Raw genomic sequence first — 57,671 nt, forward strand, 5'->3', positions numbered from 1 at the left:
CCGGGTTTCCCCGGGCTATCCCCCAGTGATAGGTAGGTTGCATACGCGTTACGCACCCGTACGACAGTGACATTGCTGCCCCTTCGCCTTGCATGTATTAAGCCTGCCGCTAGCGTTCATCCTGAGCCAGGATCAAACTCTCCATTGTAAATTTTGTTGATGTGATCTCCGAAAAGATCCATCGAATGTTTCTAACGAACCTATCTTTTTGCTCTCTTCATCATGTCAAAGAACGTTGCTCTGGCTTTCCAGAACTCGTGGCAGTGATCGTTTTCAGTGCCGTTGTTCCCGATTGGGAGTGCAAAAGTGGGGGGTTAATTTTTAAGATGCAAGAGCCAACATCAAATATTTTTAAAGTTTTTTCGGGACATTTCAATAACCGGTTGATAACCAGAAATAACCGACCGATAATTTTTTCAAAGATTTTTGAAGTATTCGATCACATGCATCTTCAAAAGCGCTTCCTGCTTCAAAAGATCGCCCGGAGGCAGCGCTCTTTCCAGTTTGTAATGCGGCCAGCCGTCCTTATCCACGTGTTCAAGGCTATAATAGGATGACAGACTTAGTGCTTTACATATCCCTATATGCATCAGGTCCTGCTTTTGCTCTTTCGTAAATCGCTTCGCGCCCTGGCCCAGTTCCTGCACACCTATCAGGAACAGCACGCCGTTCAGATCGCCCGGGCGCTTGCCTACCCATTCTTCGAGCTGGCCCAGTAAATGCTCCCATTGTACTTCCAGAGGCTGGTCTTCTATATCTGTTAGATTCATTGCTACGATTGTATACGACCATCGGCCGCCTTATATATATGATGAAACTTGCATTTGTTGCTATTTAACCAACAATGCCTCCCTTATGTTCTGATAGGGAGTAATATTTATGGCGTGATGCCTGCCGGCAAGCCCGCAGATTACAGAATGCTTTTGACGGTTTTTCCTAACTTTGGCTTTTGCTATATATTATAAGTAATTGGAAAAGCATACAACTTTGAACCACAACGATTATCTATCGACCTTGAATGAGCCCCAACGGGAGGCTGTGCTGCACGGAAATGGCCCTTTGATGATCATTGCGGGCGCGGGTTCAGGGAAAACCAGGGTGCTGACCTTCCGCATTGCGCGGCTGATCGAGACAGGCGTCGACCCTTTCCGTATTTTGTCCCTGACATTTACCAATAAAGCAGCCGGCGAAATGCGCAGCCGGATCGAAGGCGCCGTCGGTACCGAGGCCCGGAACATCTGGATGGGTACTTTTCACTCCGTTTTTGCCAAAATACTCCGCATCGAAGCGCGCTACCTGGGCTATACCAGCGATTTCTCCATATATGATACCGACGATTCGAAGTCATTATTAAGGAGTATCATCAAAGAATACAACCTCGACGACAAGGTTTATAAGGCCAACGTAGTTTTCAACCGGATCTCCGGAGCGAAAAACCGGCTCATTTCCGCCGACGATTATGTCAACAATGCGGTAATCCAGGCGGACGACGAAGCCGCTAAGATGAAAGAGATCGGCAGGCTGTACAAAACTTACGTAACCCGTTGCTTCCAGGCCAATGCGATGGATTTCGACGACCTGCTTTTCAATACCAATGTCCTTTTCCGTGACTTTCCCGACGTATTATATAAGTACCAGCACAAGTTTCAGCACGTAATGGTGGATGAGTTCCAGGATACGAACGTTTCCCAGTACCTCATTACCAGGAAGTTATCTGCCGTACATCGTAATATTGTTGTCGTGGGTGACGATGCGCAGAGTATTTATGCATTCCGCGGCGCGAACATTGAGAATATCCTCAATTTCGAAAAGGACTTCCCGGACGTACGCGTGATCAAGCTGGAACAGAACTACCGGTCGACAAACACGATCGTGGAAGCGGCTAACTCGGTAATTGCCCGCAACAAGGCGCAGCTCGAAAAGAAGACTTTTACTTCCAACGAAGAAGGCTCACTGATCGACGTCATCAAGGCGAGCTCGGACAATGAGGAAGGCCGCCTCGTAGCGACGGCGATTTTCGAAGAGAAAATGCAGAAATCGCTGCGGAACGAGAATTTTGCCATTCTCTACCGCACCAATGCACAGTCCCGCTCATTTGAAGAAGCCCTGCGGAAGCTCGGGATCAAGTACCGTATTATCGGTGGCCAGTCCTTTTATCAAAGGAAAGAAATCAAGGATCTGCTCGCTTACCTGCGGTTTACAGTGAACCAGCGGGACGAAGAAGCTTTCAAACGTATCATTAATTTGCCCAAAAGGGGCATTGGCGATACGACCGTAGCCAAAATCGCGGTAACGGCTTCTGAAAACAATGTGGCGATCTGGGACGTCGTGGCGAATATCAGCCAATTCGGTACCGGGCGGACCATTGCGCCCATCGAAGGCTTTGGAACGCTGATCAAGAGTTTCAAAATTTTGGTGGAAGAAGGAAAGGATGCCTATGAAATTTCTTCCCACATTGCCAAAGCATCGGGCATTCTGCGCGAATTGTATGAAGACAAGACCGTGGAAGGCCTCTCGCGCTACGAAAACGTGCAGGAATTGCTGAACGGTATCAAGGAATTCGTCGATAGCGAAGAAAATGAGGATAAAACGCTGAGCGCATTCCTGCAATCGGTGTCGCTGCTGACGAATGCCGACGAGCCGGACGATAACAACGACCACGACCGTGTGACGATGATGACCATTCACTCAGCTAAGGGTCTGGAATTCAGGAATGTATTTATTGTGGGATTGGAAGAAGACCTTTTCCCGAGCCAGATGATGCTGGAAAGCCGGCAGGATTTGGAGGAAGAAAGAAGGCTTTTCTACGTGGCGATCACGCGTGCGGAAAAGAAATTGTCATTCTCCTACGCCGAGAGCCGATACCAGTGGGGCCGACTGAAAATGTGCGAGCCGAGCCGGTTTCTGCTGGAAGTGGATCAGCGGTACCTGAATGTTAACAAGATGGTGCAGAGCGCATTGGAACGTGATACTACACCACCCGTGACGACATTTGCGCGAAATCTCGTGCAGCGTAAAACCGAAGCGAGGCCGGCGGCAACCTCCCCGGCAACAAGCCACGTACCGTCCGCCGATTTCGTGCCGACCGACACGTTCGATCTGGCAGAAGGCGACAAGGTGGAGCATCTGAAGTTCGGTTTCGGGGTTGTGACGAAAATGGATGTGAACGGCACGGACCGTAAAGCGACCGTCAAGTTCGACTTGGTAGGCGAAAAGACGCTGTTGCTCAGTTTCGCGAAGTTGCGGGTGCTGAAATAAATCCGCAAGGATGGTGAAAGTATGTCAATTCAAAGCTTTTTTTGTAATAAATCTTACCCTAAACTTCACTGATTAAAACCACATATTATGTTTATTGAAAAAGATATTCAACAAATAAAGGAAAGAGGAAGCGATCTAAGCGTCGTTGAAGAGCAAGTACGTTATTTCGAGAAAGGGTTCCCGTTTTTACAACTTTCAAAGGCGGCTACGGTCGGTGATGGCATCATCAGGCTGACCGACGAAGAGATCGCACAAGTGATCAGTGAGTTCGATAAGAGTGCCGCCGATGGCGAAATCGCACTTTTGAAGTTTGTCCCGGCTTCCGGCGCAGCTACCCGGATGTTCAAGTCGCTTTTCGGTTTTTTGCAGGAGGATAAAAAGGACAAGTCGGTAGACGAATTCTTTACCAAACTGAAAGACTTCGCGTTTTATGAGGACCTAAAAACATCGCTCGCGGCGGACGGATACGATATCGAATCAGCCGATGAAAAGACTATCACTTCTTACTTCCTCACAGCCAAGGGGCTAGGCTACGGCGAATTGCCCAAAGGCCTTTTGAAATTCCACAACTACCCCGACCGTTCCCGCACGCCGCTCGAAGAGCATTTGGTAGAAGGCGCGAAATATGCGAACGCGGGCAGCAATGTCCAGATCCATTTCACGGTTTCGCCCGAGCACCGCGATAAGTTTGAAAAACTCGTCGTAGAAGTGCTGCCAAGCTACCAGACGCAGTACGGCGTTCGCTATATCGTATCGTTTTCAGAACAAAAAAGCGCTACCGACACCATTGCGGTGAACCTCGACAATACGCCTTTCCGCGAGAAAGACGAGTCGCTGCTGTTCCGCCCGGCAGGCCACGGCGCACTGCTGGAAAACCTCGGACAGCTTGATGCGGACATTATTTTCATTAAAAATATCGACAATGTCGTGCCTGATCGCATTAAGGGTGAGACGATTACCTATAAAAAGGCGTTGGCGGGAATTGTTTTGAAGTTCCAGAAGCAAATTTTCTCCTATCTCGACAAACTGGCTGGAAGTGCCGACAAGGCATTACTGGCCGAAATCGACGCATTTTTCCGCGATGAACTGTGTGTGATCCCTCCGGCAGCTTTCGGGTCGTGGAGCGATGAGCAGAAGAAAACCTATTTCATCGGTAAGCTCGACCGCCCTTTACGTGCGTGCGGGATGGTGAAAAATCAGGGTGAGCCTGGTGGCGGACCATTCTGGGCCGAGAATGCGGATGGATCATCGTCGTTGCAAATCGTGGAATCGGCGCAGGTAGATGTCGATAATGCGGATCAAAACAGCATTTTCAAGAACTCGACGCACTTCAATCCGGTGGACCTGGTGTGTGCGGTGAAGAATAAAAAGGGCGAATTGTACGACCTGAAAAAATTCCGGGACCCGCTCACCGGCTTCATTACAGGCAAGTCGAAAGACGGTAAGGAACTGAAAGCGCAGGAGCTTCCCGGATTGTGGAATGGCTCGATGGCCGACTGGAACACGCTTTTCGTGGAAGTTCCGCTGATCACTTTCAACCCTGTGAAAACCGTGAACGACCTGCTTCGCGAGCAGCATCAATAGTTTTGGATAGATGGCAAATAAAAAATGGTCGGAATCACTTCCGACCATTTTTTATTTTATGAGTTTAAAGTTCAAAGTTTAAAATTAAGGTCAGCTTTCGACTATAAACTCATAGACCTTAAACTCATAAGCTCTTACATCATGGTATCGGTAATACTTTGCTTTCTTTAAAGGTCGAGAGGATTACCATCGTTTGTGTGCTGGCAACTTCTTCGATCTCATTGATCTTTTCGAGCATCAGTTTCTGATACGTGCTGATGTCTTTGGAAATAACGCGGAGGAGGAAGTCGCCCGTGCCGGTAATGTGGTGACACTCAATAACTTCCGGGATCGCGTGAATTTTTTCAACAAATGACTCCGTAACAGCTTTGCGGTGACCAACCAGCGAAATCTGAACAAAAGTGCTCACGCCCAAACCTACCTTTTCGGGTTCCAGCTGCGCGTGGTAGCTTTTGATGATCCCCGACTGCTCCAATTTCTTCACGCGTTCGAGCGTGGGAGCAGGCGAAAGTCCTATTTCTTTGGATAATTGAGCGTTGGTTATCTTCGCGTTGGTTTGTAAAATCTCCAGTACTTTGCGGTCTATCTGATCTAACTTAATAATGGCCGACATTTCTCTATGACTAAGGTTTATATGACGTGTCCATCGGGGCACGCTGCAAAACTAATTAGTTTCCCGAAGATTCTTGTAATATTATACTGAAATTTTGTCTAAAAAAAGAATTATCGTAGGTAAAATATGATTTTAGTATTGAATTATTAGGCCATGCTTTTTGTAACCCGTTGTTGTGATTTGGGTTACACGGCATAAGTTTCAATTTTTTCGAGGAAATCCTGGTAAGTTTTAGTGATTCCTTCTTCCAGGTCGATGGTGTGTTTCCAGCCCAATGCATGCAGCTTGCTTACGTCCATCAATTTGCGCGGCGTCCCGTCCGGTTTGTCGGTGTTCCAATGGATTTCGCCCTCGTAGCCTACCACTTTCTGGATCATTTCGGCCAGGTGCTTAATCGTCACGTCGGAGCCAACGCCGATATTCAGGAAGCCTTCTTCATTGTAATTCTGCATCAGGAAGTAACACGCGGCAGCGAGGTCGTCGGCGTGCAGGAACTCGCGCAATGGCGATCCCGTACCCCACAATTCCACGAACGGCTTACCTTCTTCCTTGGCCTCGTGAAACTTGCGGATCATGGCCGGCAGCACGTGCGATTTGTTCAGGTCGTAATTATCGTTCGGTCCGTATAAATTGGTAGGCATCACCGAAATGAAGTTGCAGCCATATTGCGAACGGTAAGCTTCGCACATTTTAATACCGGCGATTTTGGCAATGGCGTAAGGCTCATTGGTCGGTTCGAGCAAGCCGGTCAGGAGCGAATCTTCCTGCAATGGCTGCGGCGCCATTTTGGGGTAAATGCAGCTTGAGCCGAGGAACATCAGCTTCTTCGCATCGGTACGGTAAGCGCTGTCAATGACGTTGTTTTGAATTAACAGGTTGTCATTCAGGAACTCTGCGCGGTAAATATTGTTTGCCATAATGCCGCCGACTTTGGCCGCGGCGAGGAAAATATATTCAGGACGTTCTGCCTCGAAGAAGGCCCGGACATCCGCCTGGTTGCGCAGGTCGAGCTCGGACGACGTTCTGGTGATGATATTGTTGAATCCCTCTTCTTCGAGTTTCCGGAGAATGGCTGAACCAACCATTCCGCGGTGTCCGGCAATATAAATTTTAGCGCTTTTTTCCACGGTGTTTATTTAAATTTGTATTGGAAATCAATATAGAAAAAACCAATTCGTTACAAAAGTAACAATCTTGCTCTTAAGAAAAATCCTATATTCATGCAAAGAGTAGCTCTGTTCTGCGGCTTTTTCACCATCTGTCTCTCGGCTTCCGTTGTCGCCCAGCAAAACCAGGCGGAAACATCCACACCTTCGTGGCTGCCGAAAGAGCACGTCAAAAAGGATACCGCTGCGCGTTCCAACGACCTGAAATCCTTCGTTTCCGGTCTGGACCCGGTGGTGGGGGCCTCGGCACCGGGCGGTAAGGGCAAGTCCACCAATCTCTCCACATTGTTCGGCGAAACGATCCCTGACCTGGGCCTCCGGGTGAAGGAATATAAGAGCCAGAAAAAAGACCGAAAGGCTAAAAAGGAAAAAGCCCGTCTCGCAAAAGTACAATATGACGGCGTCGCCATGCAGAGCATGTCCGTCAAGTACGGCAGCGGCGACCGGGCCACGGTAGAGAACTTCCATGTTTTAAAAGAATATAAGCCGATCGATCAGTATGCACGGGCGACGGAAACGCGCTGGTATGATAAAAAAAGCCGAAAACTAAGCTCATCCGTGATCAAGGACAAGTCGCAGGCATTGCCGTTGCACGGTTCTTACAAAAAATACAGCGGCGAAAACCTGATCGAAGAAGGCTACTATTATATGGGTGTGAAGGATGGCCGATGGGTCAAATACGACACCAAATACAACCTGATCGACAAGGCGGTTTGGAACCGCGGTTTTCCGGCCGAGTCGCGTATTACCTATTACGATTCGGCACATACGCAAATCAAGGAAGTGATGCCGATCGCATTCGGCGAAGTCGAAGGCGAATACCTGCAATTCTACAAGGAAGGCCAGCTGGCTGTGGACGGCAAATATGACTCCGGTAAAAAAATAGGCCGCTGGGTAGAGTATTACCAGTTCCGCCGCCAACGCAAGAAAGAAATCCAATACCCCAAAACGGCCTGGGAAGACGATTTTGAGCCATTTATCCTTCGCGAATGGGACGATAAGGGCAAGCTTCTTTACGATTATACCAAAGATCCCCGCGCCTCCGCTGAAGAGGAGGAAACCGAAAATTAGGCGGGCGATGGTTGAAAATCACTGCGCACGTGCTTAATTAGCATGCATGTATTCGTCTTTCCTCCGTTTCGTCAGAGAAAAAAGCGGGCTTGCCTGGTTATTGTGCCTGATACCCGTTCTGATCTACATTTGGGTATTCAAAGTCATTGCGCTGAATGTCAATTACGTAGCATTTGACGATATCCTCATTCTCGGCATTATTCCCGAATTTTCGCAGGCCGATCTGGCCGGTAAATGGAAGTTGCTGACTACGCTTTTCCCCGAGCACCGCCTCGTTTTTTCGCGCTCCATTATCTTATTGCTGCATAAAATCTTCGGCACGGTCGATCTGGTATGGCCGATGGTCATCGCCAATATCTGCTGGGCGCTCTGCGCGGTGGTTTTTTACCGCGCATTCCGGCGGCTAAGGGTTTCTGCCTGGTATTTCCTGCCGGTGATGTGGCTCTGGTTCAATATCCAGTCGTTCGAAAATATCTTCTGGGGTGTAAGTTCGCTGTGCAATTTCGGCGTGATCCTTTTCGTGCTCTGCGCATTGTATTTTGCCGCCTACCGGCCCGAAAAGCTCATAATTTCATTGCTTTTCGCCATCGCAGCCACGTTCAGTTACGGCAATGGGCTGATGGTTTTTCCGGTAACAGGCCTTATTTTCCTGCTCGGCGGCTACCGAAAGCAATTTCTGATCACACTAGGCACGGCGCTCACGGTCGCAGTCATTTATTTCATCGATTTTACCCCCATTACCCAAAGCCTCGACCTGTCGAACCCGCAGCAGGTAAAGGAGGGCTTTTTCGGCTTTTTCGGGTTTATCGGCTCCTGGGCCACGTTGACTGCTTACAGCAACCCGCCGGTGAGGCTATACGCAGCAGTAGGGATGGGAATGGCCATGATCCTTGGGCTGCTCATTTTGTACAGGAAACAGTACCTTCCGCTCTGGAATTCGATGTGGCTGAAAGGCCGGTATGCCAACCAAACCGCCCTTTTCGCACTGGCAATCGCTATTTTCACAGGCATTACAGCGCTCGCCCTCACATATAAGCGTATCCCGACGGATACTTTTGAAGGGATGTTCAAAGGGCGTTACAGGATGTATTCTACGCTTTGGTGCATTGCCTTGTATTTCGGATTTCTGGCCATTGCGCAGCATTCGGCAAGGAAAAAGTTTGCGCCCGGGATATTGATTGCGGCAGTCGTCATGAACCTGGTATTGCTGCAAAGCAATTTCGCCGATGCCGTCAACAACCGGCGCGCGGCCATTGCGCAGGAGTTCAATGCGCGCTATAATGCCGATTGGCTCGGTGTGCGCATGTTTTCGATGGATCAGCAGCATTATGAAAAGATCCGCTCTTACTACCGCTCGGCCGATCCGCTTGCCGAAAACTGGAACCCTCGCGCCGATGCCGTGCCTTGCGACAGCATTTACCAGCCCGACGAGGTGGGCGAGCTCGGCGAGCATGTGGTAGTCGGGTTTCACCAGGATTTTTTCAAGCCGAAAAAAGACTACACCGATGGAGCCTATGTCATCCTGAAATCGCCGGAACATGTATACGTTTCGCAGCCAAACCAGGTGGCGGTGCCGCTAAAAACGACGCTGCGCCGTGGTATGTACTTCGCGAAAGGCCTGAATGCAAGTTTTCATAAAGCCAATGTGGAGCCGGGTACTTACAAAATTTACCTTCTGGTGCGCGAGAACGGCCGGAACAGGTTCTATTGTACCGGTAAAACGTGGGACGAGAAAAAGTAATCCTAAAATTTCTCGTGTACGCCGGTGAGAATGCGCTCTACTTCTTTGCGCACATCGGCCGTAGGTTTCGTGAAATTGTTATTCATGAAACTGAATACCAGCACTTTCCCTTTTTTTGTGATTAAATAACCGCTCAGGTTGTAGACGTTGCTCAGGCTGCCTGTCTTGGCAAAGATGAATGGCGGCTCTTCCTTAAACAGGTTTTTCAAAGTCCCGCTCCGGCCTCCCGCCGGCAATATCTTGAAAAGCCTTTCCTGCGGTACCTTCCCGTAAATTTTTTGCAGTAGTGCTACCATCGTCCTCGGAGTGAACAGGTTATAGCGGCTTAGGCCCGATCCGTCGCGCCAAACCGGTTTGTCGGGCAAGTCGGCGAGATGGTGTTCGATCATGTGCGCAATGGCCTTCTCGGTGTTGAGCGGCAGCTTGTTGGCGGTGGCGTAAAGGAGCATCAGTTGCTCGGCGAGCATGTTGTCGCTCACTTGCATCATGCGCGCGTAAAGCGAGTCGGAAGGAATGCTTTTCACCGTTTGCAGCTCGATTTCCAGGGGGATATTGATGAATTTGACCTCCTTTTTCAGCGTATCGCTCAGCAGTTGCAGCATCAGCTGGTCGGTCATATGCACGGGAATGTCCTGTGCGGCGCGCTGGGCGGAGGCCGCTTTCGGATAGTGAAATACATTCTGTAATTCTTCCCGCTCGATACCCGAGACCGCCGTGTCCGGTATCATGGATTTCTGCCAGAAACGCGGATTTGCCTCGTAATGCCCGTTCTTGGCTTGCTTAAAACGGGCGATGTTGCCGTAAACAGGCATTGCCGTCACTTCGGGCTGGTAATAGTCGTTGTAGTCGCTCCACGCCCAGCCCGGACCGAAACGCTTGTTTTCAAAGTGGTAGGGTGTGTAAAAAATCTGGTCTTTGCGGCCTTTCAGAAAATCGAGGACTTTGCTGTGCGGCAGGTCGGGGTGCAGCAGCGAAGGGTCGCCGGTGCCTCTTATGATAAGCAATTCGCCCCATTCGAGGTATTCAAGGCCGGGAATGGAGTCGCCCAATGCCGTTAGGCCTGCGTAGAAGCTGAATAATTTGGTATTGGAGGCAGGAACGAAATATTTATTGTCCTGGTAGGCTGCCAGGGACTTTTTGTCGGTCAGCCGGGCGATGGAAACGCCGGTATGCTGCTGGCTGAGGACCGCCGAGCGGCCGATTTCACGTTTCAGATAATGGGAGGCCGAGCAGCCGGACAATGCAATGATACTGATAAAAAAGAGCAGCGTGCGCATGGAAGCTGGTTAAAATGAACGTCAAACAAAGATAATATTTTAGCCTTACCGGCAAAGTGCACGGAGATGTTACCGGCTGGATATTTTGCAGGAAGTGCTGCCGCCGGTATTCAGCGGTCGGTGTGAATGTCTCTTCGGATAACCAGGAAAAATTTCCCATGCAGCCGTATAAGACTGTCGCGCTTCAAATCGAACGAAGGCAGGCAGGCAGAGTCAGCCAGGACATACCGGGCCGTACCGATTTGCGTCGTAAGCGACAAATGGTGGTAGCGCTGAAAATTGGCATGGATGTCGGCATGCTGGAAAAGATCGTGGCAAATACCGATGGTGGCGGCTGACGGTACCAGTGTACGTAATGCTTTGGCATTGCTCACATGCACATCTGGCCGGATAGTCGCCAGCTTGCGGGATGCGGCGCCCCAGCAGGCCAGTGACCCGACTATGAATGCGATGATCGTCAATCTGTTATTTATAGTCATCAATGCGGATAAACGTCGCACGATTAACAATGCAAATGTGATGGCAATGAACGGTAGTGCAGGCAGCAAATAATGCGGATACTGCTTGATACTCACGAGCATAGGCACAATGCAGGAAGCCGCCACGAATGCGGTGAGGCGTACGCCGTCGCATATTGTTTTGTTCGGAGCAAATCTCCATTTCAAACCCAAGGATAATGCATACAAAGCCGCTGATGCAAACAAATGCGGGTAAAGGCAGCGCAGGAGTTCCGCCAGCAAGGTAAAATGCGCCGTCCAGCCGGTACCGGCTTTTTCACGTTTTTGCAGCAATGCCTGTACTACCTGGCCATTGAAATAGGTTGTGAGAAACTCCCGGGCGGGCGTGTAAGCGAGCAGGCAAGCGAATGCGGCGACGACGACTCCCAGCATGATAACGGTTGGTCTGATCGACAATGATATGCGGCTCTCGCTGCTCGTAAGCGCATAAATCACTGAAAATGCCATCGGGAAAAGCCCAACCGGCCCTTTGGTCAGTAGTGCTAGTACAATGCCAATGCCCGCCAGCACGATCCAGCCGATGTCCCGGGGCATTGCCGGTCGTTTTTTCAGATAAACCAGTTGAAAATAGCAGGATGCCAGGGAGAAAAGCCCCATGGTACTATCCAGAAAATTGTTTGGAATACTATACCACACAATCACCATCCCATGCCAGCAAAGTACAGGCAGCCAGCTGAATGCGCGGAATGCATGGTGGGCATTAAATAACTTTTTCCATATGCTGATAATCAGCGAGATATAGAGTATGAGGATGACCAGATTATAGATATTTTCAACGGCAGGCGTATCCCCCAGCAAGCGGAAAAGCAGCGATTGCAGCCAAAATTGCAGCGGCGGATGCCCGGAAAAATAATCAGCATTGTCATAGGGAAGCCAGAATGAATGGGCGAAAAACGGCCGCCAGAACGAGCCTTGCCCCTCCGCCATATTGCGGGCGATGGCGGCGTAGGTAGTGCCGTCCATAAACATCGCGCCGTCGAGCGAGCGCGGCAGGAAGGTGATCAACAGGAAGCTGAGCGTAAAAAGCCAGGGTAGCCACGGCGGATATTTCGCTGCTTTGCCGGCATTCAAATGGTTCATGCGGAGTGAGATTTGCCGTTAAATAACGTGTTTTCTGCATTCGCTGAATGAATCAGGTATGTTTCTTTTTATCAAACGTGCGATTTCCGGCTTTCTATAACGGCCCTAATGCGATTACTTTGTAAAATCTGATTTACCACACCGCAAAAAACGCCGATGGCTGATATCCGGTCTGTCCTGAAACAATATTGGGGTTATGACGCATTCAGGCCGTTTCAGGAAGAAGCCATACAGGCCGTCCTGAAAGGCATGGATACGCTCGTGCTGCTGCCTACGGGCGGCGGCAAATCCATTTGTTTCCAGGTACCGGTAATGGCGCAGGAAGGCGTTTGCATCGTGGTGACGCCGCTCATCGCATTGATGAAAGACCAGGTGGAGCAGCTGAAACGCAGGTACATACCGGCCGCGGCGATCCACTCGGGTATGAGCAAAACAGAGATCGACATTACGCTGGATAACTGCATTCACGGCAATATCAAGTTCTTGTACGTATCTCCCGAGCGCCTGCGCACGGACATTATGGTCGCCCGCACGAAGCAAATGAAGGTATGCCTGCTGGCGATCGACGAAGCGCACTGTATTTCGGCCTGGGGCTATGATTTCCGCCCCTCCTACCTGCTCATCGCCGAATTCCGTAAGCTTTTGCCGAAGGTGCCCGTGATGGCGCTCACCGCTACGGCCACGGAAGAGGTGCGGGCCGACATTCTCGATAAGCTCGAAATGCGCAATGCGCGGGTGTTTAAGCAGTCGTTTGCGCGGGCGAACCTCTCCTATTCCGCATTTGCCGAGGAAAGCAAGGAGCGCAAACTTTTACAGGTTTTGCGTAACGTGCAGGGAACGGCTATTGTATACGTTCGCACGAGAAAGCGTACCAAAGACCTTGCCGACTGGCTCAACAGGCAGGGTATTCCGGCTACGAGCTACCATGCGGGACTGCTTTTCAAAGACCGCTCCGAGCGGCAGTCGGCCTGGATCCAGAACCGCGTGCGGACCGTCGTGGCCACCAATGCATTCGGGATGGGGATCGACAAGCCGGATGTGCGGGCGGTAATCCATTTCGACCTGCCGGATAACCTCGAAGCCTACTACCAGGAGGCCGGCCGGGCCGGGCGGGACGAGAAAAAGGCCTACGCTGTGGCGCTTTTTAACAAAATCGACCTCGAAGAACTGATCGACAGCATCGAGCGGAAGTACCCGCCGGTGGACATGCTGCGACGCGTGTACCAGGCGCTGGCCAATTACTATAAAATCGCGATCGGCGCCGGCGAGTTGTCGGGCTTCGACTTTGACATCCAGGAATTTGCCGGCATTTTCGGGCTGCCCGTGAATGAGACGCATTATGCATTGAAACTGCTGGAAGAGGAAGGTTTCGTGCAGCTGAGCGAGAATTTCAGTGATGCATCGAAAGTCCATTTCCTCGTCGATAACCGGCAATTGTACGACTTCCAGATACGTTACCAGGAGTTGGATTCGTTTATCAAACTGATCCTGCGAATGTATGGGGGCGAGTTGTTTACCGAGTATGTGCGCATTTCTGAAACGGAGCTGGCGCAGATCCATTTTGCAACTGTCCCCGAAGTTCTGCGGAAACTGAAATTCCTTTCCGAGCGCGACATTATCGATTACGAGCCCCGGAAAGACAAGCCTCAGCTTACATTTCTGACACCGCGTTATGACTCTTCGTTACTGCCGCTGAACGTTTTTGAAATACAGAAGAAAAAAGACCGTGACCTGGAAAAGGCGCAGGCGGTGATCCGATACGCCACCTCCACCAAACGGTGCCGGACTTTGCTCTTGCTGGAATATTTTCACGAATTCGATGCGGAGGAATGCGGTGTGTGCGACATCTGTATCCAGAACCGAAAACAGGAGGCGGCCCGCGATGCCCATCTGGCTTCGCAGATCACCGATTTTTTGAACCGTGAGGGCCCGATGCTGCCCGCGGAACTCGGCTATGCATTTGAAAATGTGCCTGGCGACGATTTCCTGAAAGCATTGCAAGCATTAATCCAGGAGGAAGCCGTCCGCTACGACGAAAGCGGAATGCTGTTCCCGACTAACAAAACTCAACCTTGAAAACCTCATTATTTACCACTGCACTATTCGCTTTAACGGCGCTGCAATGCGCTGTTGCCCAACAGATTCCTGGTCTTCAATTCAGCAACTACGGGGGATTGTACCGCGCCACTTACAACCCGTCGGTCCTCGGCGGTCCGCGCCACAAGTTCCAGGTCAACGTGCTGACGCTCGGGGGAAGCATCAAGTACCGCTATTTCCGTTTTATCGGGGAAAATGCATTTCTCTACCCCATTCTCTCGTCGCATTCCACGAAAGAGCTTTACGGGCGCTCGCGTACAATGGGCTCGCTCACGTACAAGGACCCGATTTTCCTGGCCGGAGAGATCCGCTGGCCGTCGGTGTCGTTTGCATTGGGCAAATACCACGGTATTGCCATTCAGCTGCGCACGCGGGGTTTTGTGCAGGGCCGGAATATCCCGGAGGAGATCGATAACCTGTACATGAAGCGGCTCGATACGGGCAGTACGCCGCCGCTTTCGAATGCAGCCTGGGGCGATTTCAGCCTCGTGCAGCAAAGCTTTTCCGACCTGAGCTTTTCCTGGGGCGGGCAGCTGCTGGATATCGAGGGACACAAACTGCGGGTCGGAGCGACGGTGAAGCGGGTTTTTGGTGCCAGGGTGTCTTATATCAAGGGTAATGCGGACAATTACAGCATTGCCCCTGCCGGCACCGACCCGGACATCAGCCAGCTTGAAATCAACCGGCTTTCGTACGAAACCGGGTACAGCACGCCAAACCGCAAAATGAGCCTCGGTAACCTGTTCGATTCAGGTAAATATGGGTCCGGCTGGGCCTATGACCTGGGCTTTTCCTACGAGCTCGGTTCGGTGTGGAAAGGCCGCAAGGAGACATACAATGATAGCCCCGATTATCTTGTGCGACTCGCGGCGTCGGTGACGGACGTGGGTTCCGTCAAATACAAAACCAAAGATTCGCGGGTGCTGAAAGGTACTCAGAACGACGTGGTGATCGGGCAAACCCAGCTCGAAACGATCAGCGACCGCGGCCCGGAGGGTTTTATGAGCCTTTTTCCGGGAGATAGCAGCGCCGCATTCGCCCAGAGCGTGAAATTGCCGCAGGCCATCCATTTCGAGGCCGACGTGCAGGTTTTCCACGGTTTCTTCCTGAACCTGGCTCAAACGAGCCGCTTCAAAAGCCGCGACGGCCAGCCATTAGATATGTACCAGCCCAATACTTTTATGGTTACGCCGCGTTTTGAAGACGAGGATTCGGGCCTTTCGTTCCCGATCTCCTTCATCCAGGGCAACAACCGGCCGTCCATTGGTCTGGCCGGGCATTTCGGACCCGTTTTCCTGGGTTTCAGCAATGTGAACGGGCTTATGAAAAGCGGCGGCGCGCGCGGGAGCATGATGTACATCGGCTTTACGGCGTGGAAAGCAAACCGGAAAAAAGACAAGGATTGATATGAAAACGACGTGTGCCCTACTCCTTTTCGCAGTATTCCTTCCATTGATGCTGCGTGGGCAGCACGATCAACATGCGCAACATGCCGTGGCGGCTGATGTGTCGCCGCAACCGCTGCTCGCGCAGGCCATGCGCTTGCAGGAAGCGCTTTCGTTTTCGGGTAATGCATTGCAGCCGGCCGATGCCGAAAAGTTGAAAGCATTGGGCCGTAACGCATTGTCGAAGGAAACGGTGGCGGGGGTGCAGGCGATCCTCGATCCCTATTGCCTGCATGTGGTGCATATCAATCCCGAAGGCCGCGTGAAAGTGGATCGCGGGGCAGCCAAAGCCGTATTGGTACAAGGCGGCTGGACGGCATTTCTTGTCAAAATCCATAATGAGGCAGGTATTACCGCCAAATTCGAGGCCGCGAGCCCGAATGCCCTGAAACCGTACCATTCGCCTTCGTTCGAATCGCGGGTCAAGAAAGAGCACGAACTGACGCCCGGACAAGTTGCGAACCGTTTTCTCGACATCCAGATTTACGCGGGCAGGCCGTTGCAGGCTAACTTGTCGGGCTTGAAGCTCGAATATGCCGTGGTGCAGATTTATTCCAAAGATGCGGGCCAACGCGAAGCAGAGATCGCCTATAATGCCGGGCAGGGCTCTCAGGACATTGGTTTCCGCAATTCCACCCATATTTTGTTCGATGTAAAACCGGCGGTGAAAGTGAAGCTGGATGTGCTGGACGACGACGGTAAGCCTGCGATGGCTTCTTTCCTTATCACCGACGGCCAGGAACATGCGTCGGGCAAGTTCAAAGGCATTTACCCGTTGCCCTCGCGCCGTGTGGCTGCGTTCGACGAGTACCCCGATTTTTTCTTCCAACCACAGATCTACCGCCAAAGTGGCGAGCACGTGATGCTTCCGCCCGGTAAATACCAGGTTACGTTCACCCGCGGCCCCGAATATGTGCCTCAAACAAAGGAAATAATGGTTCCCGAAGGCAGGCAGGAAATACAGGCGGGTTTTCGGCTGAAACGATGGATTCAACTCTCGAAAATGGGTTGGTACAGCGCCGACCACCACATTCACGCGGCTGGTTGCAGCCATTATGATAGCCCGACCGAGGGTGTTGATCCGAAAGATATGTTCCGGCAGGTGCTGGGCGAAGATCTGAATATGGCCGCTAACCTCGCCTGGGGACCGAGCTGGTACCATCAGAAAACGTTTTTTACCGGCAAAGACCACCCGTTATCGGGCCGTGGCAATGTGATGCGTAACGATGTGGAGGTTTCGGGCTTTCCGTCGTCGCACGCAGGGCATATTGTACTGCTGCGGATTAAAGAAGACGATTATCCCGGAACCACGACTATCGATCAATGGCCTACCTGGACCGCCCCGGTACTTTCCTGGGCGAAATCGCAGGGCGGCGTGGTGGGCTACGCGCATTCCGGCTGGGGCCTCGAACCGATGGAACCGACGACGTTGCTCCCGAATTACGTCACCCCGAGAATGGACGGCATCGGCGCGAACGAATACATTATGACCGTTACCGACGGCCTGATCGACTTTTTTAGCGCGGGCGATACACCGGCGCCCTGGGAGCTCAATATGTACTACCACACGCTCAATTGCGGGTTTAAAACGCGTCTCAGCGGCGAAACCGACTTCCCTTGCATTACGGACGCACGTGTGGGCCAGGCACGAAGCTATTTCAAACCGAGGAACGCGATGGATTACGACAGCTACGTGGAGGCGCTTAAACTTGGCAGAAGCTATGTTTCGGACGGGAAATCGCATATCATGGATTTCACGGTCAATGGCGTGGAGGCGGGTACGGGCGAGAGTGAACTGTCTCTACAAGCGCCCGGTAATGTGAAGGTTACTGCAAAACTGGCAGCCTATCTGCCCGAAAAACAGGACAGCCTCAGCGAAAAAATAGCCATGTCAGCAATTACCGAGAAACCTTACTGGGATATCGAACGGTCGCGGGTAGGAAAGTCGCGGAAAGTGCGCGCGGAGCTGATATTCAATGGCGTGCCGGTCGAAACGGTGGAAATATTGGCGGATGGCAAGGTAAATGACATTACTTTTTCTCCTAAAATCCCGAAATCGGGCTGGCTGGCCGTGCGGGTGTACCCGAGTTCGCATTCAAACCCGGTATTTGTGAAAATCAATAACCAGCCGATTTTGGAAAAACAAAGCGCGGAATGGTGCCTCGCGGCATTGAACCAATGCTGGAAAATGAAGCAACCGAATATCCGGGCTGAGGAAAAGAGTGCGGCGGCAGCCGGTTACGAAAAGGCCCGCAATGTGTACAAAACACTGATCGACGCCGGGAAATAGGCTAATCGGCCGTGGTTTTAGGTTTTTTGGAGCGAAACAGCCCTCCTATGCGGCTGAACATCCGCTTTTCAAATTCCCAGAAGAAGGTAAATTTCCCGAATATCCAGCCCCAGGCCAGCAGGATGACCTGGTAAAGCGGCAGGATGATGAGAATATTGACCGCCCAGCGAAGCCAGCCGGGCGATTCTTTCGTGAGGCCGATCAGCTCGAACACCCATCTTTTGACATACAAAACCGAAAAACCGGTACAGGCGAAGACGACGAGAATGATGAGCACATCCCACCCGTTCCTGACGTTCCAGCGCTGTTTCAGTTTTTCGATCATGCGGTTTATTCGTGAAAGAAATCCAGGTGCTCGGGCTTGATCACCTCTTTATCCAAAGTTAGGAATTCTTCCCAAAAGGCGTCGTTCGGAACGCCGGCACGACAGATAACCGGCTCTTTTTTAACGGGATGTTCGAAATACAACCGGCGCGCGTGGAGGTTAATGCTCCCGTCGGGGTTGCCTTTGGGATAGCCATACTTCACATCGCCGCGGATCGGACAGTTCATGGATGCCAGCTGCACGCGGATCTGGTGCGGACGACCGGTTACGGGCATTACTTCCAGCAAATGGAATTTATTGATCTCTCCCACCCAACGGTACGACAATTCGGCCCGCTGCGAGCCCGGCACTTCCTGATCGTGGGCCGTAGTGACGTTCCTGGCCTCGTTTTTGGTAAGCCAATGCACCAGTTTCCCCTTCTTTTCCGCGGGCTTGTTCTTCACAACCGCCCAATAGGTTTTCTGGACCTTGCGTTCGCGGAAAATATCGTTCATGCGTTCGAGCGCCTTGGACGTGCGCGCGAACACCACGAGGCCGCTTACCGGGCGGTCCAGGCGGTGAACGGTGCCGAGAAATACCGCTCCCGGCTTGTTGTATTCCTCCTTAATATAGTCTTTGACCATATCGAGCAGGCACGTATCGCCGGTAACATCGGCCTGGACCAGGATACCCGGCTCCTTATTGACGATGATCAGGTGATTATCTTCGTAAACAACCCGAAAAGGTTTTTTAGCCATATTATTAATTTAATACTTTTTAAAAGGTCAATATGATTCCTGTTCGTTCGGGAATGATTTTCCTTTTACGTCTTTGATATAATTGGAAATAGCGTCGGTCATAATACCGTTCAGATCGGCGTAATGGCGAAGAAAACGCGGTTTGAATGCCTTGTTAATGCCCAGCAAGTCGTGGATCACCAGCACCTGGCCGTCGGCATGCGGCCCGGCGCCAATTCCGATTGTCGGGATTTGAATGCTTTCCGAAACCTGCTTGGTTAGTTTGGCGGGGATTTTTTCCAATACAACTGAAAAACAGCCTACTTCTTCCAGCATCTTGGCATCTTCCAGCAATTTCTGCGCCTCGGCTTCGTGCTTTGCGCGAACGGTATAAGTCCCGAATTTGTAAATAGATTGCGGCGTAAGCCCCAAATGCCCCATTACCGGCACGCCGGCACTCAATATGCGCGTGATCGAATCCTTGATTTCCAGGCCGCCTTCCAGCTTCACGGCGTGCGCGCCAGATTCTTTCATAATGCGGATCGCGGAGTTCAATGCCTCGCGGGAATTGCCCTGGTAAGAGCCAAAAGGCAAATCCACCACCACCAACGCCCGCTTCACAGCACGCACCACGGACGACGCGTGATAAATCATCTGGTCGATCGTGATCGGAAGGGTCGTTTCATGGCCGGCCATGACATTGGAAGCGGAGTCGCCCACGAGGATTAGCTCCACGCCGGCGGCGTCCACGATGCCCGCCATGGAATAGTCGTAGGCGGTAAGGCACGATATTTTTTCGCCACGGTTTTTCATTTCCTGAATCACGTGGGTCGTAATGCGCTTAATATCAGCAGTATGTACAGACATGGTGGTTATCGGTATTGGTAATTAAAAATCCGGCCGTCGACATGGTCGGGTATTGTTAAGTGTGGTCAGGTATTGTCGTGTGTGGACAGGTGTTGTTAGTGTGGCCTGGTCGTGTATTGTGAGCAGAAGAACAACTCCTGACTATTCCTGACTCGCCTCCCACTGTTACATACAAGCAGAAACCGTTACCGGTGTATCAGCCAGTTTTCGGGGTTCAGGCGTGAGGTGTTTTTCCAGATCTGGAACTGCAATTCCGAAGTGCCGTCGCTGTCGGTCGCCACGCGCCCGATATTTTCCCGCGCCTTCACTTTTTGTCCCGCGCGCACCGACACGCCGGACATTTTTGCGTAAATCGTCATATAGTTACCATGCTGGATCGCCACCACGCTGCCCATTCCGGGCAACTCGGTTACGTCGAGCACGGTTCCGTCATAAACAGACCGTACCGGCTCCCCGGCGGTCGTTTGAATGTCGACACCGAGGTTATCCACCATTACCCCTTTCAAAACCGCATGCGGCCGCTGGCCGAAATGGCTGGAAACGAAGCCTTTTACCGGCCACGGCAGGCGATTCTGCGATGCCGTGAACGACGATGCCAAGGTAGTTTCTTCTTCGCTCATCCCGCTCGAAACGGCGGGCTCCTCCTCCACTTCCTTCGGAGCTTCCACGGCGGCCTCGCCTTTTTTCTCCCGCTCCGCATTCTCGCGGGCAATGCGCTCGCGCTCGGCCTTGCGGCGTGCTTCGCGCTCTTCCCGCTCGCGACGTTCCCTTTCGAGCCGCTCGCGGCGCTCGCGCTCGGCAATGCGCCGGATGCTGGCTTCCAAAAGGTCGGTAGCGCGCTTATTCTCGGCGATCTGCTTGCGGAGTTCCACTTCTTTTTGCGAAAGCTCCTGGATCACCTCGTTTTGCTTCACTTTCAAGCCTTCCAGTTTGTTATTTTCTGTCACACGGGTGTCGAGGACGTTCTTTTGCTGGTTCTTTTTGGAAGTAATACGCTGGCGTTCGGCCAATACCTGCTTTTGCAGCGCGTCGATTTCCTTTGCCCTTCCCTGGCGCGCCTCGGTATATTGTTTCAGATACTTGTAGCGCAGCACGAACTGGTTGAAAGTACCCGCCGAAAACAGGAAAACAAGCTGATTGAAATAGGCGTTCCGTTTGGAAGCCTCGTAAATCATATGACCGTACTCTTTTTTGAGCACCGCGAGACTGCTATCGAGCGACTGGCGGCGTTTTTCGAGCACTTTTAATTCGCGGTCGAGGATTTCCAGATCGTCGCTGAGCAGGTCGATCTGTTTTTTGTAGGTGTTGATTTGCTGATTAAGCGCTTTGAGCTGGCCGAGGTTGACGTTCTTTTGGGAAGAAGTCTGTTTCAAAATGCTTTGTATTTCCCTGATTTTTCCCTGGTTTTCAGCCTTTTCGCGTTCGAGCTGCTCGCGGGTTTTTTGCGCGAACGCGCCAGCGCATGCACAAAGCACGAATGTAAGCACTAACCAAAAACGACGGCTACCAGGGGTACGAAAGGGCATAATGTTAATACTTGCGGCCAAAAATACATCTCACGGCGGGCAAAGTTAAGCAGACTTTCTGTATTTTACCTTTTACGCTTGTAGCTCGAAGGAACATTGAACGGAAAACCGGGGCTTTGGCTCACCAATTCCACCTTGCTGTGTTTGAGGCGCATGGTCGTTTCCAGCATCTTCTGGTCTTTCGAAAGCACGTTCAGGTTGATGTGGCTCATGAATGGGAATAAAAATGCCCCTACTTCCCTGAAATCCTCATAATCCAGGGTAAAGGTATTCTGCGTAGGCAGTTCCGTCGCTTTCAGGCGCGAGAGCTTCTGATTTTTTTCGGCAATGTAATTATCGACTTCGAGGCGATCGACGAGCTGTTTGAGAATGTAAAAGTCATTCTCTTTCACAAAGCGGCCGTCTTCCTGCATTTCAAAAGGCATATTACCGATGATTACCGATTGCAGCAGCTCGAAATTGAGGTCGAAATTGTATTGTTTGCTCAGCTGCTCGTAGTTGAAAACAAAGTAATCACGGTGGATTTTATCCATAAAAACAATGGAATCCCGCGTGATAATACCTCGCGCCACTTCCAGGCCGACCCCGGTCACCGAGAGCCAGATAATGCTGTCCTTTTTCATCCGGATATTGACATTGGTATTGTCAAAATCCTGCTTCGCACTTTTGAAAGAAAACTTGGATTTCGCCGTCAGATAGTCGAAATCGACTGCATTTACCTTCACCTCAGGCATAGGCTCACCCGCATCGGGCACCACGGCGGTGGATTTGCCTGCACTGTCCGCGGCGGTGGTGTCTTTCGGTACCGGGCCCCTGGTGATCAGGGTTGTATCTGTGGTCGAACTTTGGGAAGTATTGTTGGAAGAACGTGGTTTATGACAAGCTGTGAACCATGTAAGGCACATGGCCAACAACCCGATCGAAATTTTACTGCTCATGTAATGCACCTGTTGCTATTTTTTTGTCAAGAAGTTCGGTGGTCTCTCCCATTCTCTTGGCTTTCTTCCATTGGGCCACCGCATTGTCCCGTTCGCCTAGTTTGAACAGCACATCGCCGTAGTGCTCAACAATTGTGCCACTGACCGAACTGCTGTCCAGCATCGCTTTTTCGAGGAATTCCTTGGCTTTTTTGTAGTCTTTTCGAATATAAAGTACCCAGGCGTAGGTGTCCAGGTAAGTGGGATTGTTCTGGTGCTGCTGCACGAGTTTTTCCGACATTTTGAGCGCCAGGTCCAGCTTTTCCTTTCTCAGGGATAGAAAATAGCTGTAATTGTTCAGAACATGGTCGTTGTCGGGATTGCCTTTGAGCGCCAGTTCGTAAGCCGCATCCGATTTTTCATGATCGCCCATGCCGTTGAATGCGTCGCCGAGCTGGGCGTGTATAATCGGCACCAGCTGGGGATTATCGCCCATCAGTTTCAAACTCTCCTCCAATGCCGAAATGGCCTCTTTAAAATTCTTTTTCATCAGCTGGGCCGTTCCGTTGTAGTACCAGAACATGCCCTGGTTCGGGAACAGCTCCAATGCTTTTTCGGTGTGCACGAGCATGCTGTCGATCTGGTTCAGATCGCCGTCCAGCTGGATAATCGCGCCCCAAACCTGGAATACATTGGGATCGGTCCGCACCGCTTTGAGGTACAGATCGCGCGCTTCGGCCTTTTTGCCCTGGCGCGTCAGCAAATCGGCGTAAATAACCGTGGCTTTGGATTCGTTGGGGTGCGTTTCAGAAAGCTGGCGGGCGAGCGATACGGCCTCATTCACCTCGTTTTCGGTTTTGAGCATCGTCAGATAGCCGGAAAGCACGCGGATTTTAGGATCGGCGTCGAGATTAGGGTTGGCAAATACGAGTTTCAGTTCCTGGTTGCATTTCTGCACATCGCCGTTGCGGCGGTATATATCTGCCAGCAGCACGTGTGCCTGCGCTTCGTCCGGGTTGATTTTCAATGCTTCCTCCAAAGGTGCCACGGCCTCCACGATCCGGTCGTTGGCGATCAGCATTTCGGCCAGTTCCACGCGGTAGCCCACTTCCCCCGGCTCGGCGGCAATGAGTTTTTTAGCTTCTCCCAGGGCTTTTTCCAGGTTATTCTGGCGCAAATAGAGCTGCTGCTTCTGGTGCGTGATCTCTTCCGTCACCCCCATCGATTTTTCCAGCATGTCGTAAGTTTCGATCGCCTTATCGAACTGGTCGTTGAAGACATATACCGCAGCCAGTTCGATGCCGTATTCAATGTTTTCGGGGCTTTTGGCCACGAGGGTTTCGTAAATCTGAGCGGCTTCCGCGTATTTGCGGCGTTTGGCATACAGCTCGCCGAGCTGCTGGGCGTAGAAGATATTGTCCTTATCGAGGTCGAACGCCTTCTTCGAAGCATTAATGGCGTCGTCGTATTTTTCAAGTTTGATGAGCGCAGTGGCAAGCAGGTAATGCGAGGCAGGGTCCTGGGGTTTCATTCCGACGAGCTTTTCAAAAACCGGCAATGCGCGGTCGGCCTCGTCTTTCATCATAAACTTCATCCCCTCGGTCGCCATGCTCTCCGTAGCCAGTCTGGCGGACACGGCGTCCTCTTTTTCTTCCTGTTTTTCACGATCCTTACGGCGCTGCGCATCCGCCGGTGCTGCCAGCCAGGAGGCTGAGACCAGGCAAATCAGAAGGGTGAATTTCAAATATTCGGTCCTCATATAGTAATCATGCGCCATCAGATCGTGGGACTTGACCGGCTATTTCTGTGTAAATAACAAAGTTACCAAATTTTGTGTGTATGCTCTGCCCAAAAATCTACGCAAATAAGTATACTAACGTCGAAATATATATAATCTTATGCCAGGATGGCCGCGATTACCGGCCTAGCGGGCGGTATAAGCCGATTTCCCGAATCCGGGCTGGCCGGCGGCGGTGAGGGCTTCCACCCGCACGTCGGCAGTACCCACGGCGTCGGAATGGTAATAGCTCACGCGGGCCTTGCCGTCGCGGCCGCTGCGCAGCATGGGCACCCAATAAATGGTCGACCGGAAATCCGGCGTGAGATCGGCCGAATCTGGGCCGTGAGCAGGGGAATAAAAGTCGCGCGGGATGTGGAAGCCGGCTATTTTGGTCACCATTACACCCGGCACGATATCCTGCGAATAGTCGTAATTCTCATTTCCACGCTTCGTGAGTACCGAAATCACCCCATTCGCACCCCTGCTGCCGAAAATGGCAGCCGACGCCCCTTTCAGCACGTCGATCGACTCTACATCGAAAACATTCAGCGACGTGATCAGCGATTTGTCGACCGGCATACCATCCAGTACGAAAAGCGGCTCGCCCCTGTTGCCGCGGATTGACACCATTGCATTCATGCCCGAGCCCATCACGGACACACCCGCCACGCGCCCTTGCAGCATATCGAGCACCGACATGTTCCCGGAGGCCATTTGCGGCGTGATTTTCAATGTAGCATCCGCCGAATTATACAGTTTCCGCGAATCGCGCGGCGTTTCTTTTTTCGCCCTGATCGTCACCTCGCGAAGCAGACGTTCGCGGTTTTCGCGGATTTTCCGGGAAATTTCCTGGTCCTGCGCGGCATTTTTGAGGAAGTCGGCCAGCTGCCGGGCGTCTACCGTGACGGGCTTGAACGGAATTTTAACCCATGCAGCACGCGGCGGCATGAATGGGTTAAGGGTGAACGACAGGCTCTGGTTGTTTTTCTTGCTCATACCTTGCAGCCGCACTTGCAGCGTATCGGAAAAAGCGAGGTTATAAATGGTGAAATGCCCGTTTTCGTCCGTTTCGGAAGTCATGAACGTGCTCAGGCTGTCATTACTGAGGAAAAGCGACAATGCCGTTTTTTCGGTCAGTTTCCGGTTATTTCGTTTGACGTCGCCTTCCAGGGTAACGCCTTGCTCCACAAACCGTTTGGCGGGCGGAATGCTATCGGCGAGCACATCTTCCCAGCGGAAGCGCGTCCAGCCGTGCGTCATCATCAGATAATCCATATGGATTTTGCGCTCCGACTTTTCCGGGTCGAAATAATAGGCAGGTTGTTCGATAATGCCTTTTAAATCAGAGGATAGTAGTAAATATGAAACGATATTTTGTTCGAAAGGCTGTTGTAAAACCTGGCCGGCGTCGGTAACGGACAGCGAAAGGTTTGCCTCGACCGGCTTTCCGGCGGAGTCGGTCACCGTTACTTCCAGATCTACCTTCTCGCGGGGCTTGTAGTCGGATTTGGAGGGTTTGACGGCCACCCGCAGGCTTCCCGAATGGTTGATGAATGCGAGGCGCTCGCAAACGGGTCTGTTCTGGTCGTCGAATAGCGTGAGGTGGGTAATGCCGTCGGGCAATTCGGAGGTCGGTAACTGCATCATCAGACCGCGGCTGCCGATTTTTCCTTTCGCTACGAATGCCACAATGCCCCGCGCATGACCGACCACGTGCACGGGGATTTCGCTTTTGCCCGGAATTTTCGCGTACGCGATCACCCTCATTTTGAGTGGATTTGAAAGATTGTCGACGACCATCGTGTAGCCGCTCGCTTCCACTTTCGGGAATGCGACCGGCGTTACATGGCTACCCTCGCCCCGCAGGAATGCCCGGTAAGTCTCTCCTGTTTTTGGTGCAAACTGAAACCGTCCCATACCCAAATGCTCGCTTCTGAACGAGGCTACCGTGTCGCCGCTTTGAGCCAGCACGAAACCGCTCACGTCCTGCCCCAGCCCGTCGGCGTTCACAGCTTTGAATGCGATGCGGGTATTGATATCAGCTACGAGCTGGCTGCCTTCCGGGAAAAATTGCAGGTCAATGGGGCCGGTAGCATTATTTCCAGATGTATTTTCTTGATTATTAAACACATATATATTTTTTTGGAAGAAAAAATCTTCCGGTGCATTGCGCATCCAGTTGGTGTAAGCTCGGACGGTGTATGCCCCGGCGGCGATCGAATCGGTGAGTACAAATTCGCCGTGGCCAATGCCGCCGGTCATTTGAACCCTTCTTAATGCGGCATTTCTTCCGGACCGCTGCTCGATCAGGTCCACATAGAGCAGGTTGCTTGCGCTATCGGCCAGATGCAGTGATCCTTCGGTGAGGTAGGCCTTGAACCAGATGGTATCGCCTGTGGCATAATAGGGTTTATCCAAATGCAGATAGGCCTTTTCAACCGGCAATGTGCTCCGGTAATGCAGTAACTTGTTGGATATGAGCTGGGTAAAATCTTCTTCCGACGATTGGAAGGCCAGGCTCAGCCATGCTAAAATTGCCAGAAACGGCAGGTTGATGAACGTCTTTTTCCACGGCATGTCACTAAGTAGTTTTATTATATATGCAATTTATTTGAAATAAAATTGCAAAAAACTTGCTATCGGTTCAGCTTCCTGACGAGCAGGTAAACCGGGTAACTGATTACTAAAAACAGCAACGCATACTGGCTGCTTGCCAAGTCCTGGACGACGGCGCCGACGAGAAATGCAATCGACAGAATGAGCATGAGTATCGGCAGGAAAGGGTAGGCCGGTACTTTCCACGGTCGCGGGAGCTCGGGTTCTTTCCTGCGCAATGCCAATAGCGAGGCGAAACCGGACGTGTAACCCAGCACGAAGAAGAAAGTAGCAATGTCTGAAAGCTTCTCCGTTGCGTCTTTTCCAATGAGGATCAGTGTGATAGCGACGCCGGAAGTAATGAGCATTGCCACGGCCGGCGTGCCGCCCTGGTTCACCGTCACGCCTGATTTCAGGAACAATCCGTCGCGGCTCATGGAATATAGTACACGAGGATTGAACAGTAGTTGTGCATTTACTATACCTAAAATTGAAATCATCAGGAATAATGTGACGATTTTACCCGAGCCTTCGCCGAAAATCAATGTAATGGCATCGGCGGCAGCTAGTTTTGATTGCGCCAGCTGGGTCATGGGCAGCACGTGGAGAATGGCCAGGTTGCACAGCAGGTATATCGCGATGATCACGAGCACGCCGCCGATCATGGATTTAGGCAGGTTTTTGGAAGGATCGCGGTCTTCTTCGGAAAAATATGCGGCTGTGTGCCAACCGTCGTACGTGTAAAAAATGGCTTGCAGCGAGAAAATGACCGGTGCGATCCACGAGCCGGTTTCGATGATTTTGCTGGTTGTCGTTTCCGCTTCCGCCATAGTCACCTCATTTCCGTACAAATAGCAAACGGCCACGAATGCGAACAGGCCGATGCCTTTTAACAAACTCATCACATTCTGAAAACTGCTCGCCAATGCCAGTCCGATCCAGTGTATCACCGTGAGCGCGAGCAGGATAGCGGCTGCCACATACGGTTCATAACCGGCGAGTTGCGGTAAGAGTAAAGCGAGATATTCACTCATGGTGTAAACGCCGAAACCCAGTGCAGAACAGGTGCCCAGCCAGCTATTGATGCCCACCACAAACCCCGCGTAGTTGCCGAACGCACGCTGCGCATACACATACCATGCGCCCGCACGCGGGACCGATGTGCCTAGTTCGATCGTGCAAAGCGTGCCGAGGAATGCGTAAAGGCTCACCGCCACCCATAATGCCATGATGAGCCCCGGATCGCCGAGCTGGGCGGCAATAGGGCCGGGCTTTCGGAGAATGCCGGTGCCGATGGTGCCGCCGACGGTCACGGCGATGCCAAATCCGACGCCCAGGATCTTGAAAAGTTCGTTTCGGGTTGAGGGCTGCTGCATGGATGGAGTGAAAAATGTGGTTTTCGAAAATAGGAAAGTTTTTCTGAATGTAACTCCTATCTTCGTCATCAAGTACAAGCATAGCAGTTTCTACGCCATCATCACGATGTTTAAGGCTAAGCACCTTTGGATCATTCATTTGCTGGGTTGGGTGTTGTTCATGAGCCTGCCGCTGACGATTGTATCGCGTCAGCCCGGCACGGAATTGCCCCTGCTGGTGCTGCGCTCCTGGTGGTTCTGGCTGTTTTTCTTCATTTACGCGGCCTTGTTTTATGGGAATTTGCTGGTACTAATTCCGAAACTGTATCTGAAACAGCATTATGCCGCATACACAGCCATATTTGTCGGGCTGCTGGTGCTGATTTACGTTTCCCAGCCATTTGAGAAGCTGATATTCAGGAAGTTTCAGCAGGAGCAGCAGGGTGGGGAAGCCCGGCCCGAACCGCCTCATGAAGCGTTCCGGAATGGTCCGCCGGGCCCGCCTCCGGGGGAAGCGCCCCGCCCGATGCCCCGGCGCCAGCCGACACAGGCGAGGGCGGTCGATTTTGTGAGCCTTACGCTTTTTATCGTTGTGTGGGTGGTGGCGATGGCGATCCGCATATCGCGTGAATGGCGGCAGAGCGAGCGGCGGGCGATACTTTCCGAAGCCGAGAAAGCCCATGCCGAGCTATCGTTTTTCAAAGCGCAGATTAATCCGCATTTCCTTTTTAATACACTCAATAACATTTACGCACTCGCCGTCAGCAGCAGCGCACATACCGCGCCGAGCATTCTCAAACTTTCACAGATGATGCGGTACATTACCGAAGAGGCAACGGAGCATTTTGTACCGCTGGAAGATGAGCTTACGTGTCTTGAAAACTACGTGGAATTGCAAAAGCTGCGTTTGAATTCGAAAACCAGCCTGTCGTTCGACGTGAAAGGAGATGCGGAAGGCGTTAAAATAGCGCCGCTCATCCTGATGACTTTTGTCGAAAATGCATTCAAATACGGTGTGAGCAACCACCGCGATTCTCTGATCCGCATTGAAGTGGAGATTGCGAAGAAGGATATCCGGTTTTTCTGCGAAAACCGCATTATCGAACGCCAAAAGGACGAAGAGCGGAAGGGTGTGGGGATTTTGAATACCCAAAAACGCCTCGACTTGCTCTACGCAGGCGCCTACGACCTCGATATCCGCAACGACGGAGCGATTTTTACCGTGAATTTAAAGCTAAAAGGCCAATGAAATGCGTGATCATCGATGACGAGCCGCTGGCTTTGCGTGTTTTGGAAAATTATATCGCTGCGTTTCCGGTGCTGGAATTGGCAGGCCGGTTCGACGATGCCGTGGAAGGCGCGCGTTTTTTGAAACATAACCCGGTCGATCTGCTCTTGATCGACATTAATATGCCTGATATCACGGGTTTGGAGTTGGTGGCGCGGCTGGAAGTGCGGCCGATGGTCATTTTCACAACGGCACATAAAAAGTTCGCGTACGAGGGTTTCGAGCTGGAAGCGGTAGATTATCTGCTGAAACCGATCACGATCGAACGTTTCGAAAAGGCGGTACAGAAGGCTGCGGAACGTTTTGAGCTGAAAAAACCGAAGCAGGCGGAGGAATCCATCGTCGTGCGTTCGGAATATAAGGCGATCAAAATCGTGCTGAGCGACATTGCTTACATCGAGGGGATGGAGGATTATATTAAAATCCATTTGCTGAGTTCGCGGCATCCGGTGATGACGCTCATGTCGTTGAAGGGTATTCTGGAAATTTTGCCGGAAAATGCTTTCAGCCGCATTCACCGGAGCTACATTGTGCCGAATGTTCAGGTCAAATCCATTCAGAACAAGAAGGTTACGCTACTATCCGGCGCAGCGTTGCCGGTGAGCGATAGTTATGTCGAGTTTATCGAACGTTGGAAAAACCAGCAGGCGTGAAAAGCCGTCCGGCTGATTCACCGGTAAAATCTGGCTGTTGACCGACACATCCGTGTTATTCCGCAACAAAGGGTGAAACGAATACGATAATGTATTTAAACTCACAGAACTGTTGCACATATGGAACGCAAGGAATTTTTAAAAAGGGGATTTTCGGCATTGGGCCTGGCCGCGATTATCCCGGTGATCAGCTGCTCGAACGACACGGTCGATCCCACTGAAACTGCCACCGAAACCGGAAGTACTTCCGGCTCAACGTCGGGCTCGACCTCGGGCAGCTGCACGATTACTGCTTCCGAAACCGAAGGACCTTTCCCGACCAAATCACCTTCCAGCCTCGTTTCCAACGACATTACTTCGGATCGCCAGGGAACCAAGCTGACTGTGAAGATTACAATTCAAAACAAAAACAATAGCTGCGAAGGCCTCGAAGGCGCTTTGGTGGACATCTGGCATTGCGACGCGGCCGGCAATTACTCGGAATATGGCGGGAGCGGCATGCAATCGACGAATTACACAAGCGTACACTTCCTCCGGGGCCGTCAGACTACCGATGCGAACGGATTAGTGACTTTTACGAGCATTTACCCGGGCTGGTACTCGGGCCGTGCGGTGCACATTCACGTGCACGTGTATAATGCGAGCGGGAAATCGCTGTTGGTGACGCAAATTGCATTCCCGGAAGAGATCAGCAAGGTCGTGTTTGCGCAAGGCGTGTATGCGAGCCACGGGCAGGCAGATACGACGAATGCGCGCGACAACGTTTTTGGTGACGGCGTAAGTACCGAAATGTCCACCGTTACCGGCAGTGCTTCGGCAGGATACGAGCTGACGCACGCGATTGTCGTGAGTGCTTGATGACTGCTGACCACCGCTGGCCGACCGCCGACCACTGTTTGGTAAAAACGTACGGCCGTCAGCGGTCCTTGTAAACCCCAAAATTCGATCATGATGTTGACCCAGACAGCCGCTCAAATATACCTGGAAAGCCTTCGCGGGCAGTTTCAAACGGATGGCTTTCGGAGTTCCAGGACATTCAACTTTGCAGAATATCGCGCCGCGGACCGGGAAGCGTTCGGAACGCTGGAAGTGCTGAACGACGAGGTATTGATGCCCGAATGCAGCCAGTTGCTGTGTGTTGAGCGGTTCTGTCAGGTGATTTTGCTTCCGCTGGTCGGGGCGATAGAGTTTGGAGAGAAGGGTAGGGAGGCGAGGTTTGTCAATTCGGGCGAAGCATTGTTCGTATTGGCGTCGCCGGAAAAGAGTTACACGATTACCAATCCATATCCTGATGAGGCGGTCAACTATTTGCAGATTAGGATTGATGATGAACAATTTTTAAGCACCCCGATGTCATTATCCGGCATCACCACGCAGTTTGATTTGAGTGAAAAGAATGTCCTTCTCCCGGTCCGGGGCTACAACGGAAGCTCCGCTCATCTGTTCATCGGCCAATACGACGGCCGGGCAGAAGGCCTTTTCACGAGCTGGAACGCCGGCCGCAGCGCATTTGTGTTCGTTATAGAAGGCGCATTTGAAGTACAAAATCGCCTCCTCGAACGCCGAGACGGTCTGGCGTTACGGAATGTGGAAGAAATTGATTTTGAAGCGCTTTCGAGCGGGGCGATTTTGTTGGTGATTGATTTAGGGAATCAGGGTTGATAGAATATAAAAATCAGCTCTTTGACCCGATCAAAATGGTCGTCTGTGGATAGGAGGGGAACGCCCAGGAAAATGGAAGTTGCTGCGATGATGGCGTCGGGAAGTTTCAGATTGTACTGACGCCGAACGTAGGTGGTGATTTCTTTAACGCCGGGGTTGATATCGATGATACAGCATTGTTCCAGAAACATTTCTACCCAGACTTCTTCTTCAATGCTGATGCCGTGATAACCTAACAGTTCTAGCTCAGCTACAAACGATACGTAGGCCTCGCGGCCCTGCAAAAGATTGGCAAGGCGCTCATCGCCTTTAAAAAGGTTGATAGCAATATTGGTATCAATCAGGATCTTGGTTCCACTCATTACGCATGCGGCGCTGGATGTCCAACGCATCGTCGGTTATTTTGATTACTCCAACAAATTTTCGAGCGTCGAGTTTTTTACTTTTCAAGGATGATCCGGCTGCGGGGAAAATCTTTTTCTGTGCCGCGGTCGGAAAAACGTCTTCAAGCATTTGTCCTTCTCTTAACACGAATTTCATGGTATGCTGCGGTTGGTTGATACATAAATATAACAAGAAAAGCCCTAAAGAGTTGAACCCAGTGAGCGAACTACGGTGATTAGTTATTCCAAGGATATTAAAACAAAAAACGGATGCCATTTGCACAGCATCCGTTTTTTGCAATTAATCTGTTTCTTATAGAACTGCTTCGGCGAGAACCAATACCTTGTTGTTCAGCACTTCGACAACACCTCCGTCGATGACAAAATGCTGTTTCGCAGCGCCGGTATCGACTACCACATCACCTTTGCCCAGCGTGCTGACCAGCGGCGCGTGACGGTTCAGAACCTGAAACTGTCCTTCGGTACCCGGCAATGTAACGGCATTCGCCTCGCCGGCAAATACCTTTTTATCTGGGGTAATGATTTCTAAATGCATAATAGTCTATGAGTTTAAAGTTCATGAGGTTAAAGTTCATGAGTGAGAAACTCTTAGACTTTAAACTCATAAACTCATGAACTTTATAACTTACTTGCCTGCTTCCGCCAGCATTTTTTCTCCTTTCGCCTGAGCGTCTTCGATGGTTCCCACGAGGTTGAAAGCCATTTCAGGAAGGTGATCGTATGCACCGTCCATGATAAGGTTGAAGCCTTTGATGGTATCGTTGATATCCACCAATGTTCCTTTCAAACCGGTGAACTGCTCAGCAACGAAGAATGGCTGCGACAGGAAGCGTTCTACGCGACGTGCACGTGATACAACCAGTTTGTCCTCTTCGGAAAGTTCTTCCATACCAAGGATCGCGATGATATCCTGCAATTCCTTGTAACGCTGAAGAATGTTTTTCACACGCTGTGCGCAATCGTAGTGTGCTGCACCCAGGGTTTCTGCATTCAAAATACGCGAAGCGGAGTCAAGCGGGTCCACAGCAGGGTAGATGCCTTTCTCAGATACTTTACGGCTCAATACGGTCGTAGCGTCCAAGTGGGCAAATGTCGTTGCCGGAGCCGGGTCAGTCAAGTCATCCGCAGGTACGTAAACCGCTTGTACGGAAGTGATTGAACCACGTTTGGTAGAGGTGATACGCTCCTGCATCTGGCCCATTTCAGTAGCCAGCGTAGGCTGGTAGCCTACCGCAGATGGCATACGTCCCAAAAGAGCGGATACCTCAGAACCTGCCTGGGTGAAACGGAAAATGTTATCGATAAAGAAAAGGATATCGCGGCCCTGACCTTCGCCATCTCCGTCACGGAAATACTCAGCCATTGTGAGACCTGACAATGCCACGCGAGCACGTGCGCCAGGAGGTTCGTTCATCTGGCCGAACACGAATGTGGCCTGCGAATCTTTCAGTGTATTGTAATCAACTTTGGAGATATCCCAGCCGCCTTCTTCCATGCTGTGCTTGAATTCCTCGCCGTATTTGATGATACCCGCTTCGATCATCTCACGCATCAGGTCATTACCTTCACGTGTACGCTCACCCACACCGGCGAATACCGATAGACCGGCATATGCTTTCGCGATGTTGTTGATCAGCTCCTGGATCAATACGGTTTTACCTACACCCGCACCACCGAACAAACCGATCTTACCACCTTTTACATAAGGAGCAAGCAGGTCGATTACTTTGATACCTGTGAAAAGTACCTCGGTAGCGGTTGCCAGCTCTTCGAATTTCGGAGCTGCACGGTGAATAGAGATACCGTTTGAAGAATCGAGCGGAGTAAGACCGTCGATCGCTTCACCGATTACGTTGAAGAGACGTCCTTTGATACCTTCGCCGATCGGCATTTTGATAGGTGCACCCAATGGTACAACCTGCATGCCACGTTGCATACCTTCTGTACTATCCATCGCGATAGTACGGATACGGTCTTCACCAAGGTGCTGCTGGCACTCGAGAACTACTTTCTGACCGTTTGGTTTGATGACTTCCAACGCATCAAGGATCGCGGGGATACGTCCGCTATCCTCAAATGATACGTCTACAACCGGGCCAATTACCTGCGTAATTTTTCCTACGTTTGCTGCGTTTGCCATTATATAATTTTGATTATCTCGGATGAGGTTTTTTTCAGACCGCAAAAGTAGGAGATAATTTGGTCAGTACCAATAGCTGACAAAGTGAATTATTGGATATTTTTTAGAAAATCACCCGTTTTTTCCGAAAACTGTGTTCAATATTTCCGGAAAGTGGGTTTGGCAGGGTAGCAGCGGGAACTTTTTGAGCGGTCGCCGAACCCCGCCAACGTTTGAGATAGTTATCAAAATCGCCTAAATTTGATTTGAACATCATCAAAAATGCAGATGAACACGCCGCTTCTGGAACGTATCACTTTCAATCCGAAACAATGCGGGGGAAAGCCCTGCATCCGGAGTATGCGTATCCGGGTGACCGACGTGATCGAACTGCTCGCTGCGGGGCTCACTCCTGACCAGATCGTGACCGAAGAGTTGCCTGACCTGGAATTGGAAGATGTTACCGCGTGCCTGCTTTACGCTGCAGCCAAACGGAATCACCCCGTACTGCAAGCGGCCTGATGATCATTCTGGACGCCCAATTGCCGCCGTCGTTAGCCGTTTGGATCACGGAAACTTTCAAACTTCCCTGTTTTTCTGCCCAGCTTCTTGTTCTTTGCGATGCCGAGAAATTTGCGATTTCAAAGGCAAAAAATGCCATTGTTATTACAAAAGATGACGACTTCGTATCATTTCGGAAGCCCGCCAATGGTGATTTGGCTAACTTGCGGCAATACGTCGAAGAGGAGATTAAAGGAAATTTTAGCAGAAAATCTTAATTCGGCCCGAAACTGCTGGAACAAACAATCTCGTGGAGATTCCCGGATTACGACCGGATGCCGATTTAACTAATACAATATGAGCGATTTAATTTTCTGGAAGGTGTGGTCGCCGTCTGAACGGCGGATGGCGGTCGGTGCTTTCCTGGTGCTGGTTTTGGGGATTGGGTTTTTGGTGTGGCAGTTTGCCGATCCGCTCGGGAATGTCGTGCGGTGGAATGTGGTGAGCGAACTGTCGGAAACCAGTGCGGTAGTGGATGTGCTGCAACTTGGACAATGGCAATACGGCGTTTCGACGCCGACGCAACTGGTGACTGAAAGCTTTATGGCTTCGGTGATGGAAATCAATGCGGTGACAGTTTACGTGTTTTGGGCCGGCGCGCTGATCGGCCTTTCGCTGCTGCTCGCAGCACTCACTACCATGTCGCGCTTCTGGTACCTGGCGGGGATGATCCTTTTCATCCTCTTCCTTGCGTTTTCGAGATTGGAGGTTTTAGGCGTTTTCGGCGCGGAAAATCGGTTTCTGTTTCTCCTGGCGACGGTTTTATATGGCGGTATTACCTACTATTTCCATGCATTCCGGCCGGATCTGGGCATGGGCATTCGCATTGCGGGACTGGCGGCCGTGTCGCTGGTCCTCGGTGCATTGGTGGCATTCGGTTCGGCGTCGCCTGTGCCTGCATTGACGGCCGCGGTGTATTCTTTTCCATTCTGGCTGGCTGTTACGATCCTTTTCCTGCTCGTTTCGGCCACTGAGATCATGGCCGGCCTCGTGTGGCTGAGCACAAGCGGGCAGGCGGGCAAAGGCCGGTCGGGCCTCGTACAGTTTATCGTGATCAGCGTGCTCTATTTGCTGCTTTTATTATTGATTTACCTCCAAAATACCCGTCAGATCGACTGGAATGTGACTTTGATCAATCCGTTCTACCTTGCTTTGGCGTCAGGGATATTGGGGATCTGGGGTTTCAGAAGGCGCGCCGATTCGACCCAGGGCGTGTTGCCGTTCCGCAGCGCGGGCTTCTGGCTGTATATGGGACTGTTCATCAGCGCGGTCTCTTTTGGAGGATTAACGGCCGGGATGGCGAATGATCCGGTACTCGAAACATTAGAAGACGTGACTGTTCAGGGCCAGCTGGCGATGGGGCTTCTATTCCTGTTTTATATCCTGGTCAATTTTTATGAGGTATTTCAGCAAAAGCTGGCTGTTTACAAGGTGCTGTACAAACCGCTCCGCTTTGGTCTCACGCAGACGCGCCTGTTCGGGTTTGCGGGCGTGGTGGTGCTGTTTTCCATGCAAAGGCTTCTGCCGGTGAACCAGGCGATTGCAGGCTATTTCAATGGATTGGGCGATCTGCATACGAAAACGGAGGAATTTACCCTCGCCGAGCAGTACTACAAGCTGGCATTGCAGCAGGAATTTCAAAATCATAAGTCGAACTACGCGCTGGCGTCGATCGCGTTGAAGCAGGGCGACCGGAATGCGGGCGCTTACTATTTCAGGCAGGCATTGCTGAAAAACCCGTCGCCGCAGGCGTATGCGGGGCTGAGCGGGATTTTGATGCAGGAAAGCCTCTTTTTCGATGCCGTATACAGTTTACAGGAAGGTATCCGCCGCTTTCCGGCCAATGGCGAACTGCTGAACAACCTCGGTATGCTGTATTCCAAAACCAATGTGGCCGACTCGGCATACTACTACCTCGACCTGGCGAAAAACAATGCAATCCGCCCCGAGATCCCGGCGACGAACCTGCTCGCTATCCTCGCGAAAAGCACAGATTCGGGGTTACTGGATTCATTAGCAGAAGCTTCCGAGAAACGGGATTACCTTTCCTGGCAGGCCAACTGGCTTGCAGTGCAGAACCTGCGGCAGCGGTTTTCCAAAGAGGCATTTAACCCCCAGGCTGTACCGAAAGATTCGCTGCTGAGCGTATCGTCGTTGGCATATCTGCTCAATTACGCCACGAATCAAGCGCGTTTCGACACTTTACCGGCCGCATTGCTGCCAAAACTGGCGGCGAAAAACCCGGTATTGTCGCAAGACTTGTCGCTGGCCGCATTATACCCCGAGTTTTATAGCGGCAGCAAGCTGAAAGCCCTTGAAGTCCTGACGGGTTGGGCGGCTGAGGAAGGGGAAAAAAGTGATTTGTACCACAAAATATTGGGACACTGGCTATTGCAGCTCGGGCTGTACGATAAGGCCATCGAGTCGCTGTCGGTCGTGGAGGGCATTGAAGGGACGATCGGGATGGCGGTGGCTAATGCATTAGCGGGTAAAAAGGAGGTGGCCGTGATTTTGCTCGATAAAATCCAGGATCAGGAAAAAAGCCCGGCTTTGGAGCAGTTGAAACAGACATTGTTCTCCGGCGCTAAGCCAAAATCAGTGTCGGATTCCCTTTTCGCGGTGTTGTCAAAATCCCCGTCCGCTGCTAATTTTGATAAGGCGGTAAAAACCAACCCCTTCGATGCGCGCATTGTAGCGGCGACATCGGAGTTTTACAGGGGCAAAAAGCAGGTAAAAGAGGCGTATCAGCTGGTGCTCGATGCCCTGCGTTACAACGAATATGCGACAGAACTTTGGGAACAATATGCCTACCTGAGCCTCGAACAGGGCTTGCTGGGGCAGGCTGCAGAGGGCGAAGAGAAGGTCCGGCAGTATGCATTGCCAGCCGGTTATCAGCGTTTTTTGGCGCGCTATCAGCCGATGCGGGCACTTATCGAAAAACAAAGAGCTGCATTTTAATGATTTGATATTTTAGCCATCTCAAAAATTACACTTCACCAATGACGGCCTTGTCCTGGAAATCCAATTTCAATGAAACGGAATGCCGGATTTTCCGGGGCAAAGTCATAGCCGGCATCCTTAAAACATCCCCCTGGAAATACGATGGCCGCGGCGAGCTGGACGGCTACATGCTCACATTCAAAACCACAGGATTTTTCCAGCGGCACACCGAAATCCGCGATATCGACGGCAGCCGCAAATTAGGAGAAATCGAATATAATTTGCTCGGAAGCTCGGCCCGGATTACCTACGACGGAATGCATTACAAATGGAAATTCGACTCGTGGACGCGCCGCAAATGGCAGGTGAGCGATGGCGAATGGACGGCGCGTTTCGAAGCCGCCGGGTTCTGGAAGAGGGAGGGGCATGTGACCAACGACGATATTCCGCCGCCCGTTGTATTGGCGTCTTTCTTTGTACAAGCATATTTTCGTAAAATTTCCGCCGCATCGTGACAGTCCAACTTCTCAACTGAAAAGTCATTTACATGAAAATCATTGAAACCAGCGAGATCGCCAAGCGCTATGTAATGGGCAGCGAAATCATCCAGGCGCTTAAATCCGTTACGATTTCGGTTAACAAGGGGGAATATGTGGCGTTTATGGGGCCGTCTGGCTCTGGTAAATCGACTTTGATGAACATTATCGGGTGCCTCGACACGCCTACGACCGGTAAATACATCCTGAACAGCAAGGACGTCAGCGACATGACCGAAAGCGAGCTGGCCGAGATCCGCAACAAGGAAATCGGGTTTGTGTTCCAGACGTTTAACCTGCTTCCAAGAATGTCGTCGCTGGACAATGTGGCTTTGCCGCTCATTTACGCGGGACTGAGCAAAGCCGACCGGACCGAAAAGGCCATGCTGTCGCTGAAAAACGTTGGTCTTGAAAACCGGGCCGGTCACAAACCTAATGAACTTTCCGGCGGCCAGCGCCAGCGCGTTGCCATCGCCCGTGCGCTCGTGAACGATCCCAGCATCCTGCTCGCCGACGAACCGACTGGTAACCTCGATACTAAAACGTCCTACGAAATCATGGATCTTTTCGACCAGCTTTACAGCAAGGGCAACACGATCGTCATGGTAACGCACGAAGAGGACATCGCCCATTACGCCCACCGCATCGTCCGCCTCCGCGACGGCCTCGTCGAATCAGACACGATCAACCCGAACCCGACCAAGGTGAGTGCGTTGGTTTGAGAACCGCAAAGAAGTTTACAGAAACAAATAGTATAGTTATCTTTGCAGCGGATACGGGCCTGTGGCCGAAAGAATCCGGATGAATGGCCGAAAATGGGGCGCATCATCCGGATTATTTTTATAGAAACATTATGAAAATCAATTTCAAAGACATCATATTATTTGAGGACGAGGACTTTCTGGTGGTCAACAAACCGCCGCACCTGGCAACGCTCGACGAGCGTACGGCCGACCGCGGCGGAAGCGTGCTGAGACTTGCCAAAGAGTATAACCCCGAGTTGCAGGCGGCGCACCGGCTCGATAAAGAGACCTCGGGTGCATTGGCATTCGCCAAAAATCCGGCAGCCTACCGGCATCTGGCGATGCAGTTCGAGCACCGCGAGGTAACCAAACGGTACCACGCTGTCGTGAACGGCATTCATGATCTGGAAAACATTTCCGTATACCTCCCCATTCTGCCACTTAAAAATGGTACAGCTGTTAAAATCGACAGGGCTGCGGGGAAAGAGGCCGAGACTATTTTCAATACATTGCAGGTTTACCGCGGGTACACTTTAGTGGAATGTATCCCCATTACAGGGCGCATGCACCAGATCCGCGTGCATTTGTCGTGCCTGAAAGCGCCGATCGTCTGTGACCCGCAATATGGTGGCGAGCAGATTTTCCTTTCTAGCCTGAAACGCAAGTTCAATTTGAAAAAAGATACGGAGGAACAGCCTCTTATTCAGCGTGTTGCGTTGCATGCGCGGTCACTGTCTTTTGCGATTATGAACGGAGAGGATATACGCGTAGAAGCGCCTTACCCGAAGGATTTCGATGTGTTGGTGAAGCAATTGAATAAGTTCGGCATGTGATAGCATGGTTTTTGTTGAATGCTGAAAAGTTGTGTACGTTTAAAACACATTTTCCATTCAAAACACCTAAAACTATGCGGGCACACACATTACCTAAAGTCATTTTATTGTCACAAATATTGCTGGCAGCATTGCTATGCCAGAACGCTTTTGCGCAGGAAGGCCGCAAGAACGACGTGATCGTCAAACGCGACAGTTCACGCATTCAGGCGTTGATTACGCAGATGAGCTACGAAAAGATCAACTACCGTGACCTTGGCAAAGCCGACAGCGCGGCGACGTATATCTATCTCGATCAGGTAGCGCGGGTGTTGCTGAAAAACGGTAAAATCATCAATGTAAAGGATTCCATTCCACCGGGTCGTATCCCACCCGACAGCGTGGGCCAGTACGCGGACATGAACAATCTGCCCACTGATCCGTTTGAGAAAAGTGTCGTGATGGCTAACTCAGACCAGCTGCGGGATAAATATGAATACCATCATAACCGCGCGATCGACGGCAAACAAGGCGCCATAGTGTTTACGTCCGTGGCCGTCGCGACGCTGGTATCCGGCATTATCGTCGCCAGCACCGGCGACAGCCCCGACAATAAAACAATCGGAACTTCGCTCGCGATAGCCGGCCCTGCGGTAGGGGTTGTGTTTGGGTTAATAGGATATAAAAACTTCAAAATACATAGCCGAAAGGCCGAAAAAATCAAGACCGAGCTGGAACGCCGTAACCAGCCTTTGACCACGCTGAGGATTACGCCGGCGATCGATCCGTTCACTAAGTCGGCGCGGTTGGGGCTAAGGTTGTCGTTCTGATTGGAGAAAAATGGTTACTTTCATAGAGTTAAATCATTCTGTACAACTCGTTTCAAATGAAAGTAATTCTACCCAAGCTGAAAAGCCAGCTTTTAGCCATGTTGATGCTGCTATTGGTCGCGCAGGCGTACGCGCAAACGCCCCGCAAGGCGGATGTAATCATCCTGCGTGACGAGTCCAGACTGGAAGTACTGATCCAGGAGGTGGATAATGAAATCGTAAAATACAAAAAACTGAGCGACCCGGAAGGGCCGCTTTTTTCCGTTAAAAAGAGTGAAATCGCATCGATCCGTTACGGGAACGGTGAAGTGGAAACGTTCGAAGCGACGCTGGAAGTCCAGAGCTATTATTCGCCTACAAAGCCCGAAGCGCCACAGCGCGAAGAACCGAAACCCGTGCGGAGAGCGCCTGTCGGACCGGTAAAACCATCCGTACAGTTCGCGGACGACGTACGCAGTTCTTCGCCGGAACACCTTCGCAGCATGTACAAATATTACAAATCACATTCGAAAACGGGCATGATCATGGGCATTGTGGGCACTTCTGTGGGCATTGTGGTTGCGGGGATCGGTACGGGGATCGTTGCCAGTGCCGTGGATGATAATGGCAATTTCAAAAGTTACCAGGACGAGCTGCGTGCGCGCAAGGGCGCTTATATGATGGTGGGAGGCTTTGCGGGTGCCGCCACATTCGGCACGGTGGGTTTTATCAAGGCAGGTAAAAACGGGTCGAAAGCCAGCCGCATCCGCCGCGAACTGATCCGCCGCGGGGAGCCGCTCACATTTGGTATCAGGCCGTCGTTCAATCCGATGCTACGGACTGGAAACGTGACGTTTGCAGTGAATTTCTAATTAGCAGGAACATAAAAAAGCGGGCTCTGATCATTCAGAGCCCGCTTTTTTATGCTTTTGGAATTTCTTAGAATTTGAATGCGATACCTGCTTTCAGAGGGGATGCATTGTAACCAACTTCAGCGAATACGCCCATATTCGGCTTGAAATAGTAACGCGCGCCGGCAAATACACCGAAGAATACGCCGCTGCCGTAGCCATCGTCGTAGAAGCCCGAGTAGCCATCAGGATCGCTGAACGAAGAGATACGGTAACCCAATGAAGGACCTGCGTACAGATCGAGGTTGTCCAGTTTCAGAAAGTGCTTTCCGTAGTGGTAAGAACCACGCGCAGCTACCGTGAAGAAGTTATATCTCCATTTGTAACCAATGTAACCGTAGTTCCACGTAACGAAGTCGGCCTGAGCACCTACGCTGATAAAATCATGCACGCCGCCTTCGAATGAAGCACCTACTCCGACGCCACCGCCGCCGTAGGTACCGCCAAGGTTGATACCTGCATTCAATAGTTTATCTCCTTTTTCAAATTGGGCGAACGCCTTTTCGGAAGCTGCGCTGAAAAGGGCTGCAACTACCAGCATGAATAGAGTCTTTTTCATCGTAATAGATTAGTTATTGTTAAATAATAATGGCACAAATTAAAGCCTTTATTTCAATGCTTCAAAACTTGTGCCATTTATAGTTATTAACCGGAGATTCCAACTTTATAAGCGGTACCGGCTTCTTTATTTAATCCAAAATCAGATGTGCTTACGGAGCTTGTCCTTAAACACCTTTTTGAATTTGTCCAGTTTTGGGGCAATCACAAAGGCGCAATAGCCCTGCTCCGGATTGTTGGCAAAATAATTCTGGTGGTAGTCTTCTGCCGGGTAAAACTTCTGGAATTTCGTGATCTCGGTTACAATCGGATTCGCATATGCGCCCGATTTGTCCAGTTCAACCTTCGCCGTTTCCGCCAGCTGCTTCTGCGCGTCGTTGTGGTAAAAAATGACTGAACGGTATTGGGTACCGACGTCATTTCCCTGACGGTTCAGTGTGGTAGGATCGTGGCTCCGGAAGAACGCTTCCAGCAGGTCGGCGTAGCTGATCACCTTGGGATCGTAGGTCACCTCCACGCATTCGGCGTGACCGGTATTGCCCGTGCATACGGCCTTATAAGTGGGGTTGGGGTCGTGCCCGCCCGAGTAACCCGAAACCACCTTCTTTACGCCATCAAGTGATTCCATTACGGCCTCGGTACACCAGAAACACCCTGTCCCAAATGTGGCGATTTCAGTATTCGCGGTATCGACGTTGGTTTCGTCCAGTGCGGCTGAGGCTGTTTCTTTGTCCATTTTGCTCTTGTGTTTTTTGTCCGATTGCGCGCACGACACCAGGGCCATGCAGCACAAAAATATAAACGTGAAAATCGGGATGGTGGTTCTCATCATAACAATACGGGTTATTGACTTTTCGGTAACGATTACTTGCACAATAAAGTTTTATCAGCGTAATCGTATAATATTTACGAAATTTGACGGCCGAAAGATCGGGATCGCGTAATATCCCGTCGGAATCAAATCTCCGGTAGTTTATGACCTATCTTCATTTCAAAGCGCTCCATATCATATTCGTAGTCAGCTGGTTTGCAGGGCTCTTTTACATGCCGCGACTATTTGTATACCACACAGAGGCCAACGACAAGCCGAGCCCGGAGCGCGAAATCCTTTTTGCACAATTTACCAAAATGGAGAAGTTGCTCTTCAACGCGATCATGACGCCTGCCTGCTGGCTTGCATTGCTTTGCGGCACGGCCATGCTGTACATTACCCCCGCCTGGCTCGATCAGGGCTGGATGAAGCTGAAACTCGTCTTCGTCCTCGGATTGCTCGCTTATCATTCTGTTACGCGTAAAATCCTGTTGGAACTGCGCGCCGGCAAATTCCGCTTTTCGTCATTCCAGTTGCGGCTTTTTAATGAATTAGCGACGATATTCCTCTTTTCCATCGTCTTTTTGGTAGTATTGAAAAACACGGTCGACTGGCTTTGGGGCGTTTTGGGACTTATTGCATTTGCCATCGTGATCATGACTGCCGTGAGGATCGTGAAGCGGATGCGGGAGAAAAAGACGAATGCAGGCTAATGCTTTTAAGTTTGAACAATGCAGCTGCCGGAAACCTGCCATTTCCGGGGCATTGTCGCGCGACAGGGCAAAACTACTTCCGGCAGGGAGGTTCCGTTCAGGGTTTTTCAGGATAGTAGGAGTCGATAAGCTGCTTTAATTCACTCACTTCTTCGGGTTTCAGGGCTTTTTCTTCCATGATAAACGACACGACGTTTTTGGGAGAACCCTGGAAATAGTGCTTCATAAGGTCAGAAAACGAGTTGCGTGCAAACTGCTCGCGCGAGATGGCAGGGAAGTAGACGTGCGTTTTTCCATAGGCCTTGTGATCGACGAACCCTTTCTTTTCCAGCAGCCTTACGATAGACGACACGGTCGTGTAGGGCGGTTTAGGTTCGGGCAATTTTTCAATGATATCATGCACAACGCCTTCTTTCAACTGCCAGAGAATGCGCATGATGTTTTCTTCGGAGTGACTAATCGGTTGCATGCTCCAAAGGTATAACTGAAATTTAGTTGCCCAACTTTCTCTTCGTTAGAAAGTTGGGCAAGAGTGGAGTTAGGGTCGAAATAGGGGGATGGAGGATTAAAATGTGAAGCCCAGGGCCACTCTGGCCGAGATTCGGCGATTGGCGTTGTATTCATAGGGGACCTCATCTGTAAATCCATTCACGCTGATGGAAGTATCGACATAGATGTTCCTGAAAAGTCGCTGCTGGAACCCGCCGGAGATCGAGGCGCCCCAATATTGCCTGTTGAAACTCCACGCAGCAGTACGTTTGGTCATGAAATTGGCGATTTCCAATGCGGTGTAGAATCCGGAAAGGTTATTACCGGATTTACCTCGGCGAATATGCTTTTGCTGCAAAAAATAATAACGTCCCTGCAAGCCGAGTTTCACCCAGTAACCCTTCATACGGGCAATTTCCGTATCGTAAAATTCGGCATTGGCATTTAAATCAATGGAGAACGGGCTAGTTGCGAACTTGGCTTCCCGGGCTATACCAAACCGTAGAGAGCGCTGTCCCAAGCCAAGACTGGCCTCTGGAAAACGCAGTTTCCATTGATTTTGGATCTCTTCATCACAAAGAAGGACATCGCAAACCGGCGTAGGCATTTTGCGCTTCCAGTCACCAATCAGGATCCTGGTCCAAATAATAGGCACCAAGCGAAATGTCGACGTGCCCGTGGGTTCCGCGTCGGCACGCGCGTCATGAACACATTGTCATAACGGTCGATAAACTTCTGCCGTAAGGTAATCGTATCAGGCTCTTCGCTAAATGTAATGCGAAGAGAATCCTGCGCGGCGACGGGCAATGCATTTAAAAGCAGCAAGAAGGCGGGTAAAAGGTATTTCATAAAAGAAACGGCAACGGGCGACCAGGTAAAGAGGTTCGCGGACGGCCGAAAGGTTGTATGAAGCGTCGCTTCGCTGCGAAAATAGCTGAATGTCAAATTGTTAAAAATCCTTAAATGGGCATCAACAGCGGGTTTGCTAAGCTATTTTAGCGAAGTAATCTGATTTCCGGATGAAAACAAAACTGCATCTATTAGCCATTTTTTACCGCTCTTTCGGACTTTATTTATGGGTTGTGGCGATCGGCGCCTGGTATTTGCTGGGCCGGCCGACCGGCCGCGACCTGGGCGTGGTCATACCCGCATTGGTCTTGTTCAAATTTTTTCTGCAAGCGATCACGGTCCGCATTCTTCGTAGCCGGTATGCCCACGTGTTCTTCTTTTATGCCAATGCAAGCCTCTCCCAGCGCAGCCTTTTCGCGGCAGCCTTTACGGCCGACCTTGTATTCTTCTTTTTATCAATGGGTACGATCCAGCTAGCAAGTGAATGGATGTAGCAACGCACCATACCCTCGAAGCCGATAGCATCTGGCTCGCCTATCAGGAGCAGAAAATCCTGCAAAATATTTATATCAAACTCGAAACAGGCCACATTACCGGATTGCTCGGTCGCAATGGTACGGGTAAATCTTGTCTGATGCGAATGATCTTCGGGACTTTGCGCGGGGAAAGCCAGTCGGTCCGGGTGAATGGTGACTATATTTCACATCCCTATTTGCAAGCGGGCCTGATCAGCTATCTGCCGCAACACAACTTTTTGCCGAAACAGCTGCGCGTCAAGGAGGTTTGCCAGCTTTACCATGTAGATTTTGAAGCCGTCTGCGAACATTTCGAAGCGCTGCAACAGTACCGGAATACGCGCATCGGCGATTTATCGACGGGTAATGTGCGGCTGATCGGGACATTGCTGGTGGTGCTGCTGCCTGTTTCGTTCACCTTGCTCGATGAGCCTTTTGCCGCACTATCGCCGCTGGCGGTGGAGCAAATGCGGAAGGTTATCCTTGGTCAGAAACCGCACAAAGGCATTCTCATTTCCGACCATTCCTATGAGGACGTAGTCGCAATGGCCGATGAAACATACCTGCTGGTGCCGGTGGGCCGTAGCATCAGACTGAAAAATGTCCATTCCGAATTAGCCGAATTTGGCTACATCTGAATGAGGATCAACCTGTGACTAACCATCTATTTTTCAAAAACCAATGCATCCGCACTGGCGCCGAGCTCTTCCAATGCTTTGAGAATCGATTCGGTGAATGCGTCCGGACCGCAGACGTAGAATGGCTGGTCGAAATCGGTAATGTGATTTTGCAGGAAATCCTTGTCGATGCGGCCGTGGTAGTAGCCTTCCGGATTTTCACCGGAGATAAGATTGAATAAATGGTCGCCGAGCATTGCCTCCAATTCTTCCCGCAGGATGATGTCGGCAGTGGTGCGGTTGGAGAAGAAAAGCCGGTTGTTCCCAATTTGTCCCTGCGTGTACAAATCCCTGAAAATGGCCAGAAACGGTGTGATACCTGCTCCTCCCGCGAGGAAAACGCCTTCGCCCTTGTATTCGATGGCGCCCCAGGCATCGCTGATTTCGACACTGTCGCCGGGTTGCACCGTCCTTAATGCGTTGGTTACACCATCGTGGTCGGTATATGATTTGATGGTAAATTCCAGCGTATCGGCAGCCGGTAACGAGGTGAAAGTAAACGGCCGTTTTTCCGCGACCCAATCGTCTTTCGCTATCGAGAAATCGGTTGCCTGGCCGGGCGTGTAGGTAAAACCTGCCGGCTTTTCGATGGTGTACGAATTTACATTGTACGTAACAGGTGTTCTAGCGAGCAGTTTTACGATATGATCGGCCATGACGAGTGATTTTTAGGAATGGAATTGAACCGTTTTCAGGCACCGGCTGAATGTCGCGGGCGTGGTACCGAGGTAGGTAGCAATATAATGATCGGGAATGCGACGAAAAAGCGACGACGGCTGCCCGACATAGTGCGCAATGCGCTCTTCTACTGATAAGTACTTGAAAACCTTTATTTTATCCGTAAAATTGATCAGGTGTTGTTCCAGCAGTTTCAATGCGAGCTTGCTCATATAGGCATCTTCTTCTACCATTTTGCGGTACGACTCGTATGAAATCGCGTAAACAGTCGTATCCTCCAACGTTTCCAGCACCTCGCTGGAAGGTTTTTGCATTAAAAAACTCTCGGCAATGCAAACGATATCACCTTCCGAAACGAGCAGTGAGGTAATGTCCTCCGTCCCGCGCGAATAGTACGTGCGCATGACGCCCTTTTCAATAAAATACAGCGACGGGCTCACCTGCCCGAAACCCACCAGCATGCGCCCTTTCGGGATGACAAACCTTTTCAGATTAGCCTGGAACTTCTCCTTAATTTCTTCCGAAATCATAAATTTCGACGCTTCCAGAAGATGCTGCAAAGGTTTTATTTCTTCGGAAAGTTGCATAGTCTGAATGGATAGAGGATGGCGAAAATTGTCGTAGCGCAACGCAAAATCTTGTTGTACGACAACGGGAACTAATGTCTTTTGACAAGATAAATAAATATAGCGGTGAAGTTATTTTGAATGTAACAAAATACTACCCGCTATGAAATTCTCACTACTAAAAATCGCCTTCATGCTGGCGCTTATATGCATGCCGGCAGGTGTCCGTGCGCAGGACAAAGGCAAGAGCGAACTGAGCTTCGGCGCAGGAATGATGGCGTCCGAAAATGCCGCGTCGGACGCCGGAACTTTGTGGATCAGCGCAATATTCAATCAGCCAAAAGACGTACGGATCGTGAGCGCGGCGTGGTCGGTGGCGTACAAGTATCACGTCTCCGAGAGGCTGGCCATCGGGGGGACGACAGTCTATAATCCCGTGTCGGACAGGTGGATACCGGATATGTTCGGCAGCGACCGCTGGAAACGACGCTCCCTCACCACCGCCGGTGAGGCCACATTGTATTGGGTAAAAAGCCGCGACTTTCAGTTTTACGGAACGGCCGGTGTCGGATTTTTCGTCAAACGGAGCAGCTTTTACGACACGCAATTCGAAACCGATCTCGGGGGCACATTCCAGGTATCGCCCGTGGGTTTGCGCATCGGCAACAAAGTCGGCGTATTTATGGAACTCGGGTTTGGCTACCGCGGTGTATTCAATGGCGGTCTGAGCTGGCGTTTTTAAAGTTTTCCAGCAGTTCGGAAACCAATACGCCGTCGATCGTCAATCCTTCGATATTGCAATTGGAGATCTCCACGCCACTCAAATCGCAGCTGGTAAACGCGCTTTTGTGCAAATCACAGTCTTCGAAATGCAGCGGTCGCTGTTCCGCGTTCGGGTCGAACATCGGGTGGTCGGCCGGCGGCATGCCAATGTTCGTAAACACGGCGCCGCCGAGCTGCGCGCCTTCGACGCGGAGGTCGCTCAGATTGGCATCCGTAATGGATACATTGCTCATATTCACGTCGTTGAACGTCGAATCGGACAGCATGACGTCTTGCGCGGTAATGACTACGCATTCGCTGTCGAGGGAGATTGTTCTGATTTCCATAATGCTTTTCGGGAATATTTGCATGTAAAATTAGCTCCCAAAAAATCGTTCGGAAAGGGTGAAAAGCGACGAAATAGGTAGGTGATCGCGCCAACGATCTCATCGTTCTGCTAAGATCTCGGTGTCCAGTCGCGGGCGGATGAGTAGCAGCATAAATAACGCGATCCCAACGAAATACGCCCCGAAAATCCCGGCCAGTTCGCCTCCATAATGCGAATCGACGGGCGTTTTCCTGGGTTGCAGGATCACGAAATCGCTATTAACCGGCTTTCGCAATGCATATTGAACGGCTATCCTGAAATTCTCCCGGTCGGTTGAAGCCGGCTTATGCTCGAACTGATCGAGGGTGTAAAAGTCGTAATGCTGCATTTTGCCCACGCAATCGTCAAAAAACGCTTTAAAACGCCGCTGCTTGGTCGCCTCACTGCTGAGGTTGCTGATCTGCTTGTGAAATGCGACGGCGTACCAGTACAGGGGAGTCATCGAAATCACCTGCCTTTTATGCGTCAGGATCGGGTGGACGAAGTAAATGTTGATATCGAGATTTTGATTGAACCGCCCGCTTTTCCGCGACGTATAATGTACCCCGCCAATAAACGGGTGTACCGCAAATTCCCTGATCCGGTAGTATCGCGCCGGCTCATGCTTCGGGATTTCCTTTACATTCTTGATTTCTAGTATTTTACCCGTTGAATAACTTAGCAGCATTTGCGAAATCATGAGCATGACCATGATCGAAATCCACGAAACACCCTGCATTTGCCAGCTTCCCTTATCCTTTCCGGCCTTGTATTCCAGCTGGTCAAACCGCGGTTTGAGCAAGAAATAAATCGGCACCCACGGTAAAATGGCGGCAACCCAAAACTGCCATGTATCTTCGCTCACTTCCATTACGGGCACTTTTCCCATGAACAGCCACCACCGAATCGCCGCCGCCGCCAACACCGTACCCCACGCGACAATTGTGAATGGAATGAGGATGAATTTGAGTTTGGAAATGTAATGCGGATTAATGTACATGACGCAAAAGATTAAGGCTGGCAATATAATAGCCCCGCGCCCGCCGGCGAAATGTGCCTGTTTAAATGGTAATATAAATGGAAAAGCGGCAGTAATCTTAATTGAAATAATCAAATTCAATTACACCCAGGAATAACCCCTCAATTTTTGAGGGGTTTCCGTTGCTTGATAATTCATCACTGCCGTTCGGACATTCATGCATTTTCTACTACAAATAACCGTTTTTTAGTTCTATATATTTCCTTATGTTTCAAATTAAACATCGGCGAAATATGAAAAATAGAACCATTTACAATGCTGTTTTTACATGCCTGTTATGCGCAATGGCAGCGACCGGCTGCATGACGGATGTTGACACCGACCCGAATAATCTGGTAGGCCGCTGGCGAATGGTGAAGGTGATTGACCAGGGAAAGGCGTACACGAAACCGGATTCGAAGAATTGGCAGCATAAAGATGTCGAAATCGAATTTATGGAGGATGGGAATATTGAGGGCACATTGTCTTACGACACATTTACGGGTGATTACAAAACGGTAGAGGATTCGATTGCATTCAATTACTGGTCAGGCAACAAAGCGGGCGATAGTCAGTGGGGCTATTTATTTTATCATTTCATTCGCTCTGTCAATAGATTCACGCTCAGGAAGAATGCTATTGGCTTTAAGTATAAGGAATTAAAATTGATTTATGGAGATGGAGAATTGATTTTTGATAGAGTTAAATAACATACACACACTTAAAATCAGATCATCATGAAAAATGTAATCACCATCATTACCCTTTTTATTTTTATAGGACAACAATGCTTAGGTCAAATCAGCATTGAAAATAGAGGACGCGTTTTACAAAGTTCAAAACAAGGATTTTATATTAACGACCACTTTGCGGCGGTTTACAAATCAGAAATTCCAGACCGACAGAAAATCGAAGCGCTTCTTCGGGAAGACTCCCTGGATATGGGGTCCAAGACTTATCGCTTTGCAACGGCGACGAAAATGAATGTAGACTTTGCTGCATCCGCCCATTGGGTAACGAGAGGGGCGATGACCTATGGCAGGCTATTGATCATAGCGCCCGGTGCAAAGTCGCTAAGCCTGAATTTCAATGCATTTGCGATCCCTGAATTCGGCGAGCTAACAATTTACAATACAGGCGGTACCACAGCGGGCCCGATTACGCCCAAAGAAAATAACGATAGCCAGACCTGGGCCACTCCGGTTTTCAATGGGGATTCGATCTGGATCGAGGCAAAGCTGCTGACAAAACGGAAAGGAGACCTTAAACTTGGAATCTCTGCACTTGCTTATGGGTACCGGGATTTTGACCTTAGTAAGGTAGGAGGATTTGGTGCTTCCGGCAGTTGCTTTGCGAGTAACAATGTGGTGTGTTTTGGGAATGGCTGGGAAATTGAGCGTAATGCGGTTTGCCTGCTTTTAGGTGCGAGTGGGGAGCGATTTTGTTCAGGTTCGATGATCAACAACTCGTGTAATAATAATATTCCATACATATTGTCAGCCAATCATTGCTTACCGGATGGGGGCCCTGTTAGCCAATGGCGGTTTATGTTTCAGTATTGGAGTCCTGTGTGCAATCCTACGCAGGATGATCCAAATTATATCCAGTTTTATGGTTCAACGCTACTTGCAAATGCAGACCCATCCGATTTCGTGCTGTTGCAATTAAATCAAATGCCGGATCCAAACTCCGGCATCACTTATCTGGGCTGGGATAGGACCGTCAATGCCGCGAGTAGCGGTGCAACCATTCACCATCCTAGTTGCGATGTCATGAAAATCTCCACATTTAATAGTGCCCCTCAAAGACAGGATAATTACCTGTTTGTCAATGGGAAAAAGCCTGCCGGAACATTACATTGGATCGTTTCATGGAATAATGGCGTCACAGAACACGGTTCATCAGGTGCACCGCTCCTCAACCAATCGAAGAAAATCGTTGGCCAATTGTCCGGCGGGCCATCTTATTGCAATGCTCCGAGCGGTTTGCTCAAAGATGCGTTCGGTCGCTTCGATAACTCCTGGACGGGGCTGGGTAGCAACGCGACGAGGCTGAGCAATTGGTTGGACCCATCCGGTTTTGGCAACACCTCGACCGCAAGCATTAATATGTCTCTGATTTCCGGGAGCAACTTTGTTTGTACAACCAATTCCTATTCCGTGGCCAATTTGCAGCCAGGGACGTCGGTAGTCTCGTGGAGTTCGAGCAATTCTTCGCTATTGACGATCAATGCTGCCGGGACGGCCAGTCGCGTTGGAAACGGAAATGGGCAGGTGACGATTACGGCCACGCTGAACAATGGCTGCGGTAATTTCACGAGAACGAAAACGGTACATGTGGGTAAGCCAATCGTAACGGGCATTAGCGTTGACTCCGATGTTTGTACGGGGCAGGGACAGGATGTGGTCGCTAACCTTCTCGGGTCGAGCAGTGCGAGCTGGTCCATTACGAGCGGTAATGCTTTTAATGCCACGCTGATGGACAATGGAAATGGTATCACCTATTTTAATAGCAACGTCCAGGATTGTTACGGACTTCAAATCAACGTTTCAAACGCCTGCGGTTCTGTCGTCGACGGCACGACGATTTGTGTGAATGGCTGTTTCGGGCAGCTCGTAGCTTATCCTAACCCTGCGAAAGACGTTGTGACGCTTGATTTTTCAAGTTTCAGCTGCAACGAATTGCCTGAGGAGATCCTGGTATTCGACGAAAAGTCAGCATTACCGAAGCGCTCAATTAACGTACAAGCCAGTTTAAATGCCGAACAGAAAATTCAGATGGATACCCACGACTGGGCCCGCGGCACATACTATTTGCACTTGATGACGAATGCTGGCGGCAGGCAGGATACCGCGAAAGTCAGGATCGTTTTGGAGTGAGGTGTGGTGAATGGGAATCGCTTTAAAGAATTTTAAATACAACTATTATTTCAGGTTATATTCTTAACATTACATTCTGTATGGCAGGTATTTACGTCGATCATCAAATGAATCTGGGGATTTCGGGATATAGGTGGTTTTTTGACATGGCTCTGGGCCTATCGGCTCATGCGCCTGGGTTTGTACGTGCGCTGCCTTCCGTCTTGTTGAAAAGAATGGCGAGATTTTATTCGAAGGCCGCGATTAGCCTGGTCGAAGAACAGGAGGAAATTCTTGATTTGGGATATGAGGATGCTTTAAAAGAAAGAAAGCGATACACACAGGGATTGCAGCTGCTTGGTTCAATCAAACCCAATTTGGAAAGTGTAAAGCCAGCTGAAAGGGAACTGTTTGTAGCGGTTCTCGAAGTGGTAAAAAGATTCCGCGAAAATATCTTTTTAGTAAACCTCCGGCTCAATCATGAAATTGGGCCGGAGGATATGGTCACCGATCTGCTTGAAGATTATTACGACGGCCTCTTGGTGGAGCAACGGAAGAATGAAGTGCACATTCCCTGGGATGAAGTTAAAGCCAGGTTGGACGCCAAACACAAGCTGAGTTGAGTTACCAGGTTGTATTGAGCCGCAGTGCAGATAAATTTCTCAGCGGCCTAACCGGCAAAGACTATTGCCTCGTCTCTGCCGCTGTTTCTTCTCTTCAAGACGATCCCTATCAGCCGGGATGCAGAAAACTTAAAGGTCGTCAACGTACATTTCGCATAAGAGCGGGAAATTATCGGATCATCTACGAAATAGACGATTGCAAACTTCTGGTAGAAATTGAGGAGATCGGAAATCGGAGAGACATTTATGATTAAAAGCAAAAACGCCGTTCCTGATAACAGAAACAGCGTTTTGTGCCGAAGGCGGGACTCGAATAGTACAATTTTCGTTACTCTTGCTATTTGACAAAATGGTCAGAAATGTATCAATAAGTTGATAAAAGGCGCTTTTTTAAAATTTGGTCGATTAAGGTAGTATTGGATAAATTCAAATTAATTAAGCAATTTCTCCCCCGTTTTCTCTCCCGTTAATCTTGAATATTGTAGCTTTGAACCATCGTTCATCAGTTACAATTTATGGCCCGAAAATCTATCAGCCATGCCACTTTTTGGCTGCGTGACGCCAAAGCAACCAAGGCGACGCCTATTCACTGCCTTGTTGCGTTTGACGGTGATCGCGTCAAAGTTTCTACTCCTTTCAAGTGCTTACGCTCGCATTGGAATCAGGACAAGTATCGCGTAAGAAACGTCGCCGATGCGCTGGATAAAGACCAAATCAATACTTACCTCTCGAACTTGAAAAAAGCAGTGATCGGAATACTTGCCGATTTGTGGTCAGAGTGTATGGCACTCACTCGGGATTCAGTATGTAGCCGGGTAGATGCTTACATTAATCCGGTGCCAGAGATGAGCAAGCCGAAAGACTTACTAGCTTTTGTGAGATGGTATATTGATACTTGTCCTACACGACTCATAAGAGGTTCGAAGGCGAGAGCGGGTCGTTTTATATCGCACGATACCATTCGACGCTACAAGACGACATTGAACGGATTAGAAGCGTTTGCCAAGGTCTATCCGAGAAATCTAGATTTCGACAATATAGACGCCGGTTTCTACAAGTCCTTTACAGCTTGGCTAACGGCGCGTGACTACGCTACGAACAACGTAAGCAAATACGTGGAAAATGTTAAAGGTTTTATGAGTGCCGCCGTGGACGAAGGTTTCACTTCAAACATGGCCTTTCGAAAATTTGCAAACCTGAGAGAGGAAGCCGAAAACGTCTACCTGACTGAGACGGAGTTAGCCAAGATTTACGAGTTGGATTTGAGCAATTGCACAAGTGGACTTAATACCGTACGCGACCTATTCATTTTCGCAGCCTGGACAGGACTAAGATTCTCCGATTTTTCAACGCTGCAGCCCGAACACTTGAAAAAGGACGAAAATAATAACATGTACCTGGAATTACGCCAGCGTAAAATGGGTGGCCGCGTTCAAATTCCCGTCATTCACGAGGTAGTTACAACTCTATTGGCAAAGTATGATAATTGCCTGCCCTCCGGATTGTCAAACCAGCGTACAAACGACTATCTGAAGGAAATTTGTCAAAGGGTAGGCATTACCGATCGCATACTGAAACACGTTACAAAAGGTGGGAAATCCGTCGTTAAAACGTCCAAAGGTTATAGCACCGGTATTTCCGCTGGGGTTGAAAAATGGGAGCTTGTAACGAGCCATACGGCCCGTCGATCATTTGCTACGAACATGTTTAAGCGTGGTATGCCGACGCTACTGATTATGAAGCTGACCGGACATAAGAAGGAATAATCTATATATTCGCCTATGGGCAGTTAGGCGCTGTCACCAAGGTGAATGTGATGCCTAAATGCAGAACGTTCGATATTAGTTATAAATTGGTTCCTAGCATTCTCTAAGCTTTCATAATAAGTCCTAAACGGTTCCGAGAACGATATCGCAGTCTCTGTGTCGACAGCTACAGGAATTATAATTTCTAACATTCGTTTACCAACATCTTCCCTATTAGTCTGCATAAAAACAATCCTATCCCACTGTTTACGGACAGCTGACAGAGATAGAGCCCACATTAAGTAAAATTGATTAAACGGCGCATTTGTGGTTGCGCGGACCACTATAACTTCTTTTGTTAGCACAACGTTTTGTTGGCCCGGCATAAGAACGCAAAATTCGCCGATATTTTTTGATGCTCGTTCTGGAGAAATTAAATCATACGCCCGTAGACCCGATTCATTTCCTCTCCAAAATTGATGTGCAAGGGATATTGGAATCATATTAGTCGGATTGATGTTAACGGAGCCAGCCCTCAAATCCGATACCTTAATATAAGGAATTTCGCCTAAACGTTGGTCGGAGCTAGGACTGCCATGCCCGTTTGTAACCTCAATAAAGCCTAGATCAACTAATTCTCCCAATGATTTTGGGGTGAGATATTGATGCTCCTGAATCAAGTTTTCAATTTCAGCATTGATAGACCTGTCGTGATACTTAGGAACAAATATATCCTTTTCTATAGCATCTAACTCCGGGTAAAAACCCATATCCGGCCGCTGGTAGTCACCCGCTCTTATTTGCTCACAAGCTTCCGCGAGACTATCGTTTATAGTATCGTTAGATCTGACACCTGTCGCAGGGTCAACTATATATTGCTCGTGACCATCTTTGTTAATACCGCATGTTGCCGAATTAACTATCAGTATTTTTCCGTTCTGGTACCAACTTGGCTTATACATCACTATGATTTTTTTTCAAGGATATAAAAATTCGTTTTTGCTCTGCAGAAGCCTTGAAATGCTTCCATGGGAATATTAAGTATCGCTCTAAACGTAAATCTTTCTTTAAGCCATTGACGCAGCCAAGCGTAAGAGGGTGAAAACATGTAGGTTTCAGGCAGTATAATGCCTAAGCGACCGCCCAGCACCAATAGTTCATGGCACCTTTCGAGAAAGAGAATCCCAAGTTCACGTTCTTCGTATTTTGTTGGATGAAATGAAAAGCCACCATCTGAACCCTTCAAACTTTTTTTTGCAATTTCAATCCGAGCGGCTTTTGCGTCAACGGCACTCATCTTTAAATTTTGACCGAAAGGCGGGTTGGTAACAATACAAGTAAATGTATTAGGAGCCAGAGAGGCCTGAAGCTCATGGAAAGTGGTATTCCAAAGGTGTTTTCTCAGCGAATCTCCTAAATATGTATGGGTAGAACCATCGCCGATAGTGAGCATCATCGCCTTAGTTAACTTAACATTTATGCGGTCCTTGTCCACCCCGTAAAGATGTCGTTGTGCCCAACCTTTCGCATCTCCGTCGTCCATTGAGGGAAAAGATTCCCTTAGCTGCCGGTAGCATTCCAATAAAAAGCCCCCTGTGCCACAGGCAGGATCTATCACTTTATCGCTGGGATGTATTTCCATCAGCTTAACTACACTACGAATGACAGGATAAGGTGTATAGTATTGACCTTCTGCTGATTTAAGACTGGCAGTTCGAAATACTTGGAAAGCCTCAGACACGGCATTGAGGGAAGCATCCCGTAATCTAAACTTTGACAACTCATAAACGGCTAGACTTATAGTATGATCGTCAAGATTTATATCGTTATCCGAGTCATTTAAGAAAATGTCACCATGAGCAATCTTCATTCCTTGAAACAGTTGCCTTACCTTTTGTGAAGTTTCCGATTCAGTATCCCACACTTGAAATTCGATAGCGGCGTCGGGGTTGAACTTGGATATTTTATCGCCTTCAAGTTTTGCGAGAATTACATTGCAAAGATTATTTAATTGATCATCTCTTCTCGTGCTCCGGCTATCCTGAGACACAACCACGTTCAAGAGTCTTGTAAAGCACTTTTTTAAATCGCTCGTGGTGGGTGAGATCAGGTCGTTCCATTTCAGCTTATTTGTACCTGACTTGATAAGTGAATCGCCTGGTCTGGGTATCGTCCCGTTTCTCTCAACGTAGTAGCCGCCCTGAGACGTCCTATATACCAGACAGCAACTAGTGCCATTACTCCAAATGCCAAGCAATGTATGAGGTTCTAAGCTCATATAAATTTTGAGCTGGTTAATTCCTTCTTCTACGTTTGGAGCTTTGGTTTCAACTATTATTTGGATGTTTTCGTAGTTTCCTAGGTTCGAAGGGTTATCAAAAATAGCAATGTCGACCGGAAATCCTTGAAAGCTCATTGCCGCTTCTCGTTTTGAAGCTTCGCTTGGTGATCTTGGGACCTTCCATTCAGGTAAATATTGTATTTGATTCTTATCCCAGCCAAGCCTTTCAAACTCTCGTAGTAATGGAAGTCGTACTTCTATATGCTCACTCATCCGTAAATAATATCTAGGTAACAAAGTTGACTTTAGCTGCTTTTAGAGAATTCCTTCCCCGTTTTCTCCCCCACGTTAAAACAAAAAAGCCCCAACTTGCTGTATGTCAGCTCATTGAGGCATTGATGCTGTGCCGAAGGCGGGACTCGAACCCGCACAGGATTGCTCCCTCACGCCCCTGAAACGTGCGTGTCTACCAGTTTCACCACTTCGGCTTGAAATTCGGTGC

At 50.1% G+C, this 57,671-nt stretch carries 55 protein-coding genes, 1 tRNA gene and 1 rRNA gene; 28 read left to right on the forward strand and 29 right to left on the reverse strand.

The features are described 5' to 3' along the window. Positions 1-148, reverse strand: a 16S ribosomal RNA gene (locus H144_RS0123560); the annotation flags it as partial. 268 nt (positions 149-416) lie between these two features. Further along, positions 417-770 carry a hypothetical protein gene (locus H144_RS0123565; RefSeq protein ID WP_019944573.1) on the reverse strand — a complete coding sequence of 118 codons (354 nt, stop codon included), beginning with the start codon at positions 768-770 and terminating at the stop codon, positions 417-419. A 199-nt stretch (positions 771-969) separates the two neighbouring features. Between H144_RS0123565 and H144_RS0123570 the strand changes: the two genes are divergently transcribed. Both H144_RS0123570 and H144_RS0123575 read left to right on the forward strand, forming a co-directional pair. Further along, a complete protein-coding gene (locus H144_RS0123570; protein ID WP_019944574.1) occupies positions 970-3,258 on the forward strand; it encodes an ATP-dependent helicase in 2,289 nt (762 codons plus the stop codon). A gap of 87 nt (positions 3,259-3,345) precedes the next feature. Continuing rightward, a complete protein-coding gene (locus H144_RS0123575; RefSeq protein ID WP_019944575.1) occupies positions 3,346-4,842 on the forward strand; it encodes a DUF4301 family protein in 1,497 nt (498 codons plus the stop codon). 139 nt (positions 4,843-4,981) lie between these two features. On the opposite strand, the gene H144_RS0123580 is transcribed toward H144_RS0123575, so the two are convergent. Further along, complete coding sequence (locus H144_RS0123580; RefSeq protein ID WP_015813234.1) at positions 4,982-5,455, reverse strand: Lrp/AsnC family transcriptional regulator; 474 nt, start codon at positions 5,453-5,455, stop codon at positions 4,982-4,984. Between the two features lie 185 nt (positions 5,456-5,640). After that, positions 5,641-6,582, reverse strand: coding sequence for a GDP-L-fucose synthase (gene fcl / locus H144_RS0123585; protein ID WP_019944576.1), 942 nt, complete (start codon positions 6,580-6,582; stop codon positions 5,641-5,643). Between the two features lie 93 nt (positions 6,583-6,675). Here fcl and H144_RS0123590 point away from each other — a divergent pair, with 93 nt between their 5' ends. Together H144_RS0123590 and H144_RS0123595 are read left to right on the forward strand one after the other, a co-directional pair. Continuing rightward, positions 6,676-7,692: a toxin-antitoxin system YwqK family antitoxin gene (locus H144_RS0123590; protein ID WP_019944577.1), complete on the forward strand. Its 1,017-nt coding sequence runs from the start codon at positions 6,676-6,678 to the stop codon at positions 7,690-7,692. A gap of 46 nt (positions 7,693-7,738) precedes the next feature. After that, positions 7,739-9,433, forward strand: a complete 1,695-nt coding sequence (locus H144_RS0123595; protein WP_019944578.1) for a hypothetical protein — start codon at positions 7,739-7,741, stop codon at positions 9,431-9,433. Positions 9,434-9,435: 2 nt separating this feature from the next. Here H144_RS0123595 and dacB read toward each other — a convergent pair whose 3' ends face one another. Continuing rightward, on the reverse strand, positions 9,436-10,710 hold the full coding sequence (dacB, locus tag H144_RS0123600; protein ID WP_019944579.1) for a D-alanyl-D-alanine carboxypeptidase/D-alanyl-D-alanine endopeptidase: 1,275 nt from the start codon (positions 10,708-10,710) through the stop codon (positions 9,436-9,438). A 110-nt stretch (positions 10,711-10,820) separates the two neighbouring features. Continuing rightward, complete coding sequence (locus H144_RS0123605) at positions 10,821-12,308, reverse strand: ArnT family glycosyltransferase (RefSeq protein ID WP_019944580.1); 1,488 nt, start codon at positions 12,306-12,308, stop codon at positions 10,821-10,823. A gap of 156 nt (positions 12,309-12,464) precedes the next feature. On the opposite strand from H144_RS0123605, the gene H144_RS0123610 reads away from it, so the two are divergent. Genes H144_RS0123610 through H144_RS0123620 form a run of 3 tightly spaced genes read left to right on the forward strand, consistent with a single transcriptional unit; the run spans position 12,465 to position 18,140 of the window. Beyond that, positions 12,465-14,384 (forward strand): RecQ family ATP-dependent DNA helicase, encoded by a 1,920-nt coding sequence (locus H144_RS0123610; protein ID WP_019944581.1) that lies wholly within the window; start codon positions 12,465-12,467, stop codon positions 14,382-14,384. Continuing rightward, the gene (locus tag H144_RS0123615) at positions 14,381-15,811 is read left to right on the forward strand and encodes a DUF5723 family protein (RefSeq protein WP_063826418.1); all 1,431 of its coding nucleotides are present in this window, start codon (positions 14,381-14,383) and stop codon (positions 15,809-15,811) included. The genes H144_RS0123610 and H144_RS0123615 overlap by 4 nt, the downstream gene beginning before the upstream one ends. 1 nt (position 15,812) lies before the next feature. Continuing rightward, entirely contained in the window at positions 15,813-18,140 is a 2,328-nt protein-coding gene (locus H144_RS0123620; RefSeq protein WP_229207974.1) for a CehA/McbA family metallohydrolase, read from the forward strand. A 1-nt stretch (position 18,141) separates the two neighbouring features. On the opposite strand, the gene H144_RS0123625 is transcribed toward H144_RS0123620, so the two are convergent. The 8 genes from H144_RS0123625 to H144_RS0123660 all read right to left on the reverse strand — a co-directional run bounded on the left by H144_RS0123625 (position 18,142) and on the right by H144_RS0123660 (position 28,242). After that, complete coding sequence (locus H144_RS0123625; RefSeq protein WP_019944584.1) at positions 18,142-18,465, reverse strand: DUF6787 family protein; 324 nt, start codon at positions 18,463-18,465, stop codon at positions 18,142-18,144. A gap of 5 nt (positions 18,466-18,470) precedes the next feature. Further along, entirely contained in the window at positions 18,471-19,202 is a 732-nt protein-coding gene (locus tag H144_RS0123630) for an RluA family pseudouridine synthase (RefSeq protein ID WP_019944585.1), read from the reverse strand. A 27-nt stretch (positions 19,203-19,229) separates the two neighbouring features. Continuing rightward, on the reverse strand, positions 19,230-20,048 hold the full coding sequence (panB, locus tag H144_RS0123635; RefSeq protein WP_019944586.1) for a 3-methyl-2-oxobutanoate hydroxymethyltransferase: 819 nt from the start codon (positions 20,046-20,048) through the stop codon (positions 19,230-19,232). 185 nt (positions 20,049-20,233) lie between these two features. After that, a complete protein-coding gene (locus H144_RS0123640) occupies positions 20,234-21,574 on the reverse strand; it encodes a murein hydrolase activator EnvC family protein (RefSeq protein WP_033403235.1) in 1,341 nt (446 codons plus the stop codon). A gap of 65 nt (positions 21,575-21,639) precedes the next feature. Then, complete coding sequence (gene lolB1, locus H144_RS0123645; RefSeq protein WP_019944588.1) at positions 21,640-22,512, reverse strand: lipoprotein insertase outer membrane protein LolB1; 873 nt, start codon at positions 22,510-22,512, stop codon at positions 21,640-21,642. Then, positions 22,502-24,235 carry a tetratricopeptide repeat protein gene (locus H144_RS0123650; RefSeq protein WP_229207975.1) on the reverse strand — a complete coding sequence of 578 codons (1,734 nt, stop codon included), beginning with the start codon at positions 24,233-24,235 and terminating at the stop codon, positions 22,502-22,504. The genes lolB1 and H144_RS0123650 overlap by 11 nt, the downstream gene beginning before the upstream one ends. A gap of 180 nt (positions 24,236-24,415) precedes the next feature. Beyond that, positions 24,416-26,848 carry a TonB-dependent receptor plug domain-containing protein gene (locus tag H144_RS0123655; protein ID WP_019944590.1) on the reverse strand — a complete coding sequence of 811 codons (2,433 nt, stop codon included), beginning with the start codon at positions 26,846-26,848 and terminating at the stop codon, positions 24,416-24,418. 59 nt (positions 26,849-26,907) lie between these two features. Further along, positions 26,908-28,242 (reverse strand): APC family permease, encoded by a 1,335-nt coding sequence (locus H144_RS0123660; RefSeq protein WP_019944591.1) that lies wholly within the window; start codon positions 28,240-28,242, stop codon positions 26,908-26,910. Between H144_RS0123660 and H144_RS0123665 the strand changes: the two genes are divergently transcribed. From H144_RS0123665 to H144_RS0123680, 4 genes are all read left to right on the forward strand, one after another. Then, entirely contained in the window at positions 28,208-29,470 is a 1,263-nt protein-coding gene (locus H144_RS0123665) for a sensor histidine kinase (RefSeq protein ID WP_169409427.1), read from the forward strand. The two genes, H144_RS0123660 and H144_RS0123665, sit on opposite strands and share 35 nt — an antisense overlap. After that, entirely contained in the window at positions 29,467-30,162 is a 696-nt protein-coding gene (locus H144_RS0123670) for a LytR/AlgR family response regulator transcription factor (RefSeq protein WP_019944593.1), read from the forward strand. Before H144_RS0123665 ends, H144_RS0123670 begins: the two co-directional genes overlap by 4 nt. 120 nt (positions 30,163-30,282) lie before the next feature. Beyond that, a complete protein-coding gene (locus H144_RS0123675) occupies positions 30,283-31,020 on the forward strand; it encodes a dioxygenase family protein (protein ID WP_019944594.1) in 738 nt (245 codons plus the stop codon). A gap of 90 nt (positions 31,021-31,110) precedes the next feature. Further along, positions 31,111-31,824, forward strand: coding sequence for a pirin family protein (locus tag H144_RS0123680; RefSeq protein WP_019944595.1), 714 nt, complete (start codon positions 31,111-31,113; stop codon positions 31,822-31,824). Here the strand turns inward: H144_RS0123680 and H144_RS0123685 are convergent. The 4 genes from H144_RS0123685 to atpD form a co-directional block, all read right to left on the reverse strand. After that, entirely contained in the window at positions 31,815-32,186 is a 372-nt protein-coding gene (locus H144_RS0123685; RefSeq protein ID WP_019944596.1) for a type II toxin-antitoxin system VapC family toxin, read from the reverse strand. The genes H144_RS0123680 and H144_RS0123685 overlap by 10 nt on opposite strands. After that, on the reverse strand, positions 32,161-32,364 hold the full coding sequence (locus H144_RS34645) for a hypothetical protein (RefSeq protein WP_019944597.1): 204 nt from the start codon (positions 32,362-32,364) through the stop codon (positions 32,161-32,163). Before H144_RS34645 ends, H144_RS0123685 begins: the two co-directional genes overlap by 26 nt. Positions 32,365-32,520: 156 nt before the next feature. After that, positions 32,521-32,763 carry an ATP synthase F1 subunit epsilon gene (atpC, locus tag H144_RS0123695; RefSeq protein WP_019944598.1) on the reverse strand — a complete coding sequence of 81 codons (243 nt, stop codon included), beginning with the start codon at positions 32,761-32,763 and terminating at the stop codon, positions 32,521-32,523. A 90-nt stretch (positions 32,764-32,853) separates the two neighbouring features. After that, the gene (atpD, locus tag H144_RS0123700) at positions 32,854-34,368 is read right to left on the reverse strand and encodes a F0F1 ATP synthase subunit beta (RefSeq protein WP_019944599.1); all 1,515 of its coding nucleotides are present in this window, start codon (positions 34,366-34,368) and stop codon (positions 32,854-32,856) included. Between the two features lie 267 nt (positions 34,369-34,635). On the opposite strand from atpD, the gene H144_RS0123705 reads away from it, so the two are divergent. From H144_RS0123705 to H144_RS0123740, 8 genes are all read left to right on the forward strand, one after another. Beyond that, a complete protein-coding gene (locus tag H144_RS0123705; protein WP_033403264.1) occupies positions 34,636-34,869 on the forward strand; it encodes a DUF433 domain-containing protein in 234 nt (77 codons plus the stop codon). Then, positions 34,869-35,126: a hypothetical protein gene (locus H144_RS33035; protein ID WP_063826419.1), complete on the forward strand. Its 258-nt coding sequence runs from the start codon at positions 34,869-34,871 to the stop codon at positions 35,124-35,126. The genes H144_RS0123705 and H144_RS33035 overlap by 1 nt, the downstream gene beginning before the upstream one ends. 79 nt (positions 35,127-35,205) lie before the next feature. Next, complete coding sequence (locus tag H144_RS0123715) at positions 35,206-37,866, forward strand: UDP-N-acetylglucosamine--peptide N-acetylglucosaminyltransferase SPINDLY family protein (RefSeq protein ID WP_033403237.1); 2,661 nt, start codon at positions 35,206-35,208, stop codon at positions 37,864-37,866. 41 nt (positions 37,867-37,907) lie between these two features. Then, a complete protein-coding gene (locus H144_RS0123720) occupies positions 37,908-38,363 on the forward strand; it encodes a hypothetical protein (protein WP_019944602.1) in 456 nt (151 codons plus the stop codon). Between the two features lie 32 nt (positions 38,364-38,395). Beyond that, on the forward strand, positions 38,396-39,106 hold the full coding sequence (locus H144_RS0123725) for an ABC transporter ATP-binding protein (RefSeq protein WP_019944603.1): 711 nt from the start codon (positions 38,396-38,398) through the stop codon (positions 39,104-39,106). A gap of 131 nt (positions 39,107-39,237) precedes the next feature. After that, complete coding sequence (locus H144_RS0123730) at positions 39,238-39,960, forward strand: RluA family pseudouridine synthase (protein ID WP_019944604.1); 723 nt, start codon at positions 39,238-39,240, stop codon at positions 39,958-39,960. Positions 39,961-40,067: 107 nt separating this feature from the next. After that, on the forward strand, positions 40,068-40,769 hold the full coding sequence (locus H144_RS0123735) for a hypothetical protein (RefSeq protein WP_229207976.1): 702 nt from the start codon (positions 40,068-40,070) through the stop codon (positions 40,767-40,769). Positions 40,770-40,825: 56 nt separating this feature from the next. Further along, entirely contained in the window at positions 40,826-41,620 is a 795-nt protein-coding gene (locus H144_RS0123740; RefSeq protein WP_019944606.1) for a hypothetical protein, read from the forward strand. 67 nt (positions 41,621-41,687) lie between these two features. Here the strand turns inward: H144_RS0123740 and H144_RS0123745 are convergent, their stop codons facing one another. Together H144_RS0123745 and msrA are read right to left on the reverse strand one after the other, a co-directional pair. Next, positions 41,688-42,218, reverse strand: a complete 531-nt coding sequence (locus tag H144_RS0123745) for a hypothetical protein (RefSeq protein ID WP_019944607.1) — start codon at positions 42,216-42,218, stop codon at positions 41,688-41,690. A gap of 141 nt (positions 42,219-42,359) precedes the next feature. Further along, positions 42,360-43,046, reverse strand: a complete 687-nt coding sequence (msrA, locus tag H144_RS0123750) for a peptide-methionine (S)-S-oxide reductase MsrA (RefSeq protein ID WP_188982644.1) — start codon at positions 43,044-43,046, stop codon at positions 42,360-42,362. Positions 43,047-43,192: 146 nt separating this feature from the next. Here msrA and H144_RS0123760 point away from each other — a divergent pair, with 146 nt between their 5' ends. Further along, complete coding sequence (locus H144_RS0123760) at positions 43,193-43,741, forward strand: CopD family protein (RefSeq protein ID WP_019944610.1); 549 nt, start codon at positions 43,193-43,195, stop codon at positions 43,739-43,741. A 97-nt stretch (positions 43,742-43,838) separates the two neighbouring features. Here the strand turns inward: H144_RS0123760 and H144_RS0123765 are convergent, their stop codons facing one another. Both H144_RS0123765 and H144_RS32430 read right to left on the reverse strand, forming a co-directional pair. Continuing rightward, entirely contained in the window at positions 43,839-44,210 is a 372-nt protein-coding gene (locus H144_RS0123765) for a BlaI/MecI/CopY family transcriptional regulator (protein ID WP_019944611.1), read from the reverse strand. 96 nt (positions 44,211-44,306) lie between these two features. Next, entirely contained in the window at positions 44,307-44,837 is a 531-nt protein-coding gene (locus H144_RS32430; protein WP_157505108.1) for a hypothetical protein, read from the reverse strand. A gap of 412 nt (positions 44,838-45,249) precedes the next feature. On the opposite strand from H144_RS32430, the gene H144_RS0123775 reads away from it, so the two are divergent. Together H144_RS0123775 and H144_RS0123780 are read left to right on the forward strand one after the other, a co-directional pair. Beyond that, positions 45,250-45,573 (forward strand): hypothetical protein, encoded by a 324-nt coding sequence (locus H144_RS0123775; protein WP_019944614.1) that lies wholly within the window; start codon positions 45,250-45,252, stop codon positions 45,571-45,573. After that, entirely contained in the window at positions 45,564-46,232 is a 669-nt protein-coding gene (locus tag H144_RS0123780) for an ATP-binding cassette domain-containing protein (protein ID WP_019944615.1), read from the forward strand. Before H144_RS0123775 ends, H144_RS0123780 begins: the two co-directional genes overlap by 10 nt. A gap of 26 nt (positions 46,233-46,258) precedes the next feature. Here H144_RS0123780 and H144_RS0123785 read toward each other — a convergent pair whose 3' ends face one another. Both H144_RS0123785 and H144_RS0123790 read right to left on the reverse strand, forming a co-directional pair. Next, on the reverse strand, positions 46,259-46,927 hold the full coding sequence (locus tag H144_RS0123785) for a ferredoxin reductase domain-containing protein (protein ID WP_019944616.1): 669 nt from the start codon (positions 46,925-46,927) through the stop codon (positions 46,259-46,261). A gap of 12 nt (positions 46,928-46,939) precedes the next feature. Continuing rightward, positions 46,940-47,536, reverse strand: coding sequence for a Crp/Fnr family transcriptional regulator (locus tag H144_RS0123790; protein WP_019944617.1), 597 nt, complete (start codon positions 47,534-47,536; stop codon positions 46,940-46,942). A gap of 142 nt (positions 47,537-47,678) precedes the next feature. On the opposite strand from H144_RS0123790, the gene H144_RS0123795 reads away from it, so the two are divergent. Continuing rightward, positions 47,679-48,257, forward strand: coding sequence for a hypothetical protein (locus H144_RS0123795; protein ID WP_019944618.1), 579 nt, complete (start codon positions 47,679-47,681; stop codon positions 48,255-48,257). Here the strand turns inward: H144_RS0123795 and H144_RS0123800 are convergent. Further along, positions 48,229-48,624 carry a pentapeptide repeat-containing protein gene (locus H144_RS0123800; protein WP_229207977.1) on the reverse strand — a complete coding sequence of 132 codons (396 nt, stop codon included), beginning with the start codon at positions 48,622-48,624 and terminating at the stop codon, positions 48,229-48,231. The genes H144_RS0123795 and H144_RS0123800 overlap by 29 nt on opposite strands. Positions 48,625-48,723: 99 nt before the next feature. Then, the gene (locus H144_RS0123805) at positions 48,724-49,644 is read right to left on the reverse strand and encodes a hypothetical protein (protein WP_019944620.1); all 921 of its coding nucleotides are present in this window, start codon (positions 49,642-49,644) and stop codon (positions 48,724-48,726) included. A gap of 272 nt (positions 49,645-49,916) precedes the next feature. On the opposite strand from H144_RS0123805, the gene H144_RS0123815 reads away from it, so the two are divergent. From H144_RS0123815 to H144_RS0123830, 5 genes are all read left to right on the forward strand, one after another. Beyond that, positions 49,917-50,372: a hypothetical protein gene (locus H144_RS0123815; protein WP_157505110.1), complete on the forward strand. Its 456-nt coding sequence runs from the start codon at positions 49,917-49,919 to the stop codon at positions 50,370-50,372. 27 nt (positions 50,373-50,399) lie between these two features. Beyond that, complete coding sequence (locus H144_RS0123820; protein ID WP_019944623.1) at positions 50,400-52,541, forward strand: T9SS type A sorting domain-containing protein; 2,142 nt, start codon at positions 50,400-50,402, stop codon at positions 52,539-52,541. 80 nt (positions 52,542-52,621) lie between these two features. Beyond that, complete coding sequence (locus H144_RS0123825) at positions 52,622-53,143, forward strand: hypothetical protein (RefSeq protein WP_019944624.1); 522 nt, start codon at positions 52,622-52,624, stop codon at positions 53,141-53,143. Between the two features lie 14 nt (positions 53,144-53,157). Beyond that, positions 53,158-53,397 (forward strand): type II toxin-antitoxin system RelE family toxin, encoded by a 240-nt coding sequence (locus H144_RS35155; protein ID WP_374754599.1) that lies wholly within the window; start codon positions 53,158-53,160, stop codon positions 53,395-53,397. 261 nt (positions 53,398-53,658) lie between these two features. Next, on the forward strand, positions 53,659-54,909 hold the full coding sequence (locus H144_RS0123830) for a site-specific integrase (RefSeq protein WP_019944625.1): 1,251 nt from the start codon (positions 53,659-53,661) through the stop codon (positions 54,907-54,909). Between the two features lie 23 nt (positions 54,910-54,932). Here the strand turns inward: H144_RS0123830 and H144_RS34010 are convergent, their stop codons facing one another. From H144_RS34010 to H144_RS0123845, 3 genes are all read right to left on the reverse strand, one after another. After that, positions 54,933-55,850: a hypothetical protein gene (locus H144_RS34010; protein ID WP_026350946.1), complete on the reverse strand. Its 918-nt coding sequence runs from the start codon at positions 55,848-55,850 to the stop codon at positions 54,933-54,935. 2 nt (positions 55,851-55,852) lie between these two features. After that, complete coding sequence (locus tag H144_RS34015; protein WP_026350947.1) at positions 55,853-57,442, reverse strand: type I restriction-modification system subunit M; 1,590 nt, start codon at positions 57,440-57,442, stop codon at positions 55,853-55,855. A gap of 131 nt (positions 57,443-57,573) precedes the next feature. Further along, positions 57,574-57,657, reverse strand: a tRNA-Leu gene (locus tag H144_RS0123845). Positions 57,658-57,671: the final 14 nt, after the last annotated feature.

It is taken from the genome of Dyadobacter beijingensis DSM 21582 (genome assembly GCF_000382205.1).
In the GTDB taxonomy this organism is placed as follows: Bacteria; Bacteroidota; Bacteroidia; order Cytophagales; family Spirosomataceae; genus Dyadobacter; species Dyadobacter beijingensis.

What these genes read in the sequence shown, in the direction of transcription:
- H144_RS0123565 (WP_019944573.1), bottom strand. Translation starts at nt 770, where the DNA reads ATGAATCTAACAGATATAGAAGACCAGCCTCTGGAAGTACAATGGGAG.
- H144_RS0123575 (WP_019944575.1), top strand. Translation starts at nt 3,346, where the DNA reads ATGTTTATTGAAAAAGATATTCAACAAATAAAGGAAAGAGGAAGCGAT.
- H144_RS0123580 (WP_015813234.1), bottom strand. Translation starts at nt 5,455, where the DNA reads ATGTCGGCCATTATTAAGTTAGATCAGATAGACCGCAAAGTACTGGAG.
- H144_RS0123590 (WP_019944577.1), top strand. Translation starts at nt 6,676, where the DNA reads ATGCAAAGAGTAGCTCTGTTCTGCGGCTTTTTCACCATCTGTCTCTCG.
- H144_RS0123595 (WP_019944578.1), top strand. Translation starts at nt 7,739, where the DNA reads ATGTATTCGTCTTTCCTCCGTTTCGTCAGAGAAAAAAGCGGGCTTGCC.
- dacB (WP_019944579.1), bottom strand. Translation starts at nt 10,710, where the DNA reads ATGCGCACGCTGCTCTTTTTTATCAGTATCATTGCATTGTCCGGCTGC.
- H144_RS0123605 (WP_019944580.1), bottom strand. Translation starts at nt 12,308, where the DNA reads ATGAACCATTTGAATGCCGGCAAAGCAGCGAAATATCCGCCGTGGCTA.
- H144_RS0123610 (WP_019944581.1), top strand. Translation starts at nt 12,465, where the DNA reads ATGGCTGATATCCGGTCTGTCCTGAAACAATATTGGGGTTATGACGCA.
- H144_RS0123620 (WP_229207974.1), top strand. Translation starts at nt 15,813, where the DNA reads ATGAAAACGACGTGTGCCCTACTCCTTTTCGCAGTATTCCTTCCATTG.
- H144_RS0123625 (WP_019944584.1), bottom strand. Translation starts at nt 18,465, where the DNA reads ATGATCGAAAAACTGAAACAGCGCTGGAACGTCAGGAACGGGTGGGAT.
- H144_RS0123630 (WP_019944585.1), bottom strand. Translation starts at nt 19,202, where the DNA reads ATGGCTAAAAAACCTTTTCGGGTTGTTTACGAAGATAATCACCTGATC.
- panB (WP_019944586.1), bottom strand. Translation starts at nt 20,048, where the DNA reads ATGTCTGTACATACTGCTGATATTAAGCGCATTACGACCCACGTGATT.
- H144_RS0123640 (WP_033403235.1), bottom strand. Translation starts at nt 21,574, where the DNA reads ATGCCCTTTCGTACCCCTGGTAGCCGTCGTTTTTGGTTAGTGCTTACA.
- lolB1 (WP_019944588.1), bottom strand. Translation starts at nt 22,512, where the DNA reads ATGAGCAGTAAAATTTCGATCGGGTTGTTGGCCATGTGCCTTACATGG.
- H144_RS0123655 (WP_019944590.1), bottom strand. Translation starts at nt 26,848, where the DNA reads ATGCCGTGGAAAAAGACGTTCATCAACCTGCCGTTTCTGGCAATTTTA.
- H144_RS0123660 (WP_019944591.1), bottom strand. Translation starts at nt 28,242, where the DNA reads ATGCAGCAGCCCTCAACCCGAAACGAACTTTTCAAGATCCTGGGCGTC.
- H144_RS0123670 (WP_019944593.1), top strand. Translation starts at nt 29,467, where the DNA reads ATGAAATGCGTGATCATCGATGACGAGCCGCTGGCTTTGCGTGTTTTG.
- H144_RS0123675 (WP_019944594.1), top strand. Translation starts at nt 30,283, where the DNA reads ATGGAACGCAAGGAATTTTTAAAAAGGGGATTTTCGGCATTGGGCCTG.
- H144_RS0123680 (WP_019944595.1), top strand. Translation starts at nt 31,111, where the DNA reads ATGATGTTGACCCAGACAGCCGCTCAAATATACCTGGAAAGCCTTCGC.
- H144_RS0123685 (WP_019944596.1), bottom strand. Translation starts at nt 32,186, where the DNA reads ATGAGTGGAACCAAGATCCTGATTGATACCAATATTGCTATCAACCTT.
- H144_RS34645 (WP_019944597.1), bottom strand. Translation starts at nt 32,364, where the DNA reads ATGAAATTCGTGTTAAGAGAAGGACAAATGCTTGAAGACGTTTTTCCG.
- atpC (WP_019944598.1), bottom strand. Translation starts at nt 32,763, where the DNA reads ATGCATTTAGAAATCATTACCCCAGATAAAAAGGTATTTGCCGGCGAG.
- atpD (WP_019944599.1), bottom strand. Translation starts at nt 34,368, where the DNA reads ATGGCAAACGCAGCAAACGTAGGAAAAATTACGCAGGTAATTGGCCCG.
- H144_RS0123705 (WP_033403264.1), top strand. Translation starts at nt 34,636, where the DNA reads ATGAACACGCCGCTTCTGGAACGTATCACTTTCAATCCGAAACAATGC.
- H144_RS33035 (WP_063826419.1), top strand. Translation starts at nt 34,869, where the DNA reads ATGATCATTCTGGACGCCCAATTGCCGCCGTCGTTAGCCGTTTGGATC.
- H144_RS0123715 (WP_033403237.1), top strand. Translation starts at nt 35,206, where the DNA reads ATGAGCGATTTAATTTTCTGGAAGGTGTGGTCGCCGTCTGAACGGCGG.
- H144_RS0123720 (WP_019944602.1), top strand. Translation starts at nt 37,908, where the DNA reads ATGACGGCCTTGTCCTGGAAATCCAATTTCAATGAAACGGAATGCCGG.
- H144_RS0123725 (WP_019944603.1), top strand. Translation starts at nt 38,396, where the DNA reads ATGAAAATCATTGAAACCAGCGAGATCGCCAAGCGCTATGTAATGGGC.
- H144_RS0123730 (WP_019944604.1), top strand. Translation starts at nt 39,238, where the DNA reads ATGAAAATCAATTTCAAAGACATCATATTATTTGAGGACGAGGACTTT.
- H144_RS0123740 (WP_019944606.1), top strand. Translation starts at nt 40,826, where the DNA reads ATGAAAGTAATTCTACCCAAGCTGAAAAGCCAGCTTTTAGCCATGTTG.
- H144_RS0123745 (WP_019944607.1), bottom strand. Translation starts at nt 42,218, where the DNA reads ATGAAAAAGACTCTATTCATGCTGGTAGTTGCAGCCCTTTTCAGCGCA.
- msrA (WP_188982644.1), bottom strand. Translation starts at nt 43,046, where the DNA reads ATGAGAACCACCATCCCGATTTTCACGTTTATATTTTTGTGCTGCATG.
- H144_RS0123760 (WP_019944610.1), top strand. Translation starts at nt 43,193, where the DNA reads ATGACCTATCTTCATTTCAAAGCGCTCCATATCATATTCGTAGTCAGC.
- H144_RS0123765 (WP_019944611.1), bottom strand. Translation starts at nt 44,210, where the DNA reads ATGCAACCGATTAGTCACTCCGAAGAAAACATCATGCGCATTCTCTGG.
- H144_RS32430 (WP_157505108.1), bottom strand. Translation starts at nt 44,837, where the DNA reads ATGCCTACGCCGGTTTGCGATGTCCTTCTTTGTGATGAAGAGATCCAA.
- H144_RS0123775 (WP_019944614.1), top strand. Translation starts at nt 45,250, where the DNA reads ATGAAAACAAAACTGCATCTATTAGCCATTTTTTACCGCTCTTTCGGA.
- H144_RS0123780 (WP_019944615.1), top strand. Translation starts at nt 45,564, where the DNA reads ATGGATGTAGCAACGCACCATACCCTCGAAGCCGATAGCATCTGGCTC.
- H144_RS0123785 (WP_019944616.1), bottom strand. Translation starts at nt 46,927, where the DNA reads ATGGCCGATCATATCGTAAAACTGCTCGCTAGAACACCTGTTACGTAC.
- H144_RS0123790 (WP_019944617.1), bottom strand. Translation starts at nt 47,536, where the DNA reads ATGCAACTTTCCGAAGAAATAAAACCTTTGCAGCATCTTCTGGAAGCG.
- H144_RS0123795 (WP_019944618.1), top strand. Translation starts at nt 47,679, where the DNA reads ATGAAATTCTCACTACTAAAAATCGCCTTCATGCTGGCGCTTATATGC.
- H144_RS0123800 (WP_229207977.1), bottom strand. Translation starts at nt 48,624, where the DNA reads ATGGAAATCAGAACAATCTCCCTCGACAGCGAATGCGTAGTCATTACC.
- H144_RS0123805 (WP_019944620.1), bottom strand. Translation starts at nt 49,644, where the DNA reads ATGTACATTAATCCGCATTACATTTCCAAACTCAAATTCATCCTCATT.
- H144_RS0123815 (WP_157505110.1), top strand. Translation starts at nt 49,917, where the DNA reads ATGAAAAATAGAACCATTTACAATGCTGTTTTTACATGCCTGTTATGC.
- H144_RS0123820 (WP_019944623.1), top strand. Translation starts at nt 50,400, where the DNA reads ATGAAAAATGTAATCACCATCATTACCCTTTTTATTTTTATAGGACAA.
- H144_RS0123825 (WP_019944624.1), top strand. Translation starts at nt 52,622, where the DNA reads ATGGCAGGTATTTACGTCGATCATCAAATGAATCTGGGGATTTCGGGA.
- H144_RS0123830 (WP_019944625.1), top strand. Translation starts at nt 53,659, where the DNA reads ATGGCCCGAAAATCTATCAGCCATGCCACTTTTTGGCTGCGTGACGCC.
- H144_RS34010 (WP_026350946.1), bottom strand. Translation starts at nt 55,850, where the DNA reads ATGTATAAGCCAAGTTGGTACCAGAACGGAAAAATACTGATAGTTAAT.
- H144_RS34015 (WP_026350947.1), bottom strand. Translation starts at nt 57,442, where the DNA reads ATGAGTGAGCATATAGAAGTACGACTTCCATTACTACGAGAGTTTGAA.